This window comes from Actinoplanes sp. NPDC049802, assembly GCF_040656595.1.
Classification (GTDB): domain Bacteria; phylum Actinomycetota; class Actinomycetes; order Mycobacteriales; family Micromonosporaceae; genus Actinoplanes.
Window position 1 is genome coordinate 13642 of record NZ_JBFAMR010000039.1, and the last position, 57671, is coordinate 71312.

At 71.3% G+C, this 57671-nt stretch carries 41 protein-coding genes and 4 pseudogenes (1 of these 45 running past the window's edge); 17 read left to right on the forward strand and 28 right to left on the reverse strand.

The features are described 5' to 3' along the window. Positions 1 to 164: 164 nt before the first annotated feature. Positions 165 to 1562, reverse strand: a complete 1398-nt coding sequence (locus AB0I88_RS25085) for a sigma 54-interacting transcriptional regulator (protein WP_361029135.1) — start codon at positions 1560 to 1562, stop codon at positions 165 to 167. Positions 1563 to 1675: 113 nt separating this feature from the next. Here AB0I88_RS25085 and AB0I88_RS25090 point away from each other — a divergent pair, with 113 nt between their 5' ends. Continuing rightward, positions 1676 to 2491, forward strand: a complete 816-nt coding sequence (locus tag AB0I88_RS25090; RefSeq protein WP_361029138.1) for a PhzF family phenazine biosynthesis isomerase — start codon at positions 1676 to 1678, stop codon at positions 2489 to 2491. Here AB0I88_RS25090 and AB0I88_RS25095 read toward each other — a convergent pair. After that, positions 2484 to 4247, reverse strand: a complete 1764-nt coding sequence (locus tag AB0I88_RS25095) for a Xaa-Pro dipeptidyl-peptidase (protein ID WP_361029141.1) — start codon at positions 4245 to 4247, stop codon at positions 2484 to 2486. The two genes, AB0I88_RS25090 and AB0I88_RS25095, sit on opposite strands and share 8 nt — an antisense overlap. Positions 4248 to 4301: 54 nt before the next feature. Here AB0I88_RS25095 and AB0I88_RS25100 point away from each other — a divergent pair, with 54 nt between their 5' ends. Continuing rightward, positions 4302 to 5924 carry an ABC-F family ATP-binding cassette domain-containing protein gene (locus tag AB0I88_RS25100; RefSeq protein WP_361029144.1) on the forward strand — a complete coding sequence of 541 codons (1623 nt, stop codon included), beginning with the start codon at positions 4302 to 4304 and terminating at the stop codon, positions 5922 to 5924. A 1-nt stretch (position 5925) separates the two neighbouring features. Here the strand turns inward: AB0I88_RS25100 and AB0I88_RS25105 are convergent, their stop codons facing one another. Beyond that, positions 5926 to 7539, reverse strand: coding sequence for a family 10 glycosylhydrolase (locus AB0I88_RS25105; RefSeq protein WP_361029147.1), 1614 nt, complete (start codon positions 7537 to 7539; stop codon positions 5926 to 5928). Further along, positions 7536 to 8744, reverse strand: a complete 1209-nt coding sequence (glgA, locus tag AB0I88_RS25110; protein WP_361029150.1) for a glycogen synthase — start codon at positions 8742 to 8744, stop codon at positions 7536 to 7538. Before glgA ends, AB0I88_RS25105 begins: the two co-directional genes overlap by 4 nt. A gap of 74 nt (positions 8745 to 8818) precedes the next feature. Between glgA and AB0I88_RS25115 the strand changes: the two genes are divergently transcribed. The 3 genes from AB0I88_RS25115 to AB0I88_RS25125 all read left to right on the forward strand — a co-directional run bounded on the left by AB0I88_RS25115 (position 8819) and on the right by AB0I88_RS25125 (position 13678). Then, positions 8819 to 11023, forward strand: a complete 2205-nt coding sequence (locus tag AB0I88_RS25115) for an EAL domain-containing protein (protein WP_361029153.1) — start codon at positions 8819 to 8821, stop codon at positions 11021 to 11023. A gap of 87 nt (positions 11024 to 11110) precedes the next feature. Next, positions 11111 to 12343: a glucose-1-phosphate adenylyltransferase gene (glgC, locus tag AB0I88_RS25120; RefSeq protein WP_361029156.1), complete on the forward strand. Its 1233-nt coding sequence runs from the start codon at positions 11111 to 11113 to the stop codon at positions 12341 to 12343. Between the two features lie 309 nt (positions 12344 to 12652). After that, the gene (locus AB0I88_RS25125) at positions 12653 to 13678 is read left to right on the forward strand and encodes a hypothetical protein (RefSeq protein ID WP_361029159.1); all 1026 of its coding nucleotides are present in this window, start codon (positions 12653 to 12655) and stop codon (positions 13676 to 13678) included. Positions 13679 to 13735: 57 nt separating this feature from the next. Here the strand turns inward: AB0I88_RS25125 and AB0I88_RS25130 are convergent. The 9 genes and pseudogenes from AB0I88_RS25130 to AB0I88_RS25170 all read right to left on the reverse strand — a co-directional run. Continuing rightward, positions 13736 to 13978 (reverse strand): annotated as a pseudogene (locus AB0I88_RS25130) (hypothetical protein); the annotation flags it as partial. Next, positions 13935 to 14213: pseudogene (locus tag AB0I88_RS25135) on the reverse strand (transposase family protein); the annotation flags it as partial. The pseudogenes AB0I88_RS25135 and AB0I88_RS25130, both read right to left, overlap by 44 nt. A gap of 19 nt (positions 14214 to 14232) precedes the next feature. Then, positions 14233 to 14460: pseudogene (locus AB0I88_RS25140) on the reverse strand (hypothetical protein); the annotation flags it as partial. A gap of 2304 nt (positions 14461 to 16764) precedes the next feature. After that, on the reverse strand, positions 16765 to 17427 hold the full coding sequence (locus AB0I88_RS25145) for a hypothetical protein (RefSeq protein WP_361029162.1): 663 nt from the start codon (positions 17425 to 17427) through the stop codon (positions 16765 to 16767). Positions 17428 to 18205: 778 nt separating this feature from the next. After that, positions 18206 to 19219, reverse strand: coding sequence for an AraC family transcriptional regulator (locus tag AB0I88_RS25150; RefSeq protein ID WP_361029165.1), 1014 nt, complete (start codon positions 19217 to 19219; stop codon positions 18206 to 18208). A gap of 10 nt (positions 19220 to 19229) precedes the next feature. Continuing rightward, the gene (locus AB0I88_RS25155; RefSeq protein ID WP_361029168.1) at positions 19230 to 19601 is read right to left on the reverse strand and encodes a phospholipase; all 372 of its coding nucleotides are present in this window, start codon (positions 19599 to 19601) and stop codon (positions 19230 to 19232) included. After that, a complete protein-coding gene (locus AB0I88_RS25160) occupies positions 19598 to 20989 on the reverse strand; it encodes a DUF4331 domain-containing protein (RefSeq protein WP_361029171.1) in 1392 nt (463 codons plus the stop codon). Before AB0I88_RS25160 ends, AB0I88_RS25155 begins: the two co-directional genes overlap by 4 nt. A 33-nt stretch (positions 20990 to 21022) precedes the next feature. Next, positions 21023 to 21304 carry a hypothetical protein gene (locus AB0I88_RS25165; protein ID WP_361029174.1) on the reverse strand — a complete coding sequence of 94 codons (282 nt, stop codon included), beginning with the start codon at positions 21302 to 21304 and terminating at the stop codon, positions 21023 to 21025. Between the two features lie 160 nt (positions 21305 to 21464). Next, positions 21465 to 21614, reverse strand: a complete 150-nt coding sequence (locus AB0I88_RS25170) for a hypothetical protein (RefSeq protein WP_361029177.1) — start codon at positions 21612 to 21614, stop codon at positions 21465 to 21467. A gap of 226 nt (positions 21615 to 21840) precedes the next feature. Between AB0I88_RS25170 and AB0I88_RS25175 the strand changes: the two genes are divergently transcribed. Then, a complete protein-coding gene (locus AB0I88_RS25175) occupies positions 21841 to 22209 on the forward strand; it encodes an FKBP-type peptidyl-prolyl cis-trans isomerase (protein WP_361029180.1) in 369 nt (122 codons plus the stop codon). 83 nt (positions 22210 to 22292) lie between these two features. On the opposite strand, the gene AB0I88_RS25180 is transcribed toward AB0I88_RS25175, so the two are convergent. Beyond that, positions 22293 to 23174: a hypothetical protein gene (locus AB0I88_RS25180; protein WP_361029183.1), complete on the reverse strand. Its 882-nt coding sequence runs from the start codon at positions 23172 to 23174 to the stop codon at positions 22293 to 22295. 43 nt (positions 23175 to 23217) lie between these two features. Beyond that, a complete protein-coding gene (locus tag AB0I88_RS25185; protein WP_361029186.1) occupies positions 23218 to 23427 on the reverse strand; it encodes an RNA-binding S4 domain-containing protein in 210 nt (69 codons plus the stop codon). A gap of 99 nt (positions 23428 to 23526) precedes the next feature. On the opposite strand from AB0I88_RS25185, the gene AB0I88_RS25190 reads away from it, so the two are divergent. Then, positions 23527 to 24318 carry a DUF1775 domain-containing protein gene (locus tag AB0I88_RS25190; protein WP_361029189.1) on the forward strand — a complete coding sequence of 264 codons (792 nt, stop codon included), beginning with the start codon at positions 23527 to 23529 and terminating at the stop codon, positions 24316 to 24318. A gap of 250 nt (positions 24319 to 24568) precedes the next feature. Here AB0I88_RS25190 and AB0I88_RS25195 read toward each other — a convergent pair whose 3' ends face one another. Beyond that, the gene (locus tag AB0I88_RS25195) at positions 24569 to 25492 is read right to left on the reverse strand and encodes an exopolyphosphatase (protein WP_361029192.1); all 924 of its coding nucleotides are present in this window, start codon (positions 25490 to 25492) and stop codon (positions 24569 to 24571) included. 206 nt (positions 25493 to 25698) lie between these two features. On the opposite strand from AB0I88_RS25195, the gene zwf reads away from it, so the two are divergent. Both zwf and AB0I88_RS25205 read left to right on the forward strand, forming a co-directional pair. Continuing rightward, positions 25699 to 27192 (forward strand): glucose-6-phosphate dehydrogenase, encoded by a 1494-nt coding sequence (gene zwf, locus AB0I88_RS25200; RefSeq protein WP_361029195.1) that lies wholly within the window; start codon positions 25699 to 25701, stop codon positions 27190 to 27192. 176 nt (positions 27193 to 27368) lie between these two features. After that, positions 27369 to 27704, forward strand: coding sequence for an STAS domain-containing protein (locus tag AB0I88_RS25205; RefSeq protein ID WP_361029198.1), 336 nt, complete (start codon positions 27369 to 27371; stop codon positions 27702 to 27704). A gap of 6 nt (positions 27705 to 27710) precedes the next feature. Here the strand turns inward: AB0I88_RS25205 and AB0I88_RS25210 are convergent, their stop codons facing one another. Next, entirely contained in the window at positions 27711 to 28754 is a 1044-nt protein-coding gene (locus AB0I88_RS25210; protein ID WP_361029201.1) for an ROK family protein, read from the reverse strand. A 115-nt stretch (positions 28755 to 28869) separates the two neighbouring features. On the opposite strand from AB0I88_RS25210, the gene AB0I88_RS25215 reads away from it, so the two are divergent. Continuing rightward, positions 28870 to 30540, forward strand: a complete 1671-nt coding sequence (locus AB0I88_RS25215; RefSeq protein WP_361029204.1) for a DUF1800 domain-containing protein — start codon at positions 28870 to 28872, stop codon at positions 30538 to 30540. Positions 30541 to 30546: 6 nt separating this feature from the next. Next, complete coding sequence (locus AB0I88_RS25220) at positions 30547 to 31908, forward strand: DUF1501 domain-containing protein (RefSeq protein WP_361029207.1); 1362 nt, start codon at positions 30547 to 30549, stop codon at positions 31906 to 31908. An 85-nt stretch (positions 31909 to 31993) separates the two neighbouring features. Here the strand turns inward: AB0I88_RS25220 and mmsB are convergent, their stop codons facing one another. From mmsB to AB0I88_RS25245, 5 genes are all read right to left on the reverse strand, one after another. Continuing rightward, the gene (gene mmsB, locus AB0I88_RS25225; RefSeq protein ID WP_361029210.1) at positions 31994 to 33238 is read right to left on the reverse strand and encodes a multiple monosaccharide ABC transporter permease; all 1245 of its coding nucleotides are present in this window, start codon (positions 33236 to 33238) and stop codon (positions 31994 to 31996) included. Next, positions 33235 to 34770, reverse strand: a complete 1536-nt coding sequence (mmsA, locus tag AB0I88_RS25230; protein WP_361029213.1) for a multiple monosaccharide ABC transporter ATP-binding protein — start codon at positions 34768 to 34770, stop codon at positions 33235 to 33237. Before mmsA ends, mmsB begins: the two co-directional genes overlap by 4 nt. A gap of 73 nt (positions 34771 to 34843) precedes the next feature. Next, the gene (gene chvE, locus AB0I88_RS25235; protein ID WP_361029216.1) at positions 34844 to 35971 is read right to left on the reverse strand and encodes a multiple monosaccharide ABC transporter substrate-binding protein; all 1128 of its coding nucleotides are present in this window, start codon (positions 35969 to 35971) and stop codon (positions 34844 to 34846) included. Positions 35972 to 36000: 29 nt separating this feature from the next. Beyond that, a complete protein-coding gene (gene araA, locus AB0I88_RS25240; protein ID WP_361029219.1) occupies positions 36001 to 37485 on the reverse strand; it encodes an L-arabinose isomerase in 1485 nt (494 codons plus the stop codon). 360 nt (positions 37486 to 37845) lie between these two features. Then, positions 37846 to 38829 carry a LacI family DNA-binding transcriptional regulator gene (locus tag AB0I88_RS25245; RefSeq protein WP_361029252.1) on the reverse strand — a complete coding sequence of 328 codons (984 nt, stop codon included), beginning with the start codon at positions 38827 to 38829 and terminating at the stop codon, positions 37846 to 37848. 168 nt (positions 38830 to 38997) lie between these two features. Between AB0I88_RS25245 and AB0I88_RS25250 the strand changes: the two genes are divergently transcribed. From AB0I88_RS25250 to AB0I88_RS25270, 5 genes are all read left to right on the forward strand, one after another. After that, complete coding sequence (locus AB0I88_RS25250; RefSeq protein WP_361029222.1) at positions 38998 to 40419, forward strand: DUF2252 domain-containing protein; 1422 nt, start codon at positions 38998 to 39000, stop codon at positions 40417 to 40419. Between the two features lie 105 nt (positions 40420 to 40524). Beyond that, the gene (locus AB0I88_RS25255) at positions 40525 to 40932 is read left to right on the forward strand and encodes a PPOX class F420-dependent oxidoreductase (protein ID WP_361029225.1); all 408 of its coding nucleotides are present in this window, start codon (positions 40525 to 40527) and stop codon (positions 40930 to 40932) included. A gap of 3 nt (positions 40933 to 40935) precedes the next feature. Next, on the forward strand, positions 40936 to 41898 hold the full coding sequence (locus AB0I88_RS25260; RefSeq protein WP_361029228.1) for a pirin family protein: 963 nt from the start codon (positions 40936 to 40938) through the stop codon (positions 41896 to 41898). Positions 41899 to 42355: 457 nt separating this feature from the next. Further along, the gene (locus tag AB0I88_RS25265; RefSeq protein WP_361029231.1) at positions 42356 to 42793 is read left to right on the forward strand and encodes a hypothetical protein; all 438 of its coding nucleotides are present in this window, start codon (positions 42356 to 42358) and stop codon (positions 42791 to 42793) included. A gap of 1751 nt (positions 42794 to 44544) precedes the next feature. Continuing rightward, positions 44545 to 50580: a hypothetical protein gene (locus AB0I88_RS25270; protein ID WP_361029234.1), complete on the forward strand. Its 6036-nt coding sequence runs from the start codon at positions 44545 to 44547 to the stop codon at positions 50578 to 50580. A 1-nt stretch (position 50581) separates the two neighbouring features. Here AB0I88_RS25270 and AB0I88_RS25275 read toward each other — a convergent pair whose 3' ends face one another. The 6 genes and pseudogenes from AB0I88_RS25275 to AB0I88_RS25300 form a co-directional block, all read right to left on the reverse strand. Then, positions 50582 to 51604: a GGDEF domain-containing protein gene (locus AB0I88_RS25275; RefSeq protein WP_361029237.1), complete on the reverse strand. Its 1023-nt coding sequence runs from the start codon at positions 51602 to 51604 to the stop codon at positions 50582 to 50584. A 63-nt stretch (positions 51605 to 51667) separates the two neighbouring features. Then, positions 51668 to 52852 (reverse strand): ABC transporter permease, encoded by a 1185-nt coding sequence (locus AB0I88_RS25280; protein WP_361029240.1) that lies wholly within the window; start codon positions 52850 to 52852, stop codon positions 51668 to 51670. Beyond that, positions 52848 to 53531: pseudogene (locus AB0I88_RS25285) on the reverse strand (ABC transporter ATP-binding protein); the annotation flags it as partial. The gene AB0I88_RS25280 and the pseudogene AB0I88_RS25285, both read right to left, overlap by 5 nt. Beyond that, entirely contained in the window at positions 53528 to 54916 is a 1389-nt protein-coding gene (locus AB0I88_RS25290; RefSeq protein ID WP_361029243.1) for an HlyD family efflux transporter periplasmic adaptor subunit, read from the reverse strand. The pseudogene AB0I88_RS25285 and the gene AB0I88_RS25290, both read right to left, overlap by 4 nt. A 214-nt stretch (positions 54917 to 55130) precedes the next feature. After that, positions 55131 to 55844 (reverse strand): L,D-transpeptidase family protein, encoded by a 714-nt coding sequence (locus tag AB0I88_RS25295; protein ID WP_361029255.1) that lies wholly within the window; start codon positions 55842 to 55844, stop codon positions 55131 to 55133. Between the two features lie 275 nt (positions 55845 to 56119). Then, a complete protein-coding gene (locus AB0I88_RS25300) occupies positions 56120 to 56959 on the reverse strand; it encodes a CAP domain-containing protein (protein ID WP_361029246.1) in 840 nt (279 codons plus the stop codon). A 301-nt stretch (positions 56960 to 57260) separates the two neighbouring features. Here AB0I88_RS25300 and AB0I88_RS25305 point away from each other — a divergent pair, with 301 nt between their 5' ends. After that, positions 57261 to 57671, forward strand: the start of a protein-coding gene (locus AB0I88_RS25305) for an acyltransferase family protein (RefSeq protein WP_361029249.1). It continues 969 nt past the right edge of the window; 411 of the gene's 1380 nt are visible here — the first part of the coding sequence; its start codon is at positions 57261 to 57263; the stop codon falls past the right edge of the window.

Genomic DNA, 57671 nt, shown 5'->3' on the forward strand with positions numbered 1-57671 from the left:
CGCTCCGCACCCGAACCCCACACGCTCCGACAGAGACCGGCGTGTGGAGTAAGGGCGCCCTCCGCACCCGAACCCCACACGCTCCGACAGAGACCGGTGTGTGGAGTAAGGGCGCGCTCCGCACCCGAACCCCACACGCTTCGGCAGGAGGTGGGCGGGCATGGTCAGCTCCCGTAGACGGTGCGGCCGTCGTCGGTCAGTTCCTTGGCGAGCCGGCGGGTCAGGTGCAGCCCTTCGAGGACGAACTCGATGCCGGACGCCGCCTGCCCGGGACTCGGCGCGTCGCCCAGCCCGAGCCGGTCAAGCACCTTGGCCAGCCCCGGTACGGTGCCGATCTGGGCGAGCAGTTCCTCGGCGCTGACCAGGTCGCCGGTCTCGATGAGGGCGCCCTCGGCGACCAGGTCGGTGAAGCCGGACAGGTCGAGGCCGGCGAGCCGGGCCCGGAACGTCTCGGCGGTGGCGACCCGCAGCAGGTGAGCGAGGATCTCGGTCTCCCGGCCCTCCTCGCCGCTCTCGAACTCGACCTTGCCGCGCAGGGTGGAGGTGACCGACACGGCGTCGCAGATCCGGGCGACGGACTCACGTTCGCCGCGCAGCCCGGCACGGCGCAGCGCGGACGCGGCGACGGTCTCGGCGGCGGCGATCGCGAACCGGGCGGACACCCCGGACCGCGCGTCGACCGACGGCGACTCCCGGACGGCGCGGGTGTAGCGGGCGAGCACCTCGACGAGGTGCTCGGGCAGGGACGCGACGAGCGCCGCCTCCTGCCGGATCAGCGCGGTCTCCAGTTCCAGGTCGACCGGGTAGTGGGTACGGATCTCGGCGCCGAACCGGTCCTTGAGCGGGGTGATGATGCGGCCGCGGTTGGTGTAGTCCTCCGGGTTGGCCGACGCCACCAGCAGGATGTCGAGCGGCAGCCGCAGCTGGTAGCCGCGGACCTGGATGTCGCGCTCCTCCAGCACGTTGAGCAGCGACACCTGGATCCGCTCGGCGAGGTCGGGCAGCTCGTTGACGGCGAAGACACCCCGGTTGGTACGCGGGACGAGGCCGAAGTGGATGGTCTCCGGGTCGCCCAGGGCACGCCCTTCGGCCACCTTGATCGGGTCGACGTCGCCGATCAGGTCGCCGACGCTGGTGTCGGGGGTGGCGAGCTTCTCCCCGTACCGCTCGGAGCGGTGCAGCCAGGCGACGGGCAGCAGGTCGCCGGCTTCCGCGGCCAGCCGGCGGGAGGCGGGGGTGACCGGATGGTACGGATGCTCGTGCAGCTCGGAGCCGGCGATGTACGGCGTCCACTCGTCGAGCAGTCCCACCAGGGCCCGGATGAGGCGGGTCTTGCCCTGGCCGCGCTCACCGAGCAGGACCATGTCGTGCCCGGCGAGCAGGGCACGCTCGACCTCGGGCAGGACGGTGTCGTCGTAGCCGACGATGCCGGGGAAGCGGGGCTCGCCGGAACGCAGGCGGGCCAGGAGGTTGTCGCGGAGTTCTTCTTTCACCGTACGGAACTGGTGGCCGGTGGCGCGCAGCTCGCCCACGGTGCGGGGCAGGTCGGCGGGTGAAGTCACCGCAGGAACGCTACCCCGGCGACATGACGAACATCGACTGTGCGCGCCGACACATCCAGGCGCGCGCGATTGGCTCTGGTCACGCTCCGGTGCCGCGCGGCACGCTCGCCTCCATGACGGAGATTCTTCGGTACGCGGCCTTCACCCTCGATCCGGCCGGCGGCAACCCGGCCGGCGTGGTCCTCGACGCGAGCACCCTCAGTGACGCCCGGATGCTCGAGATCGCCGCCGAGGTCGGCTATTCGGAGACGGCGTTCGTGACGGCGTCCGACGGCGGCCGCTACCGGGTGCGGTATTTCAGCCCGCTGGTGGAGGTGCCGTTCTGTGGGCACGCCACGGTGGCGACGGCGGTGGCGCTCGGCCCCGGCGAGCACGTGTTCACGACGAACGCCGGTGAGGTGCCGGTGTCCGTCGACGAGGCCGGGGTGGCGACCCTGAGCAGCGTGCCGCCGACGGTCGGGGACCTGGGCGACGGCGACGTGGCGGCGCTGCTGGCGGCGCTGCGGTGGGACGCCGGCGACCTCGATCCGGGGCTGCCGCCGCGGGTGGCGTACGCGGGGGCGTACCACCCGATTCTGGCCGTGACCAGCCGGGAGCGCCTCGCCGGGCTGGACTACGACGTGCCGGCGCTGACGGCGCTGATGACCGAGCGTGGCTGGATCACGGTGCAGCTGGTGTTCCGCGAGTCGGCGGACACGTTTCACGTGCGCGACCCGTTCCCGGTCGGCGGGGTCTACGAGGATCCGGCGACCGGCGCGGCGGCCGCGGCCCTCGGTGGTTATCTGCGGGAGCTGGGGCTGGTTCCGGCGTCCGCCGAGCTGCTGTTGCGGCAGGGCGACGACATGGGCCGGCCGAGCCGCATCACAGTGCGCCTGGTTCCGGGGAACGAGGCGGTCCTGGTGAGCGGCCCGGCCGTCCCGATCAGCTGATCCGCAGGCCGGCGCCGGAGACGCCGACCACGGTTCCGGACGGGTAGCGCAGGGTGTGGTCGCGGTCGGTGGAGATCAGCACGAGGCCGATCCGGTGCCCGGCCGCGAACACGTGGTCGGTGGTCTGCAGGTCCCAGCGGAAGGTGTAGGTCCTGCCGGCCTCGATGCCGGTGGTGTGCGCCGGCGAGAACCGGTTCCGCACGTCGATCCAGCCACGGGTGACGATCTCGTACGGGGTCGTCGCCGTCACGTACTCCCGTTTGGCGAAGCATCCGGGATCGCCCTCGACGCCCGGCCCGATGCACTCCAGTTCGGCGAGCGTCCGGGTGCGCTGGAACCGTTCCGCCTCGCCGTAGTCGACGAGCAGCGCCGTCAGGTAGGGGCTGTCACCGTCGAGCGAGGCCCGGACGGTGACCTCCGGGGTGCCGCTGAGCCGGGTCTCCTTGCCGAGCGGCCCGGTCAGGTAGGCGATCCGGTTGGGGTCGGCGGTGTCCGGGGCGGCCGCCAGGCTCTCGGCGGTCCGGGACGTGTCGTCGGTGAAGGTCTGCCGCTGTCCGGTCCCGAAGTGGAACGAGGTGGGCCGCAACGGCCAGGTCCGCGAGGTCGTCCACTGGTGCGGCGCGGTCTCGACGTCGGCGATCGGCTCCCGCATGATCCCGGTGTCGATCTTGTAGAGCCACTGGTCGAACCACCGGTGCAGGGTGGACAGCCACTCGGCGCGCCGGATGTTGAACGGGTCGGTGTGCGCGGCCTGGTGCAGCCAGATCTTGCGGGGCACGTGCCGCTTCGACAGCGCGTCCCACCACTGCCCGGCCTGCCCGGTCCGCACGTTGAAGTCGTGCAGCCCGTGCACCAGCAGCACACTGGCCCGTACCTTGTGCACGTCACGCAGATAGTCCCGCTCGGCCCAGTAGGCGCTGTAGTCGCCGGTCTCCCGGTCCTGCGCCTGTTCGAGATGGGCCGTGACGTCGGCGCAGACCTCGGGATTTTCCCTGGTCAGGACGGCTTTGGCCAGCACGTCGGTGTCCTCGCCCTGGAAGCCGCCGGGCGCCACCACGCCACCGTTGCTGCGGTAGTAGTCGTACCAGCTGGAGATCGCGGCGATCGGCACGATCGTCTCCAGACCGCGTACGCCGGTGGCGGCGACCGCGTTCGGCAGGGTGCCGTTGTAGGAGACGCCGATCATGCCGGTTCGGCCGTTGGTCCAGCCCGCCTTCACCGGGGCGCCGGCCGCGTCGAAGCCGGGGGCCCGGCCGTTGAGCCAGTCGATCACGGCCTTCATGCCGAGGGTCTCGTTGCGGCCGCCGGAGGTGGGGCAGCCGGTGGAGCCGCCGCTGCCGAGGCTGTCGGCGAACACCACGGCGTAGCCGCGCGGCACGAAGTAGTTGTCCAGATAGCCGGCGAAGGTGATGGTCTCCGCCCGGTTCGCGTCGATCGACCGCTGCGACATGCTGCCGTCGCGGTCGATGTCGTCGTGGTTGGGCACGTCGTTGAGGCCCGCGTAGTACGGGCTCGGCTGGAAGATCACCGGCACCCGGGAGCTGGTGGCGGGCCGGATGATCCGCACCGCGACCCGGTCGGGCTGTCCGTCGGAGTCGCTGTCCACCGGGGCCTGCACCCAGACCTGCTCCCGGATCGCGGTGGTGTAGTCGTGGACCGGCTGGGTTCCGGTCGCGGCGTGGGCCGGTGCCGCGGCGATGACCGCTGACCCGGCGAGAACGACGAGGAGCGTGAGACTCCTGGCAAGCAGTCGCATCGCCACACCGTATCGCCATCGGTCGATTTACGAGAGGCCCTAGAATCGTGCCTGATGAGCGCCACAATGATCGCCCGCGACCTTGCCGCGGGACACGGGGACCGCACCCTCTTCGACTCACTCGACCTCGTGGTCGCGCCCGGCGACGTGATCGGCCTGGTCGGGGTCAACGGGGCCGGCAAGACGACGCTCCTGCGTACCCTCGCCGGTTTGATCGCCACGGAGAGCGGAAGCGTCTCACTCAGCCCGCCCACCGCCAACGTCGGATATCTGCCGCAGGAACGCGAGCGGCGCGCCGGCGAGACCGTGCGCGAGTTCCTGGGCCGGCGCACCGGGGTGTCGGCCGCGCAGGCGGCGATGGACGCCGCCGCCGGGGAGCTGGCCGAGGGGCGGCCGGGCGCCGACGACCGGTACTCGGCCGCCCTGGAGCGCTGGCTCGACCTGGGCGGCGCCGACCTGGAGGAGCGGATCGCCGAGATCGACCTCGGTTTCGGGGCGGACCTGCCGATGACCGCCCTCTCCGGCGGCCAGGCGGCCCGCGCCGGGATGGCGTCGCTGCTGCTCAGCCGTTACGACGTCTACCTGCTCGACGAACCGACCAACGATCTCGACCTGGACGGGCTGGCCCGCCTGGAGGCGTTCGTCTCCGGCCTGCGCGCCGGAGTCGTGGTGGTCAGCCACGACCGCGAGTTCCTCACCCGCACCGTCACCAAGGTCCTCGAACTCGACCTGGCGCAGAACCAGATCCATCTGTACGGCGGCGGCTACACCGCCTACCTGGAGGAACGCGACCGGGCCCGGCGGCACGCCCGGGAACAGTTCGAGGAGTACGCCGGAAAGAAGGAGGACCTCCTCGAACGCGCCCGCACCCAGCGCGCCTGGATGGACAAGGGCGTCCGCAACGCCCGCCGCAAAGCCCCCGACAACGACAAGAATGCCAAGGCGTTCCGCGGCGAGACCAGCGAGAAACAGGCCGCGAAAGCCCGCCAGACGCAACGGATGATCGAGCGGCTGGAGGTCGTCGAGGAGCCCCGCAAGGAGTGGGAGCTGCACATGGAGATCGCCGCCGCGCCACGCGCGGGCGCCGTCGTGGCCGATCTTCGCGAGGCGATCGTACGGCGGGGAGCGTTCACCCTCGGCCCGGTCACACTCCAGATCGATTGGGCCGACCGGGTCGCCATCACCGGCGCGAACGGCTCCGGCAAGTCGACACTGCTCGCCGCCATGCTGGGCCGGATCGAGCTCGACTCCGGCGGCCGCCGGCTCGGCCCCGGCGTGGTGATCGGCGAGGTCGACCAGGCCCGTGGCCTGTTCCTCGGTGACGAGCCGCTGGTACAGGCGTTCGGCGCGGCCGTCCCCGACTGGCCGGACGCCGACGTCCGCACGCTGCTGGCGAAGTTCGGCCTGCGGGCGGCGCACGTGCTCCGGCCGGCCGCCACCCTCTCCCCCGGCGAGCGCACCCGTGCCGCCCTGGCCCTGCTCCAGGCGCGTGGCGTGAACCTGCTGGTCCTCGACGAGCCCACCAACCATCTCGACCTGCCGGCCATCGAGCAGCTGGAGTCGGCGCTGGCCTCCTACACCGGCACCCTGCTGCTGGTCACCCACGACCGCCGCATGCTGGAGGCGGTCGCCACCAACCGCCACATCGAGGTCACCGACGGCAAAGTGACCGCCTGAGTCAGCCGGTGGTGGTGAAGGGGTTGCTCAGCGGGCCCTCGTTGGCGGAACGGTCCAGGCCGCTCAGGCAGTAGGTGGTGGGGCCGGCCGGAGGTTGCGGGTCGACCACGGGAGTGCCGGCCCGGCCGGTGGCGATCAAGGTGGCGGTCTTGTCGCCCGTACGGTAAAGAGCCCAGCTCGCGCCCCCGGAAGCCGCGGCGGTCTTCAGGGTGATCCTGCCGGAGGGGTCTCGGGTGGCGCCGGTGATGCGGGGCGCGGCGGGCGGCGCGGCGGGCAGGCGGGACATGCGCGGCGGAAGCGCGGGGGACGCGTAGTGCTTGGCGCGGTAACGGGTGACCGAGCCGAGCCGGTCGGCGCGGATCTGCTTGGCGCTGTAATGGACCTGGCCCTGGACGCCGAACTTGTCGTTCAGGGTCATCTGCGCGTCGAGCTGGGCGGGATCGCTCCAGTCGCCCTTCTCACCGACCCGGTAGTCGGCCATGCCGATGTAGAGCTGCACCCCGGTGCCCTTGACCGTCTTCACCCACCAGGGCAGCACCTTGGCGTAGTCGGCCTTGCCGAAGCCGATGGTCCAGTACAACTGCGGCACGATGTAGTCGAGCCAGCCCTCGCGGACCCAGGTGCGGGTGTCGGCGTAGATGGCGCTGTAGCTTTCCAGGCCGTTGGTGTCGGAACCCTCGCCGCCGTTGCGCCAGATGCCGAACGGGCTGATCCCGAACTTCACCCACGGCTTGATCTCGGCGATCCGCTGCTTCATCTCCCGGATCAGGGTGTTCACGTTCTCCCGGCGCCAGTCGGCCCGCGACCGGCCGCCGCCATACTTGGCGTAGGAGGCGCTGTCCGGAAAATCCTGACCCTTCTCCGGGTACGGGTAGAAGAAGTCGTCGAAGTGAACACCGTCGATGTCGTAGAGGCGGACCGCCTCCAGCATCGAGTCCTCGACGAACTTGCGGGCCTCCGGGACTCCCGGGTCGAAGTAGAGGCGGCCGGCCTTCCCGGCCGGATAGGCGATCCGCCACTCCGGGTGGGCGCGCAACGGATGGTTCGGCGCGAGGCGGGTCAGGTCGGTGCCGACGCCCGCCGGGGCCGGCTGCGTTCCGCGGTACGGGTTGAACCAGGCGTGGAACTCCAGGTTCCGGGCGTGCGCCTCGCCGACCATGAACTTCATCGGATCCCAGCCGGGATCGCTGCCGTCGAACCTGCCGGTGAGCCAGTTCGACCAGGGCGCGTACTCGGACGGCCAGAACGCGTCGCCGCTGGGCCGCACGTGCACGAAGACGGCGTTGTGCCGCTGGGCCACCGCCAGGTCGAGCCATTTCAGGTACTCGGCCTTCACCTGGTCCTGCGGCAGGCCCGGCCGGCTCGGCCAGTCGATGTTGTAGACCGTCGTCAGCCACATGCCCCGCAGCTCCCGGGAGGCGCTGACCGGAACCGTCCCGCACCGGCCGGCCTCGACCCGCACCGGCCCCTCGGCGGCGGCCACCGGCGCACCGGCGTCGCCGGGATCGGTGTGGAACGCGGCCCGGACCAGCCCCAGGCCCAGCACGGCCACGGTGAACAGCGCGGCCGCGGACAGCAGCGCCACCCAGACCGGCGGCCGGCGGAGCACGGTCACCGCACCGTCCGGTAGATCTCCAGGGTGTCCTCGGCGATCCGGGACCAGCTGAACCTCTCCACGGCACGGCGGCGGCCGGCCTTGCCCATCCGCTCGGCGAGCGCCGGGTCCGACAGCAGGCGGGTCAGGGTGGCGGCCAGGTCGGCGACGAACCGCTCCGGGTCGACGGGCGTGCCCGTACCGTCCTCGAACTGTTGGATCGGCACCAGCAGGCCGGTCTCGCCGTCCGCCACCACCTCGGGGATGCCGCCGGTCGCGGTGGCGACCACCGCGGTCTCGCAGGCCATCGCCTCCAGGTTGACGATGCCCATCGGCTCGTAGACCGACGGGCAGACGAACACGGTGGCGTGCGTGAGGACCTGGATGACCTCCTGCTTCGGCAGCATCTCCTGCACCCAGATCACACCGTGCGGGTCGCGGGCCTCGCGCAGGTCGCGGGCCAGCGTCTCGACCTCGGCGGCGATCTCGGGCGTGTCGGGGGCGCCGGCCAGCAGGATGATCTGCGTCTCGGCGGGAAGCTGGTGGCAGGCCCGCATCAGGTAGGGCAGGCCCTTCTGCCGGGTGATCCGGCCGACGAACACCACGCTGGGCCGGTCACGGTCGATGCCGAGCCGGTCGACGACGCCGGTGCCGTGGTCCGGAGAGTACAGCGAGGTGTCGATGCCGTTGTAGACGACGTGGATCCGGTCCGGGTCGACCGACGGGTACGCCTTGAGCACGTCACGCCGCATCCCCCCGGACACCGCGATGATCGCGTCGGCGTTCTCGATCGCGGTGCGCTCGCAGTACGACGACAGGGCGTACCCGCCGCCGAGCTGCTCGGCCTTCCACGGCCGCAGCGGCTCCAGGCTGTGCGTGGTCAGCACGTGCGGGACGCCGTGCAGCAGTTTGGCGGTGTGGCCGGCGAAGTTCGCATACCAGGTGTGGCTGTGCACCACGTCGGCGCCCTCGCAGCCGGCGGCCATCGCCAGGTTGACGCCCATCGTGCGCAGCGCCGCGTTCGCGCCGGCCAGCCCGGCGGGTTCCGGGTACGCCGTGACGCCCGGCTCGTCACGCGCGGCGCCGAAGCAGTGCACCCGCACGTCGGCGAGCCCGCGCAGGTCACGGGTCAGATACTCCAGGTGGACCCCGGCGCCCCCGTAGACCTCCGGGGGGTACTCGCGGGTGAGCAGGTCGGCACGCAGGCGAGTCGCGGAGTCCGTCACGAGTCGCAAGCTTAGCGCCCGTAATGGACCGGGGCCGCTCCCCGTCGGCAACCGTCCGGCGGTGCACTGGCCTCATGCCCCTCCGGTCCCCCCACCGCCCGCAAGCCTGGCAGTACGCGCTGGCCTGCGGTCTCGTGGTGGCGTTCACCCTGCATCTGCTGGGCGCCGGCGTGGCCTGGCTGATCCCCCAGACGGCCGGTGCCGTGATCCTCTGGCGGACCGCCCTCCGGCACCGCTGCGGCTGGTGGCTGATCGCCGCGGGCGGCACGACCGGCCTGCTGGCGAACGCCTGGTGGACGGTCCGGGCGGGGACCGGCGCCCCGCCACCGCACACCACCCCGATGGGCCTGTCGCTGGCGCTGCCGTACGCGTTGCACGCGGCCGGGGCGTTCCAGCTGACCCGCCGCAAACGTCCCGGCTCGGCCGCCGAGTCCGGGGCCCTGGTGCTCTGCGTGGCGATGCTGGCCTGGTCGTTCGTCGTCCTGCCGTATCTGGGCGCCCCCGGCTACCGGCAGGTCGACCAGGCGCTGGCCGCGCTGTACGGGTTTCTCGACCTGGCGATCCTGGCGACCGTGCTGGTGTCCGCCACCCGGCGGCCGCTGTTCGCCGCCGGTGGCGCCGCGCTGCTCGCCGCCCATCTGATCTACGCGGCGGCCGGCAGCGAGGGCTCCGCGCCGCTGCTGGCCGGCGGCACGCCGTACCTGGTGGCGCAGCTGTGGTGGGTGTTCGCGGTGGCGGCGGCGCTGCACCCGTCGGCGGTGCAGCGGCCCGCCGACGGACCGGCCGGGCGGGCCGGGCTGATCGGCATGTACGCCGCCGCGGCGGCCGGCCCGCTGCTGCCCGCCGTCGCGAACCCGAGCGCCGTGGTGGTGGTCCCGGCGGCGCTGACGGCCGGGCTGTGCGGGCTGCTGATGCTGCGGGTCGGGCTGTCCAACCGGCTGGCCGAGCAGCGGTCCCGGCAGATCGGGGCGGCCCTGCACGAGCAGCGGCTTCTGCAGCGGCGTCTGGCGTACCGGGCCGGGCACGACGGCCTGACCGGGATCGCCAACCGGGACCTGCTGCTGGAGCACCTGGGCCGGGCCCGCGCCGGGGACCGCCGGTACACCCTGATCCTCTTCGGGCTCGACGGGTTCAAGGAGGTCAACGACTCGTACGGGCACGCGGTCGGTGACGACGTGCTGCGCCAGGTGGCCGGCCGGCTGTTGCTGTTCGCCCCGGAGGCGGACCTGGTGGCCCGGCTCGGCGGCGACGAGTTCGGCCTGCTGGTGATCGAGGCGCCGGACGCCGGCGACCTGGCGGAACGGGTGGCGGCGGCGATCGCGGCGGCGCCGTTCGTGGTGGGTGAGCGGCGGATCCATCTGACCGGCCGGGCCGGGATCGCGGACGGCGTACCCGGCAATGACGCCGTGCTGGGTGACGCCGACCTGGCTCTGCGCGCCGCCAAGCAGGCGGGCGGTGCCCGGCTCGCGTGGTTCGACGAGTCGCTGCGCGCCGAGCAGGGTGAGCGGGCCAGGATCGACGCCGGGCTGCGCCGGGCCCTGCTCGACGACAGCCTGTTCATGCACTACCAGCCGGTGGTGGACCCGGCGACCGGCCGGATCCACGCGGTGGAGGCGCTGATGCGCTGGCGCCGCGGCGAACAGATCGTGCCGCCCGGGGTGTTCATCCCGGTGGCCGAGCAGACCGGCCTGATCGGCGCGCTCGGCACCCGGGCGCTGCGGCTGGCCTGTGCCCGGGCCGCCGGATGGCACCGCGAGCACGGCCTCTACCTGACCGTGAACGTCTCCACCCATCAACTGCGCGATCCGGGGTTCGCCGACGGGGTGCGCGAGATCCTCGCGGACTCCGGGCTGCCGCCGACCGCCCTGGTGCTGGAGATCACCGAATCGGTCCTCATCGACGCGGCGGACACTCCGGTGCTCGGCACGCTGCGCGCGCACGGGGTCCGGATCGCCATCGACGACTTCGGCACCGGGTACTCGTCACTGGCGTATCTGCACACCCTGCCGGTCGACATCCTCAAGATCGACCAGTCGTTCATCCGCCGCCACGAGGACCCGCCACGGCCCCAGGACGTGAGCCTGACCAGGGCGATCCTGGAACTGGCCCGCAGTCAGGACCTGATCGCGGTGGCCGAGGGAGTGGAGACCGCCGGGCAGGCGCGACTGCTCCGGGACCTGCGCTGCCCGCTCGTGCAGGGCTACCATTTCGGCCGGCCGTGCGCCTCCGAGACGATCGACACGCTGCTCGTGGAGGCCGCCCGGATCCCGGCCGCCTGACCGGCAAGCCGGTTCCAGGGGCAGCAAGATATTTCGAACCGCCCTTTCGGGTGGCGCGGGGGCGGCCGGAATATTAGCGTCCTCCCCATGGCTGTCAAGGTGCTTGCGATCGTCCTGGCCGGTGGGGAAGGCAAGCGCCTGATGCCCTTGACTGCGGACCGCGCCAAGCCGGGAGTTCCGTTCGGCGGCATCTACCGCATGATCGACTTCGTGTTGTCGAACCTGGCGAACGCCGGGTACCTGAAGATCGTCGTGCTGACCCAGTACAAGTCGCACTCCCTGGACCGGCACATCTCCAAGACGTGGCGGATGTCGACGCTGCTCGGCAACTACGTCACCCCGGTCCCGGCCCAGCAGCGCCTCGGTCCGCGCTGGTTCGCCGGCTCCGCCGACGCCATCTACCAGAGCCTCAACCTGATCAACGACGAGTCGCCGGACTACGTGATCGTCTTCGGTGCCGACCACATCTACCGCATGGACCCGAAGCAGATGGTCAACGACCACATCGCCTCGGGCGCCGCGGTCACCGTCGCCGGCATCCGCCAGCCGCTGTCGCTCGCCGACCAGTTCGGCGTGATCGACGTCGGGCCGGACGGCAAGCGCATCCGCGCCTTCCGGGAGAAGCCGAAAGACGCCACCGGCCTGCCCGACGCGCCCGACGAGGTGTATGCGTCGATGGGCAACTACGTCTTCACCACCCGGGCCCTGTGCGAGGCGGTCACCGCCGACGCACAGAACCCGGACAGCAAGCACGACATGGGCGGCAACATCATCCCGATGCTGGTGGAGAAGGGCGAGGCGAACGTCTACGACTTCCGCGACAACGACGTGCCCGGCGCCACCGACCGGGACCGCGGCTACTGGCGCGACGTGGGGACGCTCGACTCGTTCTACGAGGCCCACACCGACCTCATCGCCACCCTGCCGATCTTCAACCTCTACAACCACGACTGGCCGATCTTCACCAACTACGGCTCCTGGCCGCCGGCGAAGTTCGTGCACGGCTACGACGACCGGCAGGGCCGCGCCATCGACTCGATGATCTCGCCCGGCGTGGTGGTCTCCGGCGCCCTGGTCGAGCGCTCGGTCATCTCCCCCAACGTGCGGGTCAACTCGTGGGCGCACGTCGACGGCGCGGTGATCATGGAGGGCGTGTCGGTGGGCCGGCGCGCGGTCATCCGCAACGCCATCATCGACAAGAACGTCGTCATTCCCGAGGGCGCCCAGATCGGCGTCGACCTCGACCGCGACCGCAAGCTCTACACGGTCAGCGACAACGGCGTGGTGGTCATCGGCAAGGGACAGCGAGTGGAGATCTAGCAGACCTTCTCTTCCGGTACGCGGTGGAACGTCCCCTTCATGAGGATCGCTCCATCCCGTGCGGCGCGGCCCAGCCGCCGGGTCCCGCCTGTGCCGCGCCCGCCGGGCTGAGATCGGTGCTCAGGCGTACCCGAAGATGGCCGGCCCGTGTTGCGGCGTGCCCATCCCTTCCGAAGCATGGGCTGGACCGGACGGCGTTGGATATAGGCGTGGAGCCGTCGTCTTCCTCCGGTCAGCAGTGAACTTTGGTAGATAAGTGTTCGACCATGGGTCGATGCGCCGTATAGACCGTTACTAGAGAGTTGGGCCATGACGGCCAACGGTGGCGAACCGGGAAGACTTCGACGAGCCATCACCAGTCCGATACTGCTGGTTCTCCTCATTGCGCCGTTCTTCGGCGAAGGACTCTCGGGCTCCAGCCCGCCCCTAGACCTTGTGATGCCGTGGAATCTCGCCTTCATGGCGGCCTTGTACGGCTGCGGGGCACTTGTCTGTCGCGAGGTCGCCCATCGGTTCGGCTTAGGGTTCCGTGGTCTGGTCCTGCTCGGTGCCGCTTACGCCGTGTGGGAGGAGGCGCTCGTCGACCGGTACTGGTTCTTTCCTCAGTTCTGGGAGGACTCCGGCATCGGCACCTACAGCGTCGTGTGGCACACCAACGTGCTGCTCGCGGGTCACCTCACGGTGTTTCACGTAGCGATCAGCATCTGCGCATCGGTCCTGGTGGTCGAGTGGCTCGTTCCTCGGGCGAGATACCGTCCGTGGGTTGGTCGTCCAGGCCTCGTCCTTGCGGGTCTGGTACTCGCTGTGACACCGGTCGTCTATGGCGAGTTCGACCAGCGTCCGCCGACCACCATCCTCGTCGCCGCTGCGGTACTGCTGGCCGCGGTCGTGGTGACCGCTTTCCTGGTGGGCCGCAGCCGACGTCCGGTTCCCTCGCCGTTCAGCGGTGGTGCGCCCCGACCGCGGCGAGGCCTCGGATTGCTCGCCTTCACCTGCATGTCCGCGCACTGGATCCTGACCTACACGGTCGCGACGACTGGACTGAGTTGGCCCCTCGGCGTAGCCCTGTCGCTGCTTCCCGTCGCCGCCGGCCTATTCCTGGTACCGCGTCTTGCGGTGACCGGTCCGTATGGAAGCGACGGCGTCCGCGTTGTGGCCGGCCTGCTCACGTTTTTCGTGCTCCTCGACCTACTGGTCGCGCTGCTTGGCCGCTACGACATGATCCTCGCCGCCATCTTGACGGCGTGGCTCGCGCGACGGCTGTATACGCGACGATCCTCCGTCGAGGTCGAGCCGGAGGATCATGTATCGGTATTCGAAGTGGGTGATGTGTAAGGCGGCGCGGACGATGTCGTCGGTTCCGCGAGGGCTGGCGGTGGTGTGGCGAAGAGTGCGCCAGCGGCCGGTGAGGATGGCGAAGCCGCGTTCCCCGAGGCATCGCATCGATCGAAGGACGGCGTTGTAGGTGCGGTTGTCGACCGCGAGACGCCGGCCGTCGGCAGGCTGCTGGTACGGGGTGTGGATGCCCTCCGCCGGCGCCTTCGTAGCCGGAGTCGGCCAGGGTCGGCAGGTGCGGGTGAGATGCCGCCCGGTACAGGGCGCCGGTGAGGTCGTGCAGGTGTCCAGGCATCGCATCCGAGGTCCAGACAGGTAGCCCGTCCGGACGTATCACCGCTTGAATGTTCGCCCCGAACTCGCGGTGTTTCCCGGAGTACCAGGCGTCGATGGTCTCGCCCTTGACGCTGGTGGTGGTCTCGGTGAGCCGGTCGGTGTCGAACAGCTTGCCGTCCAGGATCACCTGCGACCCGCCGCAGCGCCTCGTGCAGGGTGGGGGTCTGCGCCGCCAGGACTCGCACCGTCTCGGCCACATACCGGTAGGCCGTCGCCCTCGACACTCCGAACCCGGCTTCCAGGACGGTCTTGTCCTCACCCTTGCGGAACCACACCAGCGCCAGAAGCGCCTGGTAGAAGCACGTCAACGCCGTGCTCCCGATCCGGTGCCCACCGCCCGACGCTCGGCGCGTAGCAGCCGCGCCACGTGCTGCACGAGTTCCCTGGGGACGAACACCTTCTCCCCCGCACCGTAACGCTTTCCACGGGCCGGGCGGCGGCGTCATCGGATTTGTCACAACCGGAGACGCCGGCCAGTGAGAGCATCATGACGATGCCGGCCGGAGCCGCCTCATGATTAGTCGGGTCGTTGCACTCGATTGCCCACTTTCGCGTCACCGGCGGAACCGCCGAGAATGGCGCGGCATCCAACGGGAGGCAACAACAGAAAGGAGAATCACCCGATCACACGACCCCAGGAGTTGCATTCCTGCAACTTCCGAGCGGGCGCCTCGCCACGGTGCTTCCCGGCTCCGGGGTGCCGGCAGGCTGAGTCGACCCGGCGTCTTCCAGGGACTGCCCGACCAGCTCGAACGGCACTCCTCGTCCAACTCGAGTGCCGGCTTCTCGTCGCGGTGATCGAATGCGCAGCCGGGTTCGCCGCCCCGCCTGCCTCGCACGGATCGCGGAGCTCAGCTCACGGATGACCGGAACCGGCCGCTTACTCCCGTCGCGGTGATCGCCGAGAGCCCGCACGCACGACGACCTGGCCGGGGGTCGCCACGGCCTTCCTCACGCTCCGGCCCGCAGTTGGGCGTCGAGCGGCCTTGAGCCGGGCGAACCCCAAGGTCCTGTCGCCGGCGGTCCGTGCCGCACACCCGCAACGATTTCGGCACCGGCCGGCCACCATCCCCGATCCTCGACCTGCCCGACCCGGCTGGATCAACCGGCCCGGCCAGGAAACTCAGCCGAGACCGCAAGCCACCCCACTCCCTGTCGGCCTCATTCCCTTGACACGTTCCGCTGGGCCGAGGCAGGTCCACCTGTCGCAGGACACGCCTGCCACACCCTCATGGCATCGATCAGTCTCGATCTAATCGATGACGCCACCACGCATGCCCGTGCCGCACGAGGCTGCTCTCGATCGCCATCGCCGGGCACGGCCGGGTCGAGCGCGACGGACATCGACCCGGACCCCAGACATGACCAGACCGAGCGACAGACATTGACCCGGGCGCCGCGCCCGCCGCTCCACCGGCCGCACCCGGGGACCTCACCGGGATCGGCCGGTGGATGCACGACACCCCGCCGCGATCGGCGACACGCTTCTCGCCGACGAGCTCACCATTTGTTCGACCGGGCCGCTTGCGGCAGCATCTTCGATTTCGCCGCCCGGTTCGAGGCAGAAAAAGGCCCCACTCTGCCCGTCGACGCGATCGTCCCGGGAATCTTACAGACCGGCATCCGGGCGAGTTCGTGATCGGAGAATACTTTTATAGGCGATACTTACGGATGGTTTCGTTTTCCCGCCTCCTTTCAGGCAGCAGAGTGTAAGAGTATTGTTTGGCATGATCCTTTACTTACACTTCGGAACCGGGGTGCGGGAGGATAAATGCATGACACAAGGGTCGCTGTTCAGCAGGGCGAAGATTGCTGAGATGCGCGACCCGACGAAGGCGCGCAACCATTCTCCGCAAGGTGCGGAGTTCCGCCGCGTGCACCAGCGACGCCGCGCCTTCGGTCTTGAACGCCGCCACGCCGAGAAGCTCCGCCGGCTCCGTGAAAGCGTTGCCGCCGCACCGATCGCAAGCGTTTCGGCCCGCCCGGCGTCCCCGGCCGGGTCGACGGTGCGCAACCCGGCGTCCCCGGGCAACCCGCCGCACCCGGCTGCACCGGCGGCCAGCCTCCCGGCCCACCCGACTGCACCGACACCTGGCGGCCGGGCCCACCCAGCTACACCAACCCCCGGCAGCCCGCCGCACCCGACAACACCACCAGCCGCCGGCCTCCCGGCCCACCCGACTGCACCGACACCACCGACCTCAGGCAGGACGGCCCGCTCTGCGGCGGTGACCCGGGTGCCGAAGCCCTCGTCTGTCCTGCGGCGCATGCCGGGAACACGACAGCCGGCCGCCGAGTCTCCGGTGCCCGCCCGGAGGGCGACGCCTGCGTCGCCGGTCTGTTGCGCACCCGGCTCGACGATCTCGGTAACGCCGTCCCCACGGATCATCCAGGGGATCTCCCAGCTCAGACCATTTCCGACCCACCGCCCCCAAGGGCGCCGAGGTGCATGTCTCCCGTCAGCACCGGCGCGGTTACGCCCCGCCGTGTTTGACACCTTCCTTCCGATCGGTCTGGTTCACACCGGCCGGACACGCGGAGCATCAGCCCACCTGTTCACTTCGGTCTCAGGGGTGGGGCGCCGGATCCGCCTCGGCGGCGGCCCGGCTGTCCCTGCCCGGTTCCGTAGGGAATGCGTCTCCTCCCCACGGCTGAAGCCGGGGGTTTCCACGGAGTTCTCGATGACCGGATGGCGACCTTCACCACCCGGGCAAGGGCGGCCCTCGCGAAGTTCATCCCGGTCTGACCCGTCACTCGCCGACGAAATCGTCCTCCCCGAACGGAATCGCGACGGGTGGGACGTCGGAGGAGGCAGCCGGCGCCGGGATCGCGGTGCAGTAGGCGCGGGCCAAGGCGGCGAACGGGTCCTCGCCCGGCTGGGGCGGGGAACATGCGGCCACGCCGGAGGAGGCGGTGGTCCACGACGTGAAGGCGCCCTGGAGCGGCGGGTCGTCGCAGACGACCGTGAAGGTGGCCGAGGCCGACCGCACGCCGTCGTAGAGGATGAACTCTTTGATCGAGGCGTCGCCGCCGAAATCGAAGCTGTCACCGTTCTCCGGCAGCGGGGCGGGCCCGGACCGCAGGTCGACGCCGGCCTCGGCGCTCAGCGACTCGGCCAGGGCGGGAATCCAGTCGACGGGCGCCGCCACGCCGGTGATCCGCGGAGTGAACGGGCCTTTCAACACCTCCTCAACGGCCATCCCATCCTCGCCCACATCCGTGCGCAAGCGGGAGGCCCTGCTCAGGCGCGGCTCCTGCCGGAAATCTGCCCAGTTCACCTCGGCCGCGGTGGGGTCGCAGCCGGGCGGCACGGCCCGGCTGGGGACGGCGGCGGGCGCGGCGCCCGGTCCCGCGCATCCGGCCGACGCCAGCGCCGCCACCACGGCGAACAGCACGAATCCTCGCTCGATCACCGCGACAGCATCGTGCATCACCAAACCCGTGGGGTACGCGGGCCAAGCACCCGCCCACCTTCCGGCGGACGCCGCGCCCGCGGTAGGGAAACGCCCCTGAATCACGGCGCGCGGCCGGGCGGGCTGAGAACGGACCACGACGTGGGAGACGCCGCCGGGGCTGCCCGGCGGGTGGGAGCGGACCCCGGCGCGAGAGACAGGGCGGGTGGGGGTCGAGCCGGGACGGCAGGTCAGCCCAGCCGGCGCGGCAGAGGCTGAAACACAGGCAGACAGGGCACCCGAACCGGACGGCAGACCAGCCCGGCACGCACGGCAAAGACTGAAAGCGCAAGCAGACACGGAACCCGAACCGGACGACACAGCGCAGCAGACCAGCCCAGCCAACGCGGCAGAGGCTGAAACAGGCGGGCACGGAACTTGAAGCGGACAGCACGGGACGGCAGGTCAGCCTAGCCGGCGCGGCAGAGGCTGGTCTGGTAGGTGATCGCGGAACCCGAACCGGACAGCACGGGACGGCAGACCAACCCGGCACGCGCAGCAAAAACTGAAAGCGCAAGCAGACACGGAACCCGAACCGCACGACACAACACAGCAGACCAACCCGGCACACGCAGCAAAGACCGAAAACGCAAACAGACACGGAACCCGAACCGCACGGCACGGGACGGCAGGTCAGCCCGGCGGGCGCGGCAGGGGCTGGAGTGGCAGGTGGTCGCGGGGTGCGGGCGGGACGGGGCGGATTCGTGGGGAGCGGTGCAGCGCGTACCAGAGATGGGGGTTAATGGCGGTTTCGTAAGGTTTGGGAGGGGGTTTCGCCGAAGCGGGCACGGTAGGCGCCGGCGAAGCGGCCCAGATGGGTGAAGCCGTAGCGGTAGGCGACCTCGCTGACGCTGACCTGGCCGGGGTCGGAGCGGGCGAGTACGGCGTGCACCTCGTCGAGGCGGACGCGGCGCAGGTAGGTGAGCGGTGGCTCGCCGACGTGCTGGCGGAACGACTCCTGGAGGACGCGGACGCCGACGCCGGCCAGCGCCGCCAGGTCGTGGATCGTGTAGGCCCGCCAGGGTTCGGCGTGCATGGCGTCGAGGGCCCGCTTGACCGTGCGCGGGCGGTGCGGGCCCTGGAGGCCGGCGGGCTCCTCGCCGTACGGGTGCTCGACGGTCAGCGCCAGGCCGCTGACCACCATGTCGCGCCAGCGGGCGGCCATCCGGGGGCGGCTGGCCAGCGCGTCCGGCTCGCGGAGCTCGGTGAGCAGCAGCCGGACCATCGCCACCCAGGTCCGGCCGGGGCCGTCGACCAGGTCGAAGGTGGCGCCCAGCGGGAGCGGGGAGGTCACCCGCTGGTCGAGGGCGGCGTCCACCTCCCGTTCCAGGGCGGCGCGTTCCACCTTGACGCTGAGCAGCCGGCACGAGCCGGGCCAGTCGAGCTCGATGTCGCCGGTCGGCCGGTACACCACGGCCCGGGTCGGGTCGGCCATCACCACGGCGCCGCGGTGCCGGGAGCGCAGTTCCCCGGTCAGCGGGACCAGCACGTGGTACGACGTCTCGAGCGCGGCGATCGACAACCGGATGTCGGTGCCGTAGCCGAGCTCGCCGAGCGTGATCGGGCCGAGCAGCACCACGTCGGCCTGGAACCGCAGCCGGCCGGGGTCACCGACCGGCTCGATCCGCAGCGGCCCGTAATAGAGCTTCCGGCAGAACTCGCGGGCCTCGTCGACGTCGGTGGTGCACAGGCCGACGTGAACCGGGACGTCCGCGCCCGGCGACGCCGGACCCGGAGACCGACCGCTCGCCATGGCGTCCAGACTAGACGGAAACCGGCCTCCGCCCGGCAACGAGATTCGCCGGCCAGGTGACCTCGGCGACCGCGCCGCCGCGGACTTCCACCTGGGTGAGCGGGGTGTCGTCGTCCTGCCAGACCACGTACCGGCCCTCCGGAAGGCCGTCGATCACCACACAGAAGGTGACACCGGCGCTGACATAGCGGGCACGGACCGCGGCATGGGTACGCGCGCCGGTGTCCCCCACCGGCGACACCTCGATCTCGTGACCGTGCATGGCGGCCGGCGTGTAGATGATCATCGCGCCGATGCCGCCGCCGATGTCGAGCATCACGGTGCCCTGGCCGGACGGTGCGAACGTGTGGTGGTGGTGCGGTTGACCGTGGCTGTGGCTCATGAGGGGTTTCCGAATCCGTCGAAGGGGGCGCCGAGGAAGGGGAACTTCTTGAGCAGGCCGGCGCTGGAGTCCTTGATGCTCAGCCCCTGTTCGACCAGGGCGGCCGCGGCGTCCGGCTCGAAGTCGGCGTTCACCAGCGGGACGGTGACGCCGGCGATGGCCCGCAGCGAGATGGAGACGACGTCGTCGGCGATGCGGCGGCCGTTCGGGAAGCCGGCCAGGTCTCCGCCGAGCAGGCCGAACTTGTTCTCCTTCTCGGCCGGCTCGATCGCGGTGTTGAGCCGCAGCATGTCGGCCTGCAGTTCGCCGGTGTTGTTCTGGAACCCGTCGATCAGGCCCGCCGGGATGCCGGTGAGCAGGATCGCCAGCAGGTCGGCGCGCGGCTCCCCGGTCTTGTTGAGCTCGGCGAGCTTGTCGAACAGTCCCGGGTAGAGCACCGGCAGGAGCGCTCCCAGCTCGGGCGTGGCGACGAACCCGGCGAACCGTTTGTCCTCGCTCGGCGGCAGGCTGTTCCACCTGTCCTTCTCCGCCATCGGGACGATGACCTCGTTGAACAGCGGGTTGCCCAGGCGGGACACCTGCACCTGCGGGCCGACCACCACGTCGCCGTCGCCGGTGTCGCCACGGACCTCGACCTGGCGGCGGCTGGCCGACGTCCACACGCCGATGACGGCGCCGGCGTCCTTGGCCCGGACCCGCTTCCTGCCGTCGCGGCGGACCATGTGCAGCGGGATCTGCAGCGCGATGCTGTGCACGTTGGTCTTGTCGGTGGCGTTGACCGCCTTGCCGGCGTAGTTGAACAGTTGCGAGCCGACCAGGTGCTTGTCCTGGAACGGGCGCAGCGTGCCCAGGTCGAAGATGGCGCCCAGGTCGACGAAGAACGCGTCGGCGCGCTGACCGGCGAAGACCTTCTCGCCGGTCTTCAGCTTGTGTACGGCGTCGTCGGCGAGTTTGTCGTAGTCCGGGATCGAGATCTTGCCGACGTTGCACGGCGGGCACTGCAGCTTGCCGGCCAGCACCGTGCTCTTGCCGGACTTGTCGACCTTGGTGACCGAGTAGAACTGGCGACGGTTCCAGTTCTCGCTGTCCAGCGACTCGATCTGGCCGGTGTTGTAGAGGAACGTCTTGTCGTTGCGCAGTTCGGTGCGGAACCGGAACTGGTAGGTGATGTCCGGGCGGGCGTCACCGTTCGCGTCGATGTGGATCTCGTACAGCACGTCGTCGCCGAACTCGAAGAAGTTCGGGCCGCTGGCGGGGATCTGCAGCGGCACGTAGTTGGCGATGATCGTAACGGTGTCCGGGTCGTCGGGGCTGACGAACGCGTACAGGTCGGAGCTGTCGGCGACCGGGTCCTTGCTGATCTCCGGCGCTTCGCGGTGGGAAGACATGTTCGGGGAATCTCCTGTCGAAACGGCGGAAGGTCAGCGTCCGGCGGCTTTGAGCAGGCTCTTCGCGAGGTCCTTGTCGGTGATCGTCCTGCGCCGCTCGCCCGAGAAGACGTCGATCGTGCCCTTCTTCGCGTCCACCAGCGACAGGACCAGCGGCGAACCGTCGCCGTCGCCGCCACCGGCGGACTCACCGGCGAGGCTCAGACCGGCCACCGAGGCGGCGGAGACACCGACACCGGTCGCGGCCAGGGCGAGCACCCGGCGACGGGAGAGCCAGGAGGTGCGGGACTGGGCGCGGTAACGAACACGACTCATGCTTGGCCTTTCGTCGTTGGGGGCCTGACAGGCGGTGCATCGTCGACGCCCGTCAGTACGAGATCCACGAGCGGGCGGTTCAAACCGTTTTCCGAAACGCCTCAACGGGTTTCGCGGCGGCGCAGCCGGAGGACGGCGGCGCTGAGAACGGCCAGGAGGATCACCAGGAGGGCGCCGCCGATGAGCCGGTGGCCGAGGGCGCGGCGGCCGTCGGCGGGAAGTCGTCGCGGGCCGGATCGAGGACCCGGTAGGCGTCGATGCCGCCCCTGCACGGCTTGCCGTCGGGCACCCGCTCGGTGTCGTCGTCCACGTTCGCCAGCCGCAGGTTGTGGTACGCCCCGAACCCACCGGTGGCCTTGAACGCGGCACGGCAGGTCGCCGCGCCGCGTTCGGTCCCGTTGCCGGCGGACGGACATCATTTCTCCCGGGTACGGCGAGGACGGAGCCACCCGGAGGTACGGCTTTCGGGCACCGCTCGTTCAGGCGCGATCGACCTGTGATTGCATGGCCGAGTCCGTAAGAAATCTGGAGGATTCATGAGCAAGCCCGACGTCGGCACCATCCCCGACGCCCCCGCCACCGAACTGGTGATCGAGGACATCGTCGAGGGCACCGGCCCGGAGGCGAAGCCCGGCGAGTTCGTCAGCGTCCACTACGTGGGTGTCGCCCAGTCCACGGGCAAGGAGTTCGACGCCTCCTGGAACCGCGGCGAGCCGTTCGGCTTCCGGGTCGGTGGCCAGCAGGTCATCGCCGGCTGGGACCAGGGTGTGGCCGGCATGAAGGTGGGCGGCCGCCGTCGCCTGGTCATCCCGCCGCACCTGGGTTACGGGGCGAACGGCGCGGGCGGCGTGATCAAGCCGAACGAGACCCTCGTCTTCCTGGTGGACCTGCTGCAGGTGCACTGACACGGCGCCGACCGCCGGCGGCCGGCCGACAGGTGGCCGCCGGCCGCCGGTGCGCACCACCAGCAGAGACTCCTCGATCGGGGTCATGACTGCCTCAGCAGCGAGGCGCAGCCGGTCTCCTCGGGCAGCAGCGGCCGGAACCGGATCTGCCACCTCTTGCCGGCGGACTCCCACGGCGTACGCTCATCGGCCTTGTCGGCGGCGGCCCAGACGGCGTCCTTCGCCGCACCCTCGACCGCCAGGCAGTTGATCTTGAGGTCTTCGTTGAGGTAGCCACCGGGCAGTTCCGGGCCGGGCCAGCGGACCGCGTCCCCACCCGCCCCGTCACCGGTGTCCTGGTACGGCTGGGCGAGCACCGCCACCCGCTCCGGACGGTACTGCCGCGGCTGCGAGCCGGCCGCCTCGGCGAACTCCTTGCTCAGCGTCCCGATGAAGCCGGCCAGCCGCTTGCGGGCGGCGTTCTGCTCGGGCGTGAGCGCGGCGTCGTCGGGCCGGGCCTCGTTGAGTGCCATCACCTCGACGACCTGCTCGCCGCCTCTGGTCACCACGGTGATCCGGGTGCTCGGGGCGTCGGCGACGCCGGGCGCGCCGAAGTCGGCGCCGGTCCTCACCCCGGCCGCCACCGCCGCCGCGGTCAGCGCACGCACCCGGTCCGGGCCGAGCCGGGCCTCCTGGAGGTTGGGCAGTGCCTTGCCGGGATAGATGGCCGGCACCGGGCCCTCGGTCAGCGCACGCCCGTCGGCGTAGACGGTGAACAACGGGAGCCGGGAGGGGATGGTCTCGGCGGGCACGAAGCCGCCGCGGTACTCGACACGCAGCGCCACCTGCTTCGGGTCCGCGGAGGCGGTGGTGCTCTCGACGACCGGGGCGCCGGAGGCCGGGTCACCGGCGGCGCCGGGCTGAGCGCACGCGCCCAGCAGCAGAAGGGGGACGGCGGCGGTCAGCAGGCCGCGGTTTCTGTTCATGACGAGTACGACGAGGCGCGCCCCGCCCGGGTTCCGGCCGGAGTCAGGAAACCACCCGCGCCCTGCGGCCGAGCACCTCCACCACGTCACCCGGGCGGAGCTGGCGGCCGCGCCGCAGGTCGACCTCGCCGTTGACGGTCACGTCGCCGGAGGAGATCAGGATCTTGCCCTCCCCACCGGTGTCGATGAGATCGGCCAGCTTGAGGAACTGGCCGAGCCGGATCATGTCGCCGTCGATGGGCACGTCACGCATGGCCTCATCATCCCCGGCGCCGGATCGCGGAAATCTCTTGGGTACGCGTTGAACCATCCGGGCCGGTGATCCGAACTACATGTCGTGAGCCTTCTCGGGATGGCCCGCCGTGCGGGCGCGCTGACCACTGTGACCACCGCCGGCGTGCTCGCGCTCGCCGGCCCGGCCGCGGCGGATGTGACGGTGAGCCCGCCGACCGTGCCCCAGGGCGCGGGGGCGAACCTGAGCTTCCACGTGACCAACGAGGGCACCGCGCCGGTGACCGAGGTGACGCTCAGGATCCCGGCGGACACCCCGGTGGCCGAGGTGTATCCGCTGTCGGTGAACGACTGGGCGCCCCGGATCACCTACCGCGAGCTGAGCCGGCCGCTGACCACCATCCACGGCGGCACCCCGGTGACCGAGGCCGCCGACTCGATCGTCTGGCTCGCGGTGAACGGTGTCACGATCGAGCCCGGCCGGTCCGCCGACCTGACCGTCGCGCTGGGCCCGATGCCGGCGCTGAGCTCGATGCGTTTCACCGTGGAGACCAGGTACGCCGACGGCAAGGCCGGCCCGGTCATGCCGGGCACGGTGGCGCTGACCCCGTCCGACGGGACCGCCGCCGTGTCGCATCACGGCCAGGGCTCCGGCACGGCCGGCGCCTCGCAGGCCGAGGAGGTCCTGTTCCGGCGGCTCGCCGAACAGGCGCAGGAGGGCCCGTCGTGGGTCTCGGTCTCCGGCTGGCTGGTGGCGGCGCTCGCGCTGCTCGGGGCCGGGTGGATGATGCTGCGCAACCGGCACCGGGCGGCCGAGGAGGAGCCCGGCGAGCCCGACGAGACCCCGTCCGGCGACGACGAGTCCGACAAGGAGCCGGTCGCCGCCGGGCGGTGGAGTTACCAGGGCGAATGAGACTCCCACGTAGGCCGGGCCTGCGTTCGGGATGGATGAGGACTGTTCATGGCAGCGGAGATCGAGGCGCCCCGCTCGCGGGCCGCTGACGTCGAGGCAGGCCGTGGACGGCCCTCACCTCACGCGGGTGGGCGTGAGGATGTCGTGGCCAGCGCGTGGGGCGCGGAACCACGACCGGCGGGTGGGGCCCGGGCAAGGCCCGTGATCCGCGTGCTGTACGGGCGGGGCCTCGCGGGCCCCGCCCGTACGGTCAGACCGGCACCACCCGCTCGGTGCGCAGCGCGTCGATGATCTCCCGTTCCACCCGGTCCGACTCGTCGTGCGGGACCTGGCAGGTGCCGGCCGCGAGGTGGCCGCCACCGCCGTAGCGCAGCATCACGGCGCCGATGTCCACCGGCGAGCTGCGGTCCAGGATCGACTTGCCGCAGGCGAAGACGGTGTTGAGTTTCTGCCGTCCCCAGATGATGTGGACCGAGACCCGGGACTCCGGGAAGAGCGCGTAGACCATGAACCGGTTGCCCGCCTCGATCACCTCCTCGTCGCGCAGATCGACGACGACCACGTCGCCGTCCTGTCGGCAGACCCGGTGCAGCTGTTCGACGAACCGGGCCGTGCAGGCGTGGAAGAGCTGGGCCCGCTCCACCACGTCGGGCAGAGCGAGGATCTCGTGCACGTCGTTGTGCTCGATGCAGGCGTCGATGAGCTGCATCATCAGCTGGTAGTTGGAGATCCGGAAGTTGCGGAACCGGCCCAGGCCGGTCCGGCTGTCCATCAGGAAGTTGAGCAGCGTCCAGCCGGTCGGGCTGAGGACGTCGGTGAGCGAGTAGTCGGCCGAGTCGGCCTGGTCCACGGCGAGCATCAGCTCGTCGGAGACCTTCGGGAAGCGCTCCCGGCCACCGAAGTGCTCGTAGATCACCCGGGCGGCCGAGGGCGCGTCCGCGTCGATCACGTGATTGCCCAGCTCGCCGGTGTTGCGGAGGGTCTCGGAGTGGTGGTGGTCGAAGACCATGCTGGCGCGGGAGTCGTACGGCAGGTTGGTCAGGATGTCCCGGTCGGTGATGTCGACGACCCCGTCCTGCACGTCCTTGGGATGCACGAACAGGATGTCGTCGATCATGTCGAGATGGCGTAGCAGCACGGCGCACACGAGACCGTCGAAGTCGCTTCTGGTCACCAGCCGGTACTTCACAGGGTCCCCCTCGCTTGCCAGACCTTTGGGACCAGTTTGCCACTTTTTTCGTTATCGCCCGACCGCATCGACGGACGGACGTGTTCACCGCCACGTTGTCCCGCTTTCCAGGAAGCGGGTGAACCCTTGAAGGGCCCCCGCCCGTAAGGTTCAAACGGACGGTTACGACCCGGTCGGAGGACTCTCAGAAGATGGACCAAGCACCCCAGCTCATCCAGGAGCGCAGCGCGCCGCCAGCCACGCTGGTGATCTTCGGCGCCTCCGGTGACCTGACCCGCCGCAAGCTGCTCCCGGCGGTCGGCAACCTGGCCCGCCACGGCCGTCTGCCCGACCAGTTCGCCCTCGTCGGCGTCGCGCGGACGCCGATGAGCGACGAGCAGTTCGCGGAGAGCGCGCTGGGCGGCCGCAGCCTGTCCGAGAAGCGCCAGCTGGCCGGCGGCGTGCGCTACGTGGCGGGCGGCTACGACGACCCGGAGACCTACAAGCGCCTCGCCGAGACCCTCGACGAGCTGGACGCGGCCCGCGGCACCTCCGGCAACCGGCTGTTCTACCTGTCCACCCCGGCGGGCGCATTCGAGCCGGTGATCAACGGGCTGGCCGGCGCCGGGCTCAACCACCCGCGCGAGGGCTCGTTCTCCCGTCTGGTCATCGAGAAGCCGTATGGGCGGGACCTGACCACCGCCCGGGGGCTGGACGGCGTGGTGCACAGCGCGTTCGAGGAGCACCAGGTCTTCCGCATCGACCACTACCTGGGCAAGGACACCGTCCAGAACGTGCTGGCGCTGCGCTTCGCCAACTCGATCTTCCAGCCCATCTGGGACCGGTCCTGGGTCGACCACGTGCAGATCACGGTGGCCGAGACGCTGGGTGTCGGCACCCGTGGCGGCTTCTACGAGCACGCCGGCGCGATGCGCGACATCGTGCAGAACCACGTGCTCCAGGTCCTCGCGCTCGCGCTGATGGAGCCGCCCGTGTCGTTCGAGGGCGAGAACCTGCGCAACGAGAAGGTGAAGCTGCTCCAGGCGATCCGGCTGCCCACCGACCGGGACATCGCCGACGCCGCCGTCCGCGGTCAGTACACCCGGGGCGGCACCCGCGAGGAGCTGATGGCCGGCTACCGGGAGGAGGTCGGCGTCGACCCGCTGTCGCGTACCGAGACGTATGCGGCGATGCGCCTGAACGTGGACAACTGGCGCTGGGCGGGGGTGCCGTTCTACGTGCGCACCGGCAAGCGCTTGCCGGCCCGGCTCACCGAGGTGGCGCTGCAGTTCCAGCGGCCGCCGCACCTGCCGATCCCGGACGACCAGCTCACCGGCCTCGAAGCCGACGCGCTGATCCTGCGCATCCAGCCCAACGAGGGCATCTCGCTGCGCTTCGGCGCCAAGGTGCCGGGCCACACCTTCCGGGTCCGCACGGCGAGCATGGAGTTCTCGTACGACCAGACGTTCGTCGAGGAGTCGCCGGAGGCGTACGAGCGGCTGCTCCTGGACGCGCTGATCGGTGACGCGTCACTGTTCATCCGCAGTGACGAGGTGCAGCAGTGCTGGCGGATCGTCGACCCGATCATCGAGCACTGGGCGAACGACGGCTCGCCGATCCCGACGTACGAGGCGGCGTCCTGGGGTCCCACCGACGCGGACCGGCTGATCGGCCGCAACGGGCGGAAGTGGCGAAACGCCGCCTGACCGGAGGAACCTGCGGGTGACGGCGGGCTCGCATAGGGTGGTCATCATCCTCGATCACTGAGCCCGCCCCAAGGAGGGTCATTCAGAACCCACATCGAGTTGCACGGGCCGCAGCTCAGCGCCCTGGCCTCCACCGTTCTGAATGATCCTCCTGCCCTACCGGAAGACAGACGCATATGCAGGTCTCGGTCGCGCACCACCCACCGAACACGGCCGTGCTGGTTCTGCGCGGATCGCTCGACATCGACACCGCCCCGGCCCTCAAGGCGAATCTGAGCCGCCTCGTCGAGCGTCCCGCCCCACGGGTCGTCGTGGACGTGTCCGGCCTCGACTTCTGCGACTCGATGGGCGTGGGCGTCCTGGTCACCGCGCACGGGCGGGCCGTCGAACGAGGCGGCTGGGTCCGTCTCGCCGCCCCGTCCGGTTTCCTCCGCCGGCTCTTCGACACCCTCGGGCTCAGCGACTACCTGCCGATGTACCCGGACGTCACCGCCGCGCTGAAGGAGGACTGAACCCGCTCAGACCGGCGCGACCGTGTTGAGGGCGGCCACCGCGGCGCCCCGGGCCCCGGCCATGTCCCGGTCCGGGACCAGGGCGAAGGCGGCCACCGCCTTCTGCTCGTCGCGCAGGTCGGTGTTCTCCCGCACGGTGTTGAGGAACCACTGCCGGAAGTGCGGCGCCGCCTCCACCACGCCGCCGCCGAGGAAGTAGGCGGACGGGTCGGTGAAGTTCGCCGCGATGGTGAACAGTTTGCCGATCGCCTTGGCCTGCTGTTCGAACACGGCTAGCGCCATCGAGTCGTCCTTCTCCGCGTACCCTCGAAGGGCTTTGGCAGCGGCGCCGATCGGCTCGCCCGCCAGCGGGTGGTCCGGGAACCGGGTCAGCCAGTACGGCAGCAGGTTGTTCCGGATGCCGGTGAGCGAGGCGACGCTCTCCACGTCCCCGGCGAAACCGCAGTTGCACTGCGGGACCGGCTGCCCGTCCTCCAGCACACCGTGCAGCGGGATCTGCACGTGACCGAGCTCGCCGGCCATCCCGGCGACACCGCGGATCACCGTGCCGGCCTCGACCACACCGCCACCCAGCCCGGTGCCGACGATCGCCGAGACCGACGAGTTCTCCCGCGCGGCGGCGCCGAAATGCTGGTGGTGGGCGTAGAGGGCGGCCGCGTTGCCGTCGTTGTTGTAGACCACCGGCAGCCCGAGCCGGTTCTCCAGGGCGCCCCGGATGTCGAACCCGTGCCAGGACACCTGGTTGAAGTTGGTGGCGCCCTTCGACGAGATCACGCCGTTGGCGCTGGCCGGGCCAGGAGTGTCCAGGCCGACCGCGCGGACCAGCGACAGCGGTGTCCTGGTCAGCTCCAGGATCCCGGTGAACGCGTCGGCGAGCGCCTCGACGGCCGACTCCGGGCCGTCGAGCACCCGGCTCGGATTCTCCACCAGGTGGTCGACGAGGTATTGCCCCGTGGCGTCGAGCACGGTGGCGTTGTTGCAGGTGCCGCCGTTGTCCAATCCGACGACGACCCAGGAGGACGGGGTGCGTACCGCTTCAGCCTGATCCACGGCCATGAGCCTAGGACAGCGCGGGCTCTCCGGACACGGGTGCGCGCGGATTGCGGGTCCGTTAGTCACGGTTGCAACGGCGACTCGGCCCGCCGCCCAGGCCGAACCGCCTGGCATGACCGACTGCACCGAGCGGCACTCAGCTGGACCGGACAACGGCCACACCGGCGAGGGCCGGGAGGGCATGCCGAAAGCCGGCCCAGCCATGACCGACCGCACCGAGCGGCACTCAGCTGGACCGGACAACGGCCACACCGGCGAGGGCCGGGAGGGCATGGCCAAGCCGACCCGCCGTGCGGTGCTCGCCGGTTCCGTCGCGGTCGCCGCCCTGACCGCCACCGGGGCCACGGCCGCCGTCGCGGCCGCGCCCGCTCTGGCCGGGACGCTGGGCAGCGACCCGATCGCCCACCTGCTGCGCCGGGCCACCTTCGGCCCCACGCCGGAGTCGCTGGCCGAGGCGCGGAGGCTGGGGGTGAAGGGCTGGCTGGACCGCCAGCTCGATCCGGCGCGGATCGACGACAAGAAGTGCGACGCGGTCCTGGCGCGGCTTCCGCTGGCCGGCGCGGACGCGGCCGCGGTCCGTGCCGGGCTCGCCAAGCACTCGTACGAGGCGTTCGGCCAGCTGGGCCGGGCCGCCATCGCCCGGGCCGCGTGGAGCAACCGGCAGTTGTTCGAGCAGGTCGTCGCGTTCTGGTCGAACCATCTGCACATCGCTGCCCCGTCCAGTGGCGTCTGGGACACCCGCGCCGAGTACGACCGGGTGGTCATCCGCAGGCACGCGTTCGGCAGGTTCGCCGACATGCTCAAGGCCGGCGCCAGGCATCCGGCCATGCTGACCTATCTGGACCAGCGGTCGTCGACCAAGGCGCATCCGAACGAGAACTACGCCCGTGAGCTGATGGAGTTGCACACGGTGGGCCTGGTCCACCGGGAGGCCGACGTGCCGGCCGCCGCCCGGCTGCTGACCGGCATGACGGTCGGGTCTTCCGGCGGGTACGTCTACGACGCCTCCCGGCACGCCACCGGCGCCGTCGAGATCCTCGGCTTCAAGCACGCCAACAAGGCTGCCCACGGCGAGGCGGCGGCTCTGGCCTTCATCGATCACCTGGCGCGGCACCGGGCCACCGCCGAGCGGATCGCCCGCAAGCTGTGTGTCCGGTTCGTCGCCGACGAGGCCCCGGCCTCGCTGGTCGCCGAGCTGGCCGAGGTGTATCTGGACAACGACACGGCGATCGTCCCGGTGCTGCGGGCGCTGTTCACCTCCGCCGAGTTCGCGGCGTCGGTCGGGCAGAAGACGCGGACCCCGTTCGAGGACGCCGTGGCCTCGGTGCGGGTGCTGGGGCTGGGCCCGGACGCCTCCGGGGTGAAGTCGCTCGACGCGCTCTACAACACCCTGGTGTCGGCCGGGAACGCGCCGTTCCGGTGGAGCCCGCCGAACGGGTTCCCGGACGTGGCCGCCGCGTGGGCGTCGCCGGCCGCGTTCCTGCTGCGATGCAACCTGCACCTGAACCTGGCCGCCGGCTGGTACCCCAGGCAGCTGTCCCGTCCCGCGGACCTGCTGAGGTCGCTGGTGCCGGTCCTGCCGGGCACCTGGGGTGCGCTCGTCGACGCGATCGCCACCCGGATCGTCGGGGCCCGGTTGCCGGCCGCGCACACCGCCGCCGTGCTCAGTGTCGCGGGCAAAGTGCCGACCAGTCCCCTGACCGCCAAGGACAGGTCGCTCGCCGGTGCCGCGCCGTACCTGATCGCTCTGGTCCTTGACTCGCCGTCCTTCCAGCTGAGGTGATCCTCCGTGTCGACTGCCCGCACCGAACGGCAACGCCGGGAACCTTCCGACCGGGCTGGGGGTGAGGGCCGCGACGGCATGGCACCTCAGGCGCCGGCCACCGCGACGTTGTGCTGTGACGAGAACGAGAAGCTGAACCTGTCCCGCCGGGGGCTGCTCGGCCGGGGGCTGGCCGTGGGCGCGGGCGCCGCGCTGACCGGTCTGGCCGGGGAGGCGCTGAGCACCAGCCTGGCGTTCGCGGCGGGGGCGTACACCGGCGACACCCTGGTGGTGATCTCGCTGCGCGGCGGTTTCGACGGGCTGTCCGCGTTCGCACCGATCGGGGATGCGGAGTACTACAAGGCACGGCCGGGCATCGCCGTACCCAAGGCGAAGGTGATCGCCGGGGACGGCATGTTCGGGCTGCATCCGGCGCTGGCCCCGCTGTTGCCGCAGTGGAAGGCGGGGAGGCTGGCCGCGGTGCACGCGGTCGGGCAGCCGAACCCGACCCGGTCGCACTTCGCCGCCATGGAGGCGATGGAGAACGCCGCCCCCGGCACCTCGATCCGTACCGGGTGGCTGGACCGGATGCTGGGGCTGACCGGCGCGGCCGGCCCGCTGGCCGCGGTGTCGATGGGTGGGTCGATGCCGGCCCGGCTGTTCGCCGGCCCGTCGGCCGACGTGTCGATGAAGGGTGTCGACGATTTCACGCTGGCGGCCGAGGGCAGGAAGCCGATGGCGGCCGCGCTGCGGGCGATGTACGCCGACGCCCCGCCGCTGATGGCGGGCGCCGCGCGGGCCGCCGACCGGGCGCTGGCCGCCACCACGTCGGTGAGGAGCGCCGCCGGCGCCCCGGCGAACGGGGCGAGTTACCCCGCCACCGACACCGGTGCCGCGCTGCGTGACGTGGCCCGCCTGATCAAGGCGAAGAAGGGCCTGGTCACGGCCACCGTCGACTGCGGCGACTGGGACATGCACGAGGGGCTGGGCCCGGCCGTCAAGGGCCAGCGGATGTACGACAACCTGGCCGGCCTCGCCTCCGCGGTGGCCGCGTTCGTCACCGACCTGGGCGAGACCGCCATGAAGAAGGTGACGGTGCTGACGATCAGTGAGTTCGGGCGCCGGGTCGAGGAGAACGGCTCGCGCGGCGTGGACCACGGCCACGGCAACGCCATGATGCTGCTGGGCGGTGGCATCCGGGGCGGCAAGGTGTACGGCACGTGGCCCGGCCTGGCCCCGGCGGCGCTGGTGTCCGGCGATTTGAGGGCGGTCACCGACTATCGCGCGGTGATCGGCGAGGTGCTGCGGAAACGGTGCGGGGTGGGCGCGCTGGACAAGGTGTTCCCCGGCGTCGAGCCGTCGTCGTTCGGCCTCGCGGTGGCGGCATGAGAGGAGGCCGGCGCTTCTCCCAGGAAGCGCCGGCCTCTGTGCCGTCCCGGTTCAAGGCCCTGCACCGGGACGGCGTGTATCCAACTCAGCGGGCGCCTGCCGTGCGGCGCTTCGACCAGACGTCGAAGGCCACCGCGAGCAGCAGCACCGCGCCCTTGACCAGCATGACCGTCTCGGTCTGTGCGCCGAGCAGGCCCATGCCGTTGTTGATGACACCCATGATCAGGCCGCCGGTGATGGCGCCGACCACCTTGCCGACGCCGCCCTGGACCGCGGCGCCGCCGATGAACGCGGCCGCGATGGCGTCCAGCTCGAAGCTGTTACCGGCGGTCGGGCCGGCCAGGTTGAGACGGCCCGCGAAGATCAGGCCGGCCACCGCGGACAGCACGCCCATGTTGACGAACAGCCAGAACACCACCGACTTGACCTTGACGCCGGAGAGCGTCGCGGCCTGCAGGTTGCCGCCGACGGCGTAGATCTGGCGGCCGAAGACGGCGCGGTTGGTGACCAGGGTGTAGCCGACCACCAGCAGTGCCAGCAGCACCAGCACCCACGGCAGGTTGCGGAACCGGGCCAGCTGGATGACCACGAACATCACCAGCGCGGCCGGGACGACGACCTTGAGGGAGAACAGCCACATCGGGTCGACGACCTGGTTGTAGCGGATCCGGCCGGCGCGTGCCCGGTACTGCACGAACGCCATGCCGGCCACCACGGCCACGCCGACGATGATGCTGAACAGGTCGGCGCCGCCCAGTGGGCCGAGCGCGATGTTGTTGAGGAATCCGGGGATGAAGCCGTTGGCCGCGCTCCGGACCTCCTCCGGGAACGGGCCGATGCCCTTGTTCCCGAGGATCATGTAGGTGACGGCCCGGAACAGCAGCATCCCGGCGAGCGTGACGATGAAGGCGGGGATGCCGAAGTACGCCACCCAGTAGCCCTGCCAGGCGCCGATGAGCGCGCCGAAGATCAGCGTCGCCAGGATGGCGAACGGCCAGGGAATATCCCATTCCACCATCATCACCGCGGCGAACGCGCCGGCGGCGGCCACCACCGAACCGACCGACAGGTCGATGTGACCGGCGATGATGATCAGCACCATGCCGATCGCGAGCACCAGGATGTACGAGTACTGCACGATGATGTTGCTGAGGTTCTGCGGCGCCAGCAGGTCGCCGCCGGTCAGCACGGTGAACAGCACCACGATCAGCGCGAGCGCGATGTAGATGCCGCTCTGCTTCAGGTCGAAGTTGACCTTGCGGGGCGCCTGGCGCTGGAGTGCGGGTCCCTTGCCGGGCTGCACGCCGGTGCTGGTGGGTGCGGCGGTCACGGCGCCACCTCCTGTACTTCCTTGGTCATCAGGGTCATCAGGCTCTCCTGCGTGGCCTCGGCGCGCGGCACCTCGCCGGTGATCCGGCCGGCCGAGAGGGTGTAGATGCGGTCACAGATCCCGAGCAGCTCGGGCAGCTCGGACGAGATGACCAGGATGGCCTTCCCCTCGTCGGCGAGCCGGTTGATGATCGTGTAGATCTCGTACTTGGCGCCGACGTCGATGCCACGGGTCGGCTCGTCGAGGATCAGCACGTCCGGATCCGTGAGGATCCACTTGGAGAGCACGACCTTCTGCTGGTTGCCGCCGGAGAGCTTGCCGGTGATCGCCTCGACGCTCGGCGCCTTGATGTTCATGCTGGCGCGGTACTCGTCGGCGACCTTGTACTCCTCGTTGCCGTCGACCCAGCCGCCCTTGGCGAGCTTGCCGAGTGCGGCGGCGGAGATGTTGCGCTTGATGTCCTCGATCAGGTTCAGGCCGTAGCGCTTGCGGTCCTCGGTGGCGTACGCGAGGCCGTGGTCGATCGCCTCCCGCACGGTACGGGCCTGGATCTCCTTGCCGTCCTTGATCAGGCGGCCGGAGATGTTGACGCCGTAGGAGCGGCCGAAGACGCTCATCGCCAGCTCGGTGCGGCCGGCGCCCATCAGGCCGGCCAGGCCGACGATCTCGCCGCGGCGCAGTGTCAGGTTGGCGTTGCGGACCAGGGCCCGGTCGGGCTGGGTGGGACTGTAGACGGTCCAGTCCTCGATCCGCAGCGATTCCGCGCCGATCTTCGGCTCGTGCTCCGGGTACCGGTGCTCCATGTCGCGGCCCACCATGCCCGCGATGATCTTCTCCTCGGAGAGGTTCGCGGTCTCGTCGGTCCAGATGGTCTTGCCGTCCCGCAGGATGGTGACCCGGTCCGAGATGCCCATCACCTCGTTGAGCTTGTGCGAGATGATCACGCAGGTGATGCCCTCGTCACGCAGTCCGCGCAGCAGGTCGAGCAGGTGCGCCGAGTCCTCGTCGTTGAGCGCCGCGGTGGGCTCGTCGAGGATCAGCAGCCGGACCTCCTTGGACAGCGCCTTGGCGATCTCCACGAGCTGCTGCTTGCCGACACCGAGCTGAATGACCGGCGTGACCGCGGTCTCGGTGAGCCCGACCCGGCGCAACAGCTCGTCGGCTGCCGCGTTGGTCCGGTTCCAGTCGATCCAGCCGTTCTTGGCTTGCTCGTTGCCGAGAAAAATGTTCTCGGCGATGGAAAGATTCGACGCGAGCGCGAGTTCCTGGTGGATGATGACGATGCCGCGATGCTCGCTGTCGCGGATTCCGGAGAACCGGCAGGGCTCGCCCTCGAAATCGATGTCGCCCTCGTAAGTGCCGTGCGGATAGACGCCGGACAGCACCTTCATCAGGGTCGACTTGCCGGCCCCGTTCTCCCCGCAGATGGAGTGGATCTCTCCCCTGCGTACTTCCAGGTTGACATCCTGCAGCGCCTTGACGCCCGGGAACGTCTTGGTGATGCCGCTCATCCGCAGGATCGTGTCGGTCATGGGGACCCTCCTATTGGGCCGCGAGGGTGGCCGCGCCCCGCCCGTTGGGGTCGGGCGGAGCGCGGAGCCCGGGTCACTTCAGCTGGTCGGCCTTGTAGTAGCCGGTGTCGACCAGTTCCTTCTGGTAGTTGTCCTTGGTGACGATCAGCGAGTCGAGCAGCATCGACGGGACGACCTTCACACCGTTGTTGTAGTCCTTGGTGTTGTTGGTCTCCGGGGTCTGGCCCTTGAGCACCGCGTCCGCCATCTTGCCGGTGGTCTCCGCCAGCTTGCGGGTGTCCTTGTAGATGGTGGAGTACTGCTCACCCGCGATGATCGACTTGACCGAGGCGATCTCCGCGTCCTGGCCGGTCACGATCGGGTACGGCTGGGCGGAGGTGCCGTAGCCGGCCGACTTGAGGGCCGACAGGATACCGATCGAGATGCCGTCGTAGGGCGAGAGCACGCCGTCGACCTTCACGCCACCCTTGTAGGTGGAGGTGAGGAGGTTCTCCATGCGCTTCTGAGCGGTCTCCGGGTCCCAGCGCAGGGTCGCGACGGTCTCGAAGTCCTTCTGGCCCGACTTGACGACGAGGGTGCCGTCGGTGATGTACGGGTCGAGGATGCTCTTGGCGCCCTCGAAGAAGAACGTCGCGTTGTTGTCGTCGGGCGAGCCGGCGAAGAGCTCGATGTTGAGCGGGCCCTTCTTGTCGCCCTTGCTGCCGTCCGCCTTGAGGACGCCGAGGCCGGTCAGCAGCGAGGTGGCCTGCTGGACGCCGACCTTGAAGTTGTCGAACGTGGCGTAGTAGTCCACGTTCGGGCTCTTGCGGATGAGGCGGTCGTACGCGATGACCTTGATGCCCGCCTGGGCGGCGTTCTCCAGCTGGCTGGAGATCGCCTCGCCGTCGATTGACGCGATGATCAGCAGCTTGGCGCCCTTGGTGATCTGGCTGTCGAGCTGCTGGGTCTGGGTCGGGATCTGGTCCTCGGCGTACTGCAGGTCGACCTTGTAGCCGAGACCCTCGAGCTGCGACTTGAGGTTGTCGCCGTCGTGGATCCAGCGCTCCGACGAACGGGTCGGCATGGTGATACCGATCAGGGCGCCGGAGTTGTCGCCGCTGGTTGCTTCCTTGTCGACGGTCTTCTCAGCGTCACCGCAGGCCGCCATGGTGGCGGTCAGCGCGGCGGCGGTGAGAACAGCCGCGATCCGGGTGAATTTCACGGTGGAACTCTCCTCTTTGAGAAACGGTGTTACAGGGGGCGAGCCAGGCGGTGGTACGCCTGGTTCCAGCGCACCCGGTCGGAGAAATCGGCCGGTGTGGTGCGCTCATCGATCAGAAGAAGCTCGGTCTGAGCCATTTCGGCGAAGTCACGCAAGGTTTCTGCGCCGACCGCCTGCGTCAGCACCGTGTGGTGCGGGCCGCCGGCCATGATCCAGCACTCGGCGGAGGTGGACAGCGAGGGGGCCGGCTTCCAGACCGCTCGGGCCACGGGCAGGTTGGGCAGCGGCTCGTCCGGCGGAATCACCTCGATCTCGTTGGCGACCAGGCGGAACCGGTCTCCCATGTCGGCCATGCCCATGACCACCGCCGGGCCGGGGGCCGCGTCGAAGACCAGGCGCACGGGGTCCTCCCGGCCACCGATCCCCAGCGGGTGGATCTCGGCACGCGGCTTGGCCGACGCGATGGACGGGCAGACCTCGAGCATGTGCGCGCCGAGGATCTTAGGCTCACCCGGACCGAAGTGGTAGGTGTAATCCTCCATGAATGAGGTACCAAGTCCGGTTCCGGAACCCATCGCCTTCACGGTGGCGACGAGTACCGACGTCTTCCAGTCGCCCTCCCCGCCGAAGCCGTAGCCGTCCGCCATCAACCGCTGCACCGCGAGTCCGGGAAGCTGGCGCAGACCGCCGAGGTCCTCGAAGTTGGTGGTGAAGGCGCCGAAGCCGCCCTCGGTCAGGAACTGCCGCAGGCCGGCCTCGATGCGGGCGGCGTAGCGGAACGACTCCAGGCGCTCACCGAGCAGCTCGGGCGCGATCTCGAAGACGTCGCGGTACTCGGCGAGCAGCTTGTCGATCTCGGTGTCCGAGATCTGGTCGACGACGGCGACCAGATCGTTCACGCCGTACGTGTTGACGGAGACGCCGAAACGCAGCTCGGCCTCGACCTTGTCGCCCTCGGTGACCGCGACGTCGCGCATGTTGTCGCCGAAGCGGGCCAGCCGCAGGCCGCGCAGATGCTGCAGGCCGGTGGCGGCGCGGGCCCAGGCGCCGACGCGCTTCACGACGGCCGGGTCGGAGACGTGCCCGGCGACCACCTTGCGCGGCACACCGAGGCGGGCCTGGATGAACCCGAACTCCCGGTCGCCGTGGGCGGCCTGGTTGAGGTTCATGAAGTCCATGTCGATGGTCGACCACGGCAGCGACGCGTTGTGCTGGGTGTGCAGGTGCAGCAGCGGCTTGCGCAGCGCGTCCAGGCCACCGATCCACATCTTGGCCGGGGAGAACGTGTGCATCCAGGCGATGATGCCGATGCAGTCGCGGTCCGCGTTCGCCTCGAGCATGACCTGCTTGATGGCGCCCGAGTCGGTGAGCACGGGCTTGCCGACGATCTCGGCGCCGACGCCGGCGGCGGCCAGGGTCCGCTGGATCTCAGCGGACTGGTCGGCGACCTGCTGAAGGGTTTCCGGGCCGTAGAGATGCTGGCTACCGGTCAGAAACCAGATCTGCGGGTTCATCGTGTTTCCTCGGTTCTCTCGAAATTCAGCGGGCCCCCGGGCCTGCGACACGCGATCACGCTGAGAATTTGTCGCACAGGAGTCGCCGCACGCTGAACGCCTCAATGATCTTACCGGCGACTAGCGGGCCCCAGGGCGGAGTATCGTCACCGAGAGTGGGCGATACAGCACGCTCTGCATGATCAGCTGACAAGGGACGTACCTCCGATGGGCGGCCGCGGCGGTGGCGGCGGCCACACCCCGACGGGAGGTCCCAAGTGTTATCGCTAACAAAACTCGTGTCAACGGCCGTCGGCAACAACGCGGTAACGGCTGATTAACCGATTCGCGCACCGGCCCGGAACACGGGCCGGACGACCCTCACGCCGGGCGCGCCACGCTTTCCCGGACGATCAGCTGCGGCGGCACGACGATCTGGTCGGCGGTGCCGGGATCGTCGCGCATCTGGCCCAGGAGCAGGCTCAGCGCGGCCCGCGCCACGTCACCGAAGGCCTGCCGGACGGTGGTCAGCGGCGGGATGAAGTAGGCCGCCTCGGGCACGTCGTCGAAACCGACGATGCTGACGTCGTGCGGCACCCGGCGGCCCCGCTCGTGCAACGCCCGCAGGATGCCGAGGGCCAGGTGATCGTTCGCCGTGAAGATCGCCGTGACCTCGGGCATCCGGGCCAGCATCTGACCGGTCCGGTACCCCTCGGCGGCGGACCAGTCGGCCGACAGCAGCGGCGGCACCTCGGCGCCGGCCTCCTGCAGCGTCTGCTTCCACCCCTGGATGCGGCCGGCCGAATCGAACCAGTCGGTCGGGCCGGACACGTGCCACACCGTCTCGTGACCGGCGTCCAGCAGGTGCCGGGTCGCCGCCCGGGCCCCGGCCACCTGATCGACGGTGACCAGGGGACGGCCGCTGGCCGGGTCGCCGTCGATGAACACCACCGGCACGTCGCCGGGGATCTCGGCCAGCGCCTCGGCGGCCGACGCCACGTTCGCGATCACCACGAGACCCGCCACCCGCTGATCGAGATGCCGGTCCACCACGGCGGAGATCGACGAGCGGTCCAGCTCCCGGACGCTGCCCACGCTGACCGCGAAACCGGCGTCCGCGGCGGCCTGCTCGAACTCGGTCAGCATGGAGGCCGGGCCGTACAGCGTGCTGTTGCGGGCGACCACGCCGATCAGCTGCGAGCGGCCGGTGACCAGCGCGCGGGCCGCCCGGTTGGGCCGGTAGCCGAGCTCGGCGATGGCGGCGCGGACCCGGATCCGGGTCTGCTCCTTGACATTGGGATGATCGTTGAGGACGCGTGAGACGGTCTGATGGGACACGCCGGCCAACCGGGCCACATCCGTCATCGCCGGGCTACGGCTAGCCTTGTCCACTTGCGCACCTCGTCCGGTCCGGTTCTGATGGAGCTTAACGCCGAACCGCCACCGGCCCGCGCCGGAGAAATGTTATCGATAACATCCGCTTTTCACGAGCCCCGAGCGGACGATCTCTGCCGGCACGTACGCTCGGCAGCGATGGAACCAGCGGTGACGATCAACGGGCCGGGTGTGCTCGGCAGCCTAGCGGACGAGGGATTCACCTCCTTACGCCGGGCTGCCGCCCCACGTGCCGAACGCTACGAGACGGGCCGGCGCCTGCGCGAGCGCTCCCCACGCTCGGACATGGCGCACTGGAACGCCCCCGACCGGCGCCCCGACCCGGTACGCCAGGTGGTCGCCTCCCACAAAGGGCGGCTCGACCACCTCGTACCGGTCCGGATCGGGCGCATGATCGTCTCCCCGTACACCTTCCTGCGCGGCACCGCCGGCCTGATGGCCGACGACTTCGCCGGCCTCCCCGCGACCGGCATCAGCCCGGTCATCTGCGGAGACGCGCACCTCGGCAACTTCGGCTTCTACGCCTCGCCGGAGCGGGAGCTGGTCTTCGACCTCAACGACTTCGACGAGGCGCACACCGGCCCGTGGGAGTGGGACCTGCGCCGCCTCGCGGTCAGCGTGCACGTCGCCGGCCGGGTCAACGGCTTCCGGGAGAGCGCCTGCTCGGACGCCGTGCGGCACTGCGTCGAGCAGTACCGGGTCCAGATCGGCTTCCTCGCCGACCAGCCGCTGCTGGCCCGCTCGTTCGACCAGCTCGACGTCGACGGGATGCGCTCGCACACCAGCCGCGCCAGCTTCCGCGACGAGATCGAGCGGGCCGCCCGGCGAGCCCGGCGGCGCACCAGCGACCGGGCGCTGCCCCGCTTCACCGAACGGCACGACGGCACCGCCCGGCTCGTCGAGGAGCCACCGCTGATCACCCGACTGCCGCCGGACGAACACGAACAGCTCGCCGAAGCGCTCGACGGATACCTCAACACCCTCAAACCCCACTGGGCGCGGATCCTCGGCGGCTACCGGATCGTCGACATCGCACACAAGGTCGTCGGCGTCGGATCGGTGGGGCTGCGGGCGTACGTCGCCCTGTGCGAAGGCAGCAGCAGCGACGACGTGGTGTTCCTGCAGCTCAAACAAGCCCGCCGGTCGGTCGTCGCGAAACACCAGCACGGCGACCTCGCCTGGCACCGGCATCAGGGCCAGCGGGTCGTCGAGTACCAGCAGGCGCTGCAGACCGTCAGCGACCCGCTGCTCGGCTGGACCACCGTCGGTGAACACCAGTACTACGTGCGCCAGTTCCGGGACATGAAAGGCGCCATCCTCATCGAGGACATCAACGCCGGAGCGCTCGCCGACTACGCCGGAATCTGCGGCTCGCTGCTCGCCAAGTCGCACGCCCGCACCAGCGGGGCGTCCATCATCGCCGGTTACGTGGGCGGCGGCGACAAACTCGACGAATCGCTCGGCCGGTTCGCGAAGGCGTACGCCGATCAGGTCGAAAGCGACCACGCGGCCCTGGTCACCGCGGTCCGCCGCGGCCGATTGCCGGCGGAGCCGGCGTGACCATCAGAACCCGACCCGGAGGTACGGCATGAGCGAGCTTGCGAGCGAATCATCGGGCTCAGTCTTGAACTCAAGGCGACGCCGGAGCGAAGCGGAGGCGTCGCCATGAGCGGCGTGATCCCGATCGACTCCCCCGCCCTCGCCGAATTCTGGGCCGAGCGGCACCTGTGCACCCTCACCACACTGCGCGCCGACGGCTCACCGCACGTCGTCGCGGTCGGCGCCACCCTCGACCCGGTCGCCGGCATCGCCCGGGTGATCTCCTCCGGCGGCTCCGCCAAGGTCCGCCACGTCCGGCGTGGACAGCGGCAGGTGGCGATCTGCCAGGTCGACGGCCGCCGCTGGAGCACGGTCGAAGGGCTCGCCGTGATCCGCGACGAGCCGGCCGCCGTCGCCGAGGCCGAACAGTGGTACGCGGGCCGCTACCGGGCGCCCCGTCCCAACCCGTCCCGCGTCGTCATCGAAGTCAAGATCACCCGGATTCTGGGGTCGGCGTCGCTACTACCCTCGTAGGGCATGAGCGCCTCGCTGTACTCCGCGGAACCCACCCCGGTCGGAGAACCGGACAGCGTCCTGCTGCCCGGCCACGACGTGCCGCTCGGGCGGTACACGACGGTCCGCCGCCTGCTCCCGCACCGGGAACGGCGGATGATCGGCGCCTGGTGCTTCGTCGACCACTTCGGGCCCGACGACGTCCGCGGCCGCCCCGGCATGCAGGTCCCGCCGCACCCGCACACCGGCCTGCAGACCGTCACCTGGCTCGTCGAAGGCCTCATCGAACACCGCGACAGCCTGGGCAGCCACCAGTACATCGCGCCCGGGCAGCTCAACCTGATGACCTCCGGGCACGGCATCGCCCACTCCGAATACACGCCGCCCGGCCATCCCGACGGCATGCACGGACTGCAACTGTGGCTGGCCCTGCCGGAACACGCCCGGCACGGGGCCGCCCGCTTCGAACACCACGAGGACCTGCCCGCCCACACCGACGGGCCGGTCACCGTCACCGTCGTCACCGGACGGCTCGGCGACCTGCGCTCCCCCGCCGGTGTGCACTCACCGCTCGTCGGAGCCGAGATCGACCACACCGCGGCGGCCGCGCACACCGTCACGCTGGCGCCGTCCTACGAGCACGGGGTGGTGGTGATGTCCGGGACCGCCACCGTCGACGGGACCGTGCTGTCGCCCGGGTCGCTGCTCTACCTGGGCGCCGGGCGTACGTCGCTGGATCTCGCGGTCGACGGGCCGGCGCGGCTGTTCCTGCTCGGTGGCGAACCGTTCGAGGAGCCGCTGGTCATGTGGTGGAATTTCGTCGGCCGCGACCACGACGACATCGTCCGGGCCCGCGACCAGTGGATGGCCGGCCTCGGCGCCGAACGCTTCGGCTTCGTGGGCGGTTGCGCGGCCGATCCGCTACCGGCTCCCGAGCTTCCGACGGTACGGCTGAAGGCGCGCGACCGGCACGGACGGACCTACTGAGCTCTCGTCCCGGCGGGGCATCGCGCTTCACTCCCGGTGCGGCAATGCGCTTCACATTCCGGCGGGGCATCGCGCTTCACTCCCGGTGCGGCAATGCGCTTCACATTCCGGCGGGACATCGCGCTTCACATTGCCGCACCACCGGCACCACCCGCCGGGTCCGGGCATGCCGCACCACCCGACCCATACGCCGGAGCCGGCCATGCCGTACCACCGGCTCCGCCCACCTAATCCGGCGATCTGTCACGAAACCGTCCGGATGGCGATGCGGGACGGTTAGACCGGCGGTCCACCACGGCGAGAAGTGGACGATCGGCTGGGCGGGGAAGCGGGAGATGTCACCGTCGAGGCGACTCTGCGCCGTTGTTCAGGGAGTCGCACAAAGTGCGTTGACGGGCGGCCGGCAGCGGCGGAAGGTCAGAGGTGGAAAGAGAACCCTCCGACGACGGAGGAACCCGTGACTCTCGTCGACGCCGGCAAGATCATCATCATTCTCGCGGCCCCGGGCGCCGTGATGGCCGGGGTGTGTTACGCGCCCCGCTGGTGTGCCGCTCTGACCGACCACTGGCGGCAGCGTCATCCGCCCGAACCGGCGCCCTACGGGCCACCGATCGAGCAGCTCGCCGCCGACCTGCGGCGGTTGCTCCGCCTGCACGGGGAGTTGGCCGCCTCCGCCCACTCGGCGATGTGCGCACACCGGGTGTGGGCGGTGGAGGCCGCCATCGGCGCCCGCGCGATCGAGGCGGCCGCCGCGCTCGGCGTGCCCCACCCGGATCAGTCCCGGGCCGCGGCGCTCACGCGTACTGAATTGTCCGCGCTCTTGACCCGGCTGGCCGCGGCGGGTCTCGTGCTGCCGGCCCGGGTCGGCGGATTCACCACCGACGGGCGGCTCTGAAGCAGAGGCGGCGGTGGGCCTGCACCCACCGCCGCCTCCGTCCCCGCCGGCAGGGAAGGAGGACCACCGGCCGGGAATCCCGGGAACAAAGCTCACCGCGACGTCCGGCATCGGCGGCCACCGCCGGGACCGGGAAGCACGCGGGTCCGAAACGGCGGTCTCCGCCGCCGCCGTCCACGAGACGCCATCCGTGGACCGGATTCGGGACGGGTGACCGGCCGCCCGGGAACTCCGGGGCGGCGGCGGATGCTCTCGCATCCGCCGCCCCCCGTACCCGAACCGGCAACCGCCACCAACCACCCGACGACGGGGGGACACCGTCAGGCGGCCGGCACCTGGGACCGCGGTCACCGACCGGGAGACAAGGGGCCGGGGTGGCGGCGGGCGCTGGAGTCCGCCACCACCCCTCAACCCGGTCGGGTGGAAGCCACCGGCCAACCGGAACGCGGGGGGACACGCCCATCGGCCGGTCTTGGGGGGCGACAACCCACCGACCGGGAAGTACAGGGTCAGGGCGGTGGCGGAAGGGGGATTCCGCCACCACCCCTCAACCCGGTCAGGTGGAAGCCACCGGCCAACCAGAACGCGGGGGGACACGCCCATCGGCCGGTCTTGGGGGCGACAACCCACCGACCGGGAAGTTCAGAGTCGGGGTGGTGGCGGAAGGGGGATTCCGCCACCACCCCTCAACCCGGTCAGGTGGAAGTCACCGGCCGCCGGCGGCAGGGGGATGCCGTCAGCGGGCCGGTAATGGGGGCGACAGCCACCGACCGGGAGGTCTCGGGTGTGGAGGGTGGGACGGTGGCGGGGAAGGAGGAACCCGCCACCGTCCGCCGCCCGGCGGCCACGGACCGTGCTGGCGCACGGACCGGGCGCCGGGCATGGAGCGGCCAAGAACCGGGGAGAACACTGGCCGCCTGCCGGGCAGGACTAGAAGTGAGCCGTGGAGGACGGCGACGGGAGATGGGCTCCCGCCGCCGCCTCCTGTCCCGGCCCCGTGCCGAACCGCCAACCGCGGAAGAGACGAGGGGGGCGTCGTCTCCGCGGAGATCGTTTACGGGCACGGTCGCGGCCACCGGACTGGGGGGCGGTGACCGCCGGCCGGGTGGCCGGGGGGCTCGACCCGGGCGTGGGGCCCGGGAGGTCTGCACAGAAATTCCCGCCGAGGACATCGTCGGCCGCAGCGGGGCGCCCGGTCCGAGAACCAGGCGCCCCTCAACCGTGCCAGGTGAGAAGTCCTTGATCCGCAGTTGTCCAGGGTGGCCTTCGACACTTCGGAGTCACCTGTTCAGGGTCGCCCGCAAGTTCTTAGCTCTCCTGAAAGGAAGCTTAAAAGGCTCTTAAGTCGTTACCCGTGGCGTCACCCCGAAGAGGCGATTCTCGTTGATCGGGAAGCTCCCGCGGAGCGTCTTCCGGTGGTCGTCCGAACATCGTCATAGTCACTGCTCAAACCGTTGAACCGGGCAGGTCCGCCGGACGTATACCCCGGTGATCGCGCTATCCCGGCGGGCTGCGGCGCCGGGACGATCGACGCTCGCGGGCCGTCCGCGAGGCCGGTGACGGGGTTCCGCAGAGCGGTGGCGCACTTCGCAAATCCGTGGTTAACCTTCCACATCCACCACGTGGCAGGCATTGATCGCGGAGTCCGAGGGGCGGGCACCGGGGGTGCGGAGGTGGGACAGCATGAGGACGGTGGCACGGATGCGGCGTCGGGGCGATGGGACTATCCCCAGCCGGTCTGAGGCCGCGTCATGAGCTTCGAAGACGACGAGTACTGGGAGGACGAGTACAGCGAGTACTCGTTCATGCCGAGTTCCGCGGTCGTCCAGGAGAATCCCTACACCAAACGTACGGTTCCGGACCCGGTCATCCCGACCCGCCGCCGGTCCGGAGGCCCTGCCGACGACGCCGCCGTACAACGCGCCAAACGGGCCGCGTTCGACAGCGAACGGCCCAGCTGGCTCGACGACCCCGACTTCGAACCGATCGACACGTCCGTCGACAACCTGGCCGGCGACGACTTCGACGACATCGACTTCAACCGCCCCGAACTCGGCGTCGACTTCGACAAACCAGACTTCCCGATCGTCGATCCGGCCGCGCGTCCCGAGTTGCGCCGCGGCGCCGCCCCACAGCGACGGGGGGCCGACCGCTACGAGCGCACCCCCGGGCACCGCGCCGACGACCGTGAGCCGGGCCGGTACGCCGAGCCACGCTACCCCGACGATGCGCCCGCCCGCCGCGACGACTACGAGCGCGGCTACCGCGACGAGTGGGACGACCGTCGGCAGCCCTCCCGCCGAGGTCGCGACGACCGCCGTGAGCCGGTGCGCGACGACCGCCGCGAGCCGTCCCGTGGGAACCGCCGCGAACCGTCCCGTGGGGACCGGCGGGACTGGAACGAACCGGTACGCGACGACCGCCGGGACCCGCACTCCGACTGGGCGGGCCCCCACGATCCGCGGGACTCCCGCGACCCGCGGCGCGGCGAACGGCACGACACCGCGCGGGCGGACTGGGCCGAGCCGCCCCGCCGCGACGACACCCGCCCCGAATGGGCCGAGCCCGCACGCGACGGCCGCCCGCCGCGTGACGACCGGCGCGGCCGCCGGACCGTCGAGATCGGACCGGACGAGCTGTGGGGCGACGAGCGCGACCCCGGCCGGGAGCACACCGCCGAGCCGCCCCACGAAGAGGAACGGCCCGGCATCGGGCGGACCATCGAGCTGGGCGCCGACGAATTCTGGGAGGAGCCCGCGGCTTCGCGGGACAACGTCACCGAGCTCGACCCGGAGCGCCGGCGCGCGCGGCGCCAGGCGTCCCGCGGCGAGCGTGCCGCGCCGGACTGGAACGACGAGGACTTCGGGCCGATCCGGCCGGCCGGTGGGCGCCGTCCGCGACGCGACGACACGGAGCCCCGGCGCGCTGCCGCGCCTCGCCGCGACGACCTCGCCGCCAGTGGTCACGCGCAGATGCCCGTTCCGGGTCAAGACCGGTCCATGGGTACGGACGACCGGTTCGACTCCTACCGCGACACCCTTCCGGCGGGCGGTACGGGCCGTCCCGCCCTCGAGCCGGATCACCGTCCCGTCGCCCGTGACGACAAGGGCGACCGGCAGCGTCCGCGTGTCCCGGAACCCGCCGACCGGCAACGTCCCGTGGTCCCGGAGCCGGGCGATCCGCAGCGTTCCGGCGCCCCGGAAACCGGCACAGCACCGCCGCTCGGCGCCCCGGAAGCCGGCGAATGGCAGCGTTCCGGCACAGCACCGCCGCTCGGCGCCCCAGAGGCCGGCGAATGGCAGCGTTCCGGTGTCCCCGAAACCGGCACAGCACCGCGGCCCAGCACCCCGAAGGCCGACGAATGGCAGCGGGCCGCAGCGGCGCGAGCGGGTGATCGGCAGCGTGACGGTGTTCCGGGCGCCGGGGGCCACCGGCAGCGCGAGGTGGACGACGCCGGCAGCCCGCAGGTTGGCGAGCAGCACCAGCGATTCACCGCTCCCGAGGTGGGCGGGCCGCGTGTGGCGGATGGCGCACACCCCGGGGTATGGGACACGGCCGAACAGCGTGTGGCCGGTGGCGCGTGGGCCGACGGCCCGGACGTGCCTGCTCCGGGCGCCGGTGGACGTGAGGCGGATGCCGCCGGGCGTGAGGCGGCTTCGACCGGACGGCGCGGGGCCGCGGCGCCGGATCAGACGGCCGGGACCTCCGCGCCGGGACCCGAGGTTCCGCCCGCCGAACTGCCCGCCCACCAGCGCGGTGGCCGGAGCGTCGCCGCCTACGAGGACGGGCGAGGCGCGTTCCCCGCCGCGGCCGGTGATCAGAGGCTTCCGGATCAGGGTCGGGCCGCGGGACGTGAGCGGTCCGGGCCGGTGGCCGCCGGGTCAGCGCAGGCATCGGCCCCCGAGGCCCCGCGCGAAAGCACCGAGCAGCGGGGCGGCTGGCGGTCGAAGGTGGGTCGCCTCCTGCCCGGCCAGCGGCGGGTGGCCGCGAACGGAACCACGGATCCGACAGTCGACCTGAGCGGCCGTGCCGACCGCGGCGTCGACCGGCCCGGCGGGCCGCAGAACCCCGCGGCCGAGCAGGACCGCACGCCGCGCGGCCCCGGCAACGAACACGACCGGCCCACGCCGGGACCCGGCGCCCAGCAGAGCCAGGCCGCGCAAGGCATCCCCGTCCCGCAGGGACGGACCCCGCAAGACCCCAGCGTTCGGCAAGGCCAGGCCGCACGGGGCTTCGGCGACGAACACGGCGAGGGCGCACAGAACCCGGGCACACACCAGGGCTGGGCCGAACAGGACTACCGCAACGAACACGACGAGGGCCCACACAACCCGGGCACACGCCAGGGCTGGGCCGCACAGAGCTACGGCAACGAACACGACCGGCCGGCACCCGACCCCGCCACCCGGCAAGGGCCGGGCCCACGAGGCATCGGCGACGAACACGGCCGGGGGCGGCAGGCCCACGACGCCACGCGGTCCGCGGAACGCTACGGGTCCGTGAACGAGCAGGGCCGGGACCAGCAAGGCCCGGCCGCTGAACGCGGTCGGGGCCGGCAGGTTCCGGTCGGCGAGCGGGACCGGCAGACCTTCGGCGCGCCGGTGGACACCGAGCGCCACGGCCCGCAGGTGGCCGGACCTGACGGCGACGCCGGCCGGGAACGGCCCGGGGCCGGGGCCGAGGAGACCCGGGATCTGCGGGAGGCCGGTCTCCGGCAGGGGCCGGACGGTGAGGCTTCCAGCGCGACCGGCTCCCCGGCCACAGGGAACGACGGGCCCCGGGTGGTCCGGCGGGCTGCTCCGCCCGCACCACCGAAGGTTGTGAGCCAGGCCACTCCGCCGCCCGCGCCTCGCGTGATCAAGGCGGACCCGCCGGTGGCGCCGCGGGTTGTCGCCGCGCCGGCGCCGGTTCCGCCGGCTCGGGTGATCGGGCCGAACGGGCCTCAGCCGCCCGTCGAACCCGCCCGCCCGGCGGCAGAGGCTGCCGCGCCTCAGTCCCCGGATGACCGGCGATGGGGTGGGACGGATGCCGGCCCGCACGCCGCGGGAGCCCCGGAGAATCCTGCCTCGCGACGGGGCGGTCCTGGAACGCCGCATGACGCAGCGGCACAGTGGGGTGGTTCGCAAGCCGCATCGCGTGCCGGGACGCCGCACGATCCGGTCGCCGCGCCGTGGTCCGCGAGCGCGGGCGAGCAGGCTGGTGGCCGGTGGGGTACGCCCGCCGACGGCGACGTGCCGGTCGACCCGCGGCGTGCTGGCGAGGCCTGGCAGACGGGCGATCCCTACGTGACCGGCGAGATCCGGCGGCCGGACGAGGTCCAGCCGGATGTTCCGCAGCAGCGTTCCCGGCGGTCGCCCCGGGCGGCCCACGTCTTCCTCGCCGAGGGGGACGGGCCGTGGGCGATCATTCCGGACGAGACTCAGCCACCCGCCGGGTCGCGGCCGGTGTCCCCGGCCCGGCCGCCGGTGATTCCCGGTCAGGGCGGTACGGGGCAGCCGGCGCCCGGGTCGGCTTGGCCTCCGCCGGTTCGGCCGCCGGCTCAGGACGGCGTGCCGAGCCGGCCCGGCATTCCCGTCCAGCCCGGAACAGCCGCGCAGCCCGTAACCATGGGCCAGCACGGCATTCCGGTCCAGCCGGGAACACCTACGCCACCTGGAACCGCTGGCCAGCACGGCGGCCCCGTCCAGCACGGCGTTCCGGTCCAGCCGGGAACGGCCACGCAGCCCGGTACGCCGGTTCAGCCGGGGTCCGGTGCGGCGGTCGCGTGGCTACCCGCTGTGCGACCGGACGCTGACCAGCCGGTGTCGGAGGCCCCGGCCCAGCCGCATGCGGCGCGACCGGAGAACGCTTGGCCGCCCGCCGCCACGCAGGGGCCGTCCAGCGCCGGCCGGGCGACTTCCGGAACGGCGTGGCAGGGAACCGGTCAGCAGCCGCCCGCGACCGGGTGGCCGACCCCGCCGGGTTCGGGCCGGCCGGTTGCGGAAGAACCGGGTTGGAACGCCGCGACGCCGATCTCGGTGCCGCCGGTGAACGCGGCCGATGGTGGCCGGTCCCGGCAGTCCGGCGGGGACGGCACCGCGCCAGCGGCGCCGGTTTCCGGATCGCCCGCCGCGGGCGGCCCAGGTCAGGCTCCGGCCGACCCGCAGCCCACGTACACGCCCGGATCGCAGCCCGCGAGCCCTCCCGATCCGCAGCCCACGTACACGCCCGGATCGCAGCCGACGAGCCCTCCCGATCCGCAGCCCACGAACGCGCCCGGATCGCAGCCGACGAACCCAGTCGGTGCCCAACCCACGAGCGCGGCCGGTCCGCGTCCCACGAGCCCGGCCGGTCCCGGAGCGGCCCGCGCGGCGTCACTCGGCGATCTTCCCGCCGCTGGGCGTGAGGCGGGCAGCGCCAAGCCGCAGAGCGCCGGACCGATGTCACCGCGGGCAGGCACGCCGGACGGTGACCGTACCGCCGCGGACCGGGCCGGAACGCGGTCCGGTCCGGTCGGCCACACCGCGGACGTGGCTCGCCGGGAGAACCCGGCCGATGTGCCGGGGACGAACGGAGATCAGGCCCGGGGCGGAGGCTCCGGTGGACGGCCGACGGTGGCGATGCCGCGGCCTGCGGCGGACCCCGGCAAGGGCGAGACCGCGTCCCGGGAGCGGATCGGCTTCCCGTTGACCCGGCCGGGAGCGAACACCGCGCCCGGTCAGGGTGCCGCGCCGGACCAGCCCACCGGAACAGGCGACAGGCCCACGCCGGAACCGCTCACCGGTACGGACGACGGGCCCACGCCGGACCAGCCGTACATGGACGCGGACGGGACGTTGCACAACCTGCGGCCGATCGCCCGGCTGGAGACGTCGGGGCCGGACACCGAGCCACGGCGGTACGCGGACTCGGCGCTGGGCAGCGGCTGGTTCGTCGCCAAGACACCGGCGAGGACCGGCGGCGCCGGGACCGAGGCGGGCGAGAGCGGGGACGAGCCACCGGCGACGGCCCCGGAGCAGCCGGCGACAGCGAAGGCCGAGGCGGCGACGATGAAGGCCGGGAAGACAACGGCCGCGACGGGCGAGAGCAGCGAGGGCGAGCGGTCCGAGGGCCCGGAACTGGCCCCGCATCTGCCGCTGACCGCCGCCGATCTCTCCGCGATCCGCTGGCGGCTGGACGGTGGCACGCTGCGCGAGGTGGTCGACGACCGCAACGCGTTGCGTGAGCTGGGCGAGCGCCTGGACGGCCCGCTGGCCGAGGAGGCCGACAACATCGTCAAGGCGGGGCTTCTGAGCGTACGCGCGGAGGTGTACCGCCTGCTGGGAGAGCTGGGCATGGCCGCGGCGGCCGCCCGGCTGGCCCTGGCGCACGCCGAGTCGGCGCGGGACCTGCAGTCGCAGGTGATCGCGCAGGCGGAACTGGCGCACGTGCTGCGGCTGCGGGGCGACTACATGGAGGCGGACCGGCTGTTCCAGCGGGCGGTGGACGCGGACGTGCCGGCGGCGGTGCGCAGTGTGGTCCACGAGAACGCCGGGCGCAGCTGTTTCGACCAGAACCGGCACATGGAGGCGCTGGACCATTTCGCCCGGGCGATCCGGCTGGGTTCACCGGAGGACACCGATCTGGTGGAGCGGATCGGGGTGTGCCTGGAGGCGGTCTACATTCACGTGCTGCGGGACGGTTGGGGCCCGTACCCCCGGAAGTCTCCGGAGATCAGGGCGCCGCTCGGCGCGCGCCCGGCTGCCGAGGGTGAGGAGGCGCTCACCGAGTCGACGGCCGAGCATCCGGTGGTGGATCCGAAGGGCTGAGTCAGACGGCCACGGCTGCCGGGGTGGCGAGCATGCTGCGGCCGCGCCCGCCTTCCTTGGCCTGGTAGAGGGCGGCGTCGGCGGCGCGCTGCAGTTCTTCGGTGCCGGTGGCGTGGTCGGGGGCGACGGCGATGCCGATGCTGAGCCGGGGTGGTCCGCACGGCAGGTCGGTGGCTGCCGCGACCCGGGTGCGGACGGTCTCGGCGTAGTGGACGGCGGCGTACGGGGCGGCGCGCAGCAGGACGGCGAACTCGTCTCCGCCGAGCCGGGCGACCATGTGCTCACGGTCCTCGGCGGCGGCGCGGAGGGCGTCGGCGACGGTACGCAGTGCGCGGTCCCCCACAGCGTGCCCCCACGTGTCGTTGATCGTCTTGAAGTGGTCGACGTCGATCATCACGAGGGCGTACGGGTCCTGCGGCCCGGCCCGGGTGACGGTGCGGTCGAGTTCGGCGTCGAAGGCGCGCCGGTTGGCGGCGCCGGTGAGCGAGTCGGAGGTGGCCTGGGTCTCCAGCACGCCGCGAAGCCGGTCGTTGCGTTCGCGGAGGCTGGCCACGACGATGGCGGTCATCGACATGGCGACGGTGATGGCGAGCCAGTCGAGCAGGCCCTCACCGTTGTCGGTGTACTGGAAGGCGACGATGGCGTGCCCCGCGGAGATCGCCGCGATGAGCAGGGCGGTCGTCACGCGGCCGAGGAACGACGCGGCGTAGAGCAGCGGCCACAGGTAGAACAGTTGCGGGCCGAGCGTGGCGTCCTCGGTGGCGACGTTGAGCCCGGTGATCACGGTGACTCCGAGGAACGGCACGGCCGACCAGAAGTAGGCGGGCAGCTGCTCCGGCCGGCGCAGGCAGACCACGCCGATCACGAACAGGGCCAGCGAGGTGACGCCGAGCGCGATCAGCTGGGGCAGCGGATCGTCCGTCTTCATGAACACGCCGGTGATGAGATTGTACGGTCCCGCCGCCAGCATCAGGTAGGCGACGGCACGGGCGGCGCCGTGCAGGTCACGCAGCCGAGCAGGCAACTGTTCTCCTCCGGGATCCGATCCGAAACCACAGTTCGGTACGCCCGGGCGCGACCTGAGGGGTTACTCGGTACGCAGCGCCACGACCGGGTCGAGACGGCCGGCCCGCTGCGCCGGGACGACACCGAAGATGATCCCGACGGCCGCCGACACTCCGAAGGCCAGGGCCATGGACCACCAGGTCAGGGCGGCCGGGACAGGGCTGAGCCGGTCGACGAGCAGGGCCGAACCGCCGCCGAGGAGCATGCCGAGCACGCCGCCGGTGGTGGTGAGCAGGACGGCTTCGAGGAGGAACTGGACGCCGATGTCGCGGGGCCGGGCGCCGACCGCCTTGCGCAGGCCGATCTCCTTCGTCCGTTCGCGGACCGAGACGAGCATGATGTTGGAGACACCGACGCCGCCGACGAGCAGGCTGATCCCGGCGATGGCGGCGAGCACCCCGGTCAGCACGCCGAGGATGTCGCCGAGCACACCGAGGATCTGTTCCTGGGTGACGGCGGAGAAGTCGGTGTCCGGGTGCCGTTCGGTGAGGGCGGCGACGACGGCGGTGGAGAGCTGGTCGATGCGTTCCCGGTCGGGGGCGCGGATGGCGAGGCCGTCGATGCGCTCGGTGCCGAGCAGTCGCTGGGCGGCGGTCACCGGTACGTGCACCTCACCGTCCCGATCCACGCCGAGGCTCTGCCCGAGCGGCTCGAACGTGCCGATCACCCGGAACCGGACGCCCCCGATGGTGATCTGCCGCCCGATCGGGTCACGGTCGCCGAACAGTTGCCGGGACAGGCCGTCGCCGAGGACCGCGACCCGCCGTCCGGTGCTCACGTCCGTACGCGTGAGGTAGGTCCCCCGGTTGAGCCGCCGCACGAAGACGGTCGGCGTGGTCTCGAGGACGCCCTGCATGCTGGCGAACCCGGTACGCGATCCGGCCCGTACCGTCTCTCCGGAGTTGATCGTGACCGCGACCCGCGCCCGGTCGCCGACCACCCGGGTGACCGCGTCGACGTCGTCGAGGGTGAGCGGTGACGAGGTGGGCGCGGCGCCGGCCTGGAGCCGGCCGGGCACGACGATCAGCAGGTTGGAGCCGAGGCCCTCGACCTGCCGTTCGATCTGTTCCTTGGTGCCGGTGCCGATGGCGACCAGGGCGACCACGGCGGCCACTCCGATGACGACGCCGAGCATGGTGAGCAGGCTGCGCAGCCGGTTGGCGCGCAGCGCGTCGAGGGCGACCCGCCACGCCTCAGCGACTCGCACTGATCAGCCCGTCCTTCATCACGATCTGCCGGCGGGCGCGGTCGGCGACCTCCCGGTCGTGGGTGACGAGGACGACGGCGACGCCGTCGTCGTTGAGTGATTCGAGCAGGGCCAGCACGGACTGGCCGGTGGCCGAGTCGAGGTTGCCGGTGGGCTCGTCGGCGAGCAGCACCGACGGGCCGGTGACCAGGGCCCGGGCGATGGCGACGCGCTGCTGTTCGCCGCCGGACATCTGGTTGGGGCGGTGGGTGGTCCGGTGGGCGAGGCCGACGCGTTGGAGCATGGCGGTGGCGCGTTCCCGGCGTTCGCGGCGCCCGATGCCGCGGTAGACCAGGGGCAGGCCGACGTTGTCCTGCGCGGTGGTGCGGGCCAGCAGGTGGAACGACTGGAAGACGAACCCGATCGTGGTGTTGCGCAGTTCGGCGAGCTCGTTGGGGGTGAGCCGGGCGACGTCGCGGCCACCGATCAGCAGGGTCCCGCCGGTGGGCCGGTCCAGGCCGCCGAGCAGGTGCATGAGTGTCGACTTGCCGGAGCCGGAGGTGCCGACGATGGCCACGTAGTCGCCGGGTTCGACGGTGAGCGAGACGCCGCGCAGCGCCGGCACCGAGACGCCGTCCAGTTCGTAGGTGCGGCTCACGTTGTCGGCGACGATCGCGGGAGCGCTGCCCGATGCGCTCATGGCGCCTCTTCGCCGGCGCTCACCTGGTCGGCGCCGGCGATCACCACCCGCTCCCCCGCGCCGACGCCGGACAGGATCTGCACGGTGTCCTCGCCCTGGACGCCGAGGCGCACCGGGACGGCCGTGTACCTCCCGTCGCGGACCGCCCAGACCGTGTCCCGGCCGTCGGCGCTGACCACGGCGGAGGCGGGCACGGTGACCGCGCCGGCGGCCTGCCGCACCTTCAGCCGGATCACCGCGCTCATCCCGGGACGGGGGTCGGGGGCGGCCTCGCCGCTGTCCGGGAAGTCGCCGTCGCCGAGGTCGAGGCGGACCCGGTAGGAGACGCCGCCGCGGGCCGAGGTGGTGGGCAGCAGGTCGACGGCACGGACCGTGGCCGGGTAGCGGGCGCCGGGGGCGGCGTCCAGCTCCACCTCCGCCTCGACGCCGCCTTCGACCAGCAGCACGTCGGTCTCGTCGACCTCGGCGGAGAGCCCGAGACGCCCGGTGTCGACCACGGTGATCACCGGGGTGCCGGCCGCCACGTAACCGCCCTCCGGCACGGCGGCGTCCACCCCGGACGACACCGTTCCGCCTGCTTGCGGGACCTGGCCGCCGCTCTCCAGCAGCCCGGCCAGGGAGCCGCCGCCGGTCTGGGGCGGCCCGCCGTACTGCACCACGCCGGAGACGGGGGCTTTCAGGGTGAGGGCGTCGACGGCGGCGTCGGCCAGCTCGTACGCCTGCTCCGCCTGCAACCGCTGCGCCGCGGAGAGGGCGCCCATGGCGCGGCCGAGCGACGCGACGCCGCGCTGCACCGACCGCAGCGCCGCGGCGGAGGCGGCGGACGCGGTCTCGTACTGTTTCTCGGCCGCGTCGACCTGGCGCAGCAGCGCCTTGCGGACCTGCTGGTCGGCGATCTTCCCGGCCGCGTCGCGGGCCTGTTCGAACGCGTCCGCCGCCTGCTCGTCGGTCCGCTGCCGCACCGCCGTGAACTCGGCCGTCCCGCCGATCCCGACGCCACCGCCGGACGGCGCCTGGTCGAGGGCCTCTCCGGCCGCGTCGCGCCGCCGGATCAGCTCCGGCGAGTCGATCACGGCGAGCACGTCGCCCTTCCTCACCGCCTCGCCCGGCTCCACCATCAGCTCGCGGAGGGTGCCGGCGGCCGGGGCGGTCAGGGTGGCGGCGGTCCGGGCGGTCACCGTGCCGGGCGCCTCGACGATCTCGTCGACTGTCCCGACCTCGGCCGATCCCAGCCGCACGGCGCTCGCCTCGTCGTCGCAGGAGGCGCCGGTCTGCAGCAGCAGGAGGACACCGAGGGACAGGATCACGGCACGTGAGCGGGCGCGAGACACAGAGGCCACTCTATGCCGGGAAAACCCCTGTCTCGTACGGCTACGCGTCCCCATTCGACAAGGGGTCGCGATCAGTCGCCCACCCCGGGCCGTCCGGCGCCACCGACAGGCGTGTGGGTTTCGGGTGCGTACCGCACCCGAACCCCACACGGTCGAGAGCTCGCCTCCGGCGTGGATGTCCCGCATACCGGGTGTTGCGCGCCGTGAAGAACAAGCGTGTGGGTTTTGGGTGCGGTACGCACCCGAAACCCACACGCCTGTCGGTGGATCAGGTGCCGGGACGGCGCCCGAACACCTTCACCGTCATGCCGATCCTGCCGATCTCGTAGTACAGCTTCGCGTCGGACTGCAGCAGGTTCACGCAGCCGTGCGACCCGCGCCACTTGTCGTGGATGTAGGTCGTGGTCTGGTGGAAGCCCCGCCCGCCGATGAAGCGCTGCCAGTACGGCAGCCACACCTCGTACGGGTCGGACCACTCCTTCTTCGTCCGCTTGTTGATCGAGAAGGTGCCCGCCGGGGTCCGGTAGCCCTTGTACCCGGTGCGGGTGACGGTCGGCTTGGTGTGCACCTTCCCGTTCTTCATCACCCACGTCGTCTGATGTGTCAGGTCGACGCAGAAGGTGATGCCCTTCTTCTTCGGCTTGCAGGACGACGTCTTCGTCGCCGCCAGTCGCTTGGCGACGTCGTTGGTGGTCGGGCCCGCGAGTCCCTTGGCCGGCTGGATACCGAACCGCTTCTGGAACTTCACGATCGCGGCACAGTCGGCGGCGGACTGCTTGCCGTCGACCGTCACCGTGCCGTACCCGCCCAGCTGCTTGAGGTAGCCCTCGACCTGCTTCTGGTACTTGCCGGTCGCGCACGACGCGGCGGCCGCCTTGGTGACCACCGAGGTGGTCACGGCCGCGGTCACCGGCGCGGCGGCGCCGGCGCTCGCCGGCGTCAGCGCGAAAGCGCCCAGACCGCCACCCACCAGCGTCGCCATGACGGCGCCGGTGAAGCGGGCGGAAACCCGTCTCGTTGCCAAATCTCATCCCTCCCCAGGATGAGGTTCGTTCGCGACCGGCCTGGAGCCGCGGCTCGCGTGAGTCACGCACTCCGGTCCCCACCGTCGCGAACGAACCTCACGAGTGTCCGCACATGGAAGCACAGCCGTCCCACCGGTGACCTGTGGGGAAGGACGGTGACATGAAACCGGTATGCCATCGGCACACCGCATGTCCGCTTGAGCGAACTCCGCCTACGGGGAGTGAGGATCAGTCAACGGGGAGTGGCGAGCTCCTGCACCCAGTACGGCGTGCCGCGATCCGACAGGGCCAGGCCCACACCCATCTGGTCGAGACGGCAGTCGAGGATGTTCCGGCGGTGGCCGGGGCTCTCCATCCACTCGTTCATCACCTGGTACGGGCTGTCCTGGCCACGGGCGATGTTCTCCCCGTAGCGGCTCCACTCGTAGCCCGCGTCGGTCACCCGTGATCCGGCCCGCTCGCCGCGCGGCGACTCGTGGTCGAAGTAGCCGCGCCGGGCCATGTCGGCGGCGTGCCGGTTGGCCGCCTCGATGAGCCGCCGGTCCAGGGTGAGCGGGCCGCAGCCGGCGTCCCGCCGATGCCGGTTGGCCAGCGCCAGGATCTGCTGCTGCACCGGGGCCTGCGGGCTGGACGAGACGGACGCCGCGGTGATGGCGGTCCGGGACGCGGCGATCGGGTCACCGGCCGGGCGGGCGGCACGCCGCAGGGGCTCCTCGGCCGGCGCTTCCAGCGAGAACCGGCCCTGAGACGGTTCGCCCCGGGTCGGGTCATCCCGCGACGGCTCGTCCCGGGACGGATCATCCCGCGACGGGTCATCCCGGGACGGCTCAGCCTGCGATGGCCCGTCCGCGGACGGCTCCCGCCCGGGCGGTGACACCGAACTGTCCGAAGGGGACGGGGCGCCGCCCCAGCCGGTGAGCGTCGCGTCGTGGCCGGGCAGCGCCCGGTCACCGGACCGCTGTGCTTCGCCGGGCTGGCCCACCGGAGGCTCGTACGCCAGCGCCCGCGCGGTGAACCCTCCCGCGACCAGCGCCAAGGCGGCCACACCGAGCACCACCGAAGGTTTCCGCATACCCCGTCGACCCCTCGTCTCACCGGCGCTCCGGCCGTTCCGGGGCGCTCGCCGGTTGACCAACTCCGGTGGACGATCACCGGTCACTGGCCCGGATTCCGGCCGGCCCGCCCCCGGATTCCGCCCGGAACCCCCCGAGATCCCGCTGAGCTGCGCAGACGTGGAGAACCGGGAAGCACACACGTCGCACACCCACACAGGATTCCGGCATTCTTCCTCCTACCGGGGTAACCCGCTCAGGCGTTCTTGCCGACCGCCCGGAGGGTCCCGGCGGCGCGTACGCCGTCGCTACGGTTTCGCGGTGCGCAATCGATACCTGGACGTGCTCCGTGCCGCCGCCATCGTCCGGGTCGTCGTCTACCACCACTTCGGATGGCCGTGGCTGTCCGTGGTCCTCCCCGCCATGGGCGTCATGTTCGCGGTGGCCGGCTCACTGACCGCCGCCTCGCTGAGCAGGCGCGCGGCCGGGCCGGTGGTCGTCTCCCGGCTGCGCCGCCTGCTTCCTCCGGTGTGGCTGCTCGGTCTGGTGACGGTGCCCGTGATGCTCCACTTCGGATGGGCGTCACAGACCGGCGGCGAGCACCCGTTCCGGCCGGCCACCCTGCTGTTCTGGGTGCTGCCGCTGGGTGACCCGCCGGGCAGCGACGAGGCGGCGTTCGTCTGGGACGCCCTCTGGTACGTCCGCACCTACCTGTGGCTGGTGCTGCTGTCC

Excerpts from the sequence above, each read along its gene's own strand:
- AB0I88_RS25090 (WP_361029138.1), top strand. The coding sequence starts at position 1,676 with ATGACGGAGATTCTTCGGTACGCGGCCTTCACCCTCGATCCGGCCGGC.
- AB0I88_RS25095 (WP_361029141.1), bottom strand. The coding sequence starts at position 4,247 with ATGCGACTGCTTGCCAGGAGTCTCACGCTCCTCGTCGTTCTCGCCGGG.
- AB0I88_RS25100 (WP_361029144.1), top strand. The coding sequence starts at position 4,302 with ATGAGCGCCACAATGATCGCCCGCGACCTTGCCGCGGGACACGGGGAC.
- AB0I88_RS25115 (WP_361029153.1), top strand. The coding sequence starts at position 8,819 with ATGCCCCTCCGGTCCCCCCACCGCCCGCAAGCCTGGCAGTACGCGCTG.
- glgC (WP_361029156.1), top strand. The coding sequence starts at position 11,111 with ATGGCTGTCAAGGTGCTTGCGATCGTCCTGGCCGGTGGGGAAGGCAAG.
- AB0I88_RS25125 (WP_361029159.1), top strand. The coding sequence starts at position 12,653 with ATGACGGCCAACGGTGGCGAACCGGGAAGACTTCGACGAGCCATCACC.
- AB0I88_RS25150 (WP_361029165.1), bottom strand. The coding sequence starts at position 19,219 with ATGGCGAGCGGTCGGTCTCCGGGTCCGGCGTCGCCGGGCGCGGACGTC.
- AB0I88_RS25155 (WP_361029168.1), bottom strand. The coding sequence starts at position 19,601 with ATGAGCCACAGCCACGGTCAACCGCACCACCACCACACGTTCGCACCG.
- AB0I88_RS25160 (WP_361029171.1), bottom strand. The coding sequence starts at position 20,989 with ATGTCTTCCCACCGCGAAGCGCCGGAGATCAGCAAGGACCCGGTCGCC.
- AB0I88_RS25165 (WP_361029174.1), bottom strand. The coding sequence starts at position 21,304 with ATGAGTCGTGTTCGTTACCGCGCCCAGTCCCGCACCTCCTGGCTCTCC.
- AB0I88_RS25175 (WP_361029180.1), top strand. The coding sequence starts at position 21,841 with ATGAGCAAGCCCGACGTCGGCACCATCCCCGACGCCCCCGCCACCGAA.
- AB0I88_RS25180 (WP_361029183.1), bottom strand. The coding sequence starts at position 23,174 with ATGAACAGAAACCGCGGCCTGCTGACCGCCGCCGTCCCCCTTCTGCTG.
- AB0I88_RS25185 (WP_361029186.1), bottom strand. The coding sequence starts at position 23,427 with ATGCGTGACGTGCCCATCGACGGCGACATGATCCGGCTCGGCCAGTTC.
- AB0I88_RS25190 (WP_361029189.1), top strand. The coding sequence starts at position 23,527 with ATGGCCCGCCGTGCGGGCGCGCTGACCACTGTGACCACCGCCGGCGTG.
- zwf (WP_361029195.1), top strand. The coding sequence starts at position 25,699 with ATGGACCAAGCACCCCAGCTCATCCAGGAGCGCAGCGCGCCGCCAGCC.
- AB0I88_RS25205 (WP_361029198.1), top strand. The coding sequence starts at position 27,369 with ATGCAGGTCTCGGTCGCGCACCACCCACCGAACACGGCCGTGCTGGTT.
- AB0I88_RS25215 (WP_361029204.1), top strand. The coding sequence starts at position 28,870 with ATGACCGACTGCACCGAGCGGCACTCAGCTGGACCGGACAACGGCCAC.
- mmsA (WP_361029213.1), bottom strand. The coding sequence starts at position 34,770 with ATGACCGACACGATCCTGCGGATGAGCGGCATCACCAAGACGTTCCCG.
- araA (WP_361029219.1), bottom strand. The coding sequence starts at position 37,485 with ATGAACCCGCAGATCTGGTTTCTGACCGGTAGCCAGCATCTCTACGGC.
- AB0I88_RS25245 (WP_361029252.1), bottom strand. The coding sequence starts at position 38,829 with ATGACGGATGTGGCCCGGTTGGCCGGCGTGTCCCATCAGACCGTCTCA.
- AB0I88_RS25250 (WP_361029222.1), top strand. The coding sequence starts at position 38,998 with ATGGAACCAGCGGTGACGATCAACGGGCCGGGTGTGCTCGGCAGCCTA.
- AB0I88_RS25255 (WP_361029225.1), top strand. The coding sequence starts at position 40,525 with ATGAGCGGCGTGATCCCGATCGACTCCCCCGCCCTCGCCGAATTCTGG.
- AB0I88_RS25260 (WP_361029228.1), top strand. The coding sequence starts at position 40,936 with ATGAGCGCCTCGCTGTACTCCGCGGAACCCACCCCGGTCGGAGAACCG.
- AB0I88_RS25270 (WP_361029234.1), top strand. The coding sequence starts at position 44,545 with ATGAGCTTCGAAGACGACGAGTACTGGGAGGACGAGTACAGCGAGTAC.
- AB0I88_RS25290 (WP_361029243.1), bottom strand. The coding sequence starts at position 54,916 with ATGGGGACGCGTAGCCGTACGAGACAGGGGTTTTCCCGGCATAGAGTG.
- AB0I88_RS25295 (WP_361029255.1), bottom strand. The coding sequence starts at position 55,844 with ATGGCGACGCTGGTGGGTGGCGGTCTGGGCGCTTTCGCGCTGACGCCG.
- AB0I88_RS25300 (WP_361029246.1), bottom strand. The coding sequence starts at position 56,959 with ATGCGGAAACCTTCGGTGGTGCTCGGTGTGGCCGCCTTGGCGCTGGTC.